Annotated in this window: 45 protein-coding genes and 3 pseudogenes; 27 read left to right on the plus strand and 21 right to left on the minus strand. The window is 57.4% G+C overall.

The features are described 5' to 3' along the window. A pseudogene (locus THISIDRAFT_RS02855) lies at window positions 1-478 on the plus strand (transposase); the annotation flags it as partial. A 55-nt stretch (window positions 479-533) separates the two neighbouring features. On the opposite strand, the gene THISIDRAFT_RS02860 reads toward THISIDRAFT_RS02855, so the two are convergent. From THISIDRAFT_RS02860 to map, 8 genes are all read right to left on the minus strand, one after another. Then, window positions 534-998, minus strand: a complete 465-nt coding sequence (locus tag THISIDRAFT_RS02860; protein WP_006787085.1) for an NADH-quinone oxidoreductase subunit C — start codon at window positions 996-998, stop codon at window positions 534-536. After that, entirely contained in the window at window positions 998-1,492 is a 495-nt protein-coding gene (gene nuoB, locus THISIDRAFT_RS02865) for an NADH-quinone oxidoreductase subunit NuoB (RefSeq protein WP_006787086.1), read from the minus strand. Before nuoB ends, THISIDRAFT_RS02860 begins: the two co-directional genes overlap by 1 nt. Window positions 1,493-1,496: 4 nt before the next feature. After that, window positions 1,497-1,862 carry an NADH-quinone oxidoreductase subunit A gene (locus tag THISIDRAFT_RS02870; RefSeq protein WP_006787087.1) on the minus strand — a complete coding sequence of 122 codons (366 nt, stop codon included), beginning with the start codon at window positions 1,860-1,862 and terminating at the stop codon, window positions 1,497-1,499. Between the two features lie 140 nt (window positions 1,863-2,002). Beyond that, the gene (gene bchE, locus THISIDRAFT_RS02875) at window positions 2,003-3,757 is read right to left on the minus strand and encodes a magnesium-protoporphyrin IX monomethyl ester anaerobic oxidative cyclase (RefSeq protein ID WP_006787088.1); all 1,755 of its coding nucleotides are present in this window, start codon (window positions 3,755-3,757) and stop codon (window positions 2,003-2,005) included. A gap of 202 nt (window positions 3,758-3,959) precedes the next feature. Beyond that, a complete protein-coding gene (locus THISIDRAFT_RS02880; protein ID WP_006787089.1) occupies window positions 3,960-4,718 on the minus strand; it encodes a DUF3108 domain-containing protein in 759 nt (252 codons plus the stop codon). A gap of 97 nt (window positions 4,719-4,815) precedes the next feature. Further along, complete coding sequence (locus THISIDRAFT_RS02885) at window positions 4,816-7,890, minus strand: efflux RND transporter permease subunit (RefSeq protein WP_006787090.1); 3,075 nt, start codon at window positions 7,888-7,890, stop codon at window positions 4,816-4,818. Between the two features lie 28 nt (window positions 7,891-7,918). Continuing rightward, a complete protein-coding gene (locus tag THISIDRAFT_RS02890; protein ID WP_006787091.1) occupies window positions 7,919-9,031 on the minus strand; it encodes an efflux RND transporter periplasmic adaptor subunit in 1,113 nt (370 codons plus the stop codon). A 102-nt stretch (window positions 9,032-9,133) separates the two neighbouring features. Continuing rightward, window positions 9,134-9,889, minus strand: a complete 756-nt coding sequence (gene map / locus THISIDRAFT_RS02895) for a type I methionyl aminopeptidase (RefSeq protein WP_006787092.1) — start codon at window positions 9,887-9,889, stop codon at window positions 9,134-9,136. 273 nt (window positions 9,890-10,162) lie between these two features. Between map and rpsB the strand changes: the two genes are divergently transcribed. The 20 genes from rpsB to THISIDRAFT_RS02995 all read left to right on the plus strand — a co-directional run bounded on the left by rpsB (window position 10,163) and on the right by THISIDRAFT_RS02995 (window position 35,243). Then, window positions 10,163-10,939 (plus strand): 30S ribosomal protein S2, encoded by a 777-nt coding sequence (gene rpsB, locus THISIDRAFT_RS02900; RefSeq protein WP_006787093.1) that lies wholly within the window; start codon window positions 10,163-10,165, stop codon window positions 10,937-10,939. A 120-nt stretch (window positions 10,940-11,059) separates the two neighbouring features. Next, window positions 11,060-11,944, plus strand: a complete 885-nt coding sequence (gene tsf / locus THISIDRAFT_RS02905) for a translation elongation factor Ts (protein ID WP_006787094.1) — start codon at window positions 11,060-11,062, stop codon at window positions 11,942-11,944. A gap of 164 nt (window positions 11,945-12,108) precedes the next feature. Beyond that, window positions 12,109-12,843 (plus strand): UMP kinase, encoded by a 735-nt coding sequence (gene pyrH / locus THISIDRAFT_RS02910; protein WP_006787095.1) that lies wholly within the window; start codon window positions 12,109-12,111, stop codon window positions 12,841-12,843. Further along, window positions 12,843-13,400: a ribosome recycling factor gene (gene frr / locus THISIDRAFT_RS02915; RefSeq protein ID WP_006787096.1), complete on the plus strand. Its 558-nt coding sequence runs from the start codon at window positions 12,843-12,845 to the stop codon at window positions 13,398-13,400. The genes pyrH and frr overlap by 1 nt, the downstream gene beginning before the upstream one ends. Window positions 13,401-13,424: 24 nt before the next feature. Further along, window positions 13,425-14,174: a polyprenyl diphosphate synthase gene (gene uppS, locus THISIDRAFT_RS02920; protein ID WP_006787097.1), complete on the plus strand. Its 750-nt coding sequence runs from the start codon at window positions 13,425-13,427 to the stop codon at window positions 14,172-14,174. Between the two features lie 21 nt (window positions 14,175-14,195). Further along, the gene (locus tag THISIDRAFT_RS02925; RefSeq protein ID WP_006787098.1) at window positions 14,196-15,014 is read left to right on the plus strand and encodes a phosphatidate cytidylyltransferase; all 819 of its coding nucleotides are present in this window, start codon (window positions 14,196-14,198) and stop codon (window positions 15,012-15,014) included. 39 nt (window positions 15,015-15,053) lie between these two features. Next, a complete protein-coding gene (ispC, locus tag THISIDRAFT_RS02930) occupies window positions 15,054-16,280 on the plus strand; it encodes a 1-deoxy-D-xylulose-5-phosphate reductoisomerase (RefSeq protein WP_006787099.1) in 1,227 nt (408 codons plus the stop codon). Between the two features lie 44 nt (window positions 16,281-16,324). Further along, window positions 16,325-17,686 carry an RIP metalloprotease RseP gene (rseP, locus tag THISIDRAFT_RS02935; RefSeq protein ID WP_006787100.1) on the plus strand — a complete coding sequence of 454 codons (1,362 nt, stop codon included), beginning with the start codon at window positions 16,325-16,327 and terminating at the stop codon, window positions 17,684-17,686. 3 nt (window positions 17,687-17,689) lie between these two features. Beyond that, on the plus strand, window positions 17,690-19,969 hold the full coding sequence (gene bamA, locus THISIDRAFT_RS02940) for an outer membrane protein assembly factor BamA (RefSeq protein ID WP_006787101.1): 2,280 nt from the start codon (window positions 17,690-17,692) through the stop codon (window positions 19,967-19,969). A 336-nt stretch (window positions 19,970-20,305) separates the two neighbouring features. Then, on the plus strand, window positions 20,306-20,797 hold the full coding sequence (locus tag THISIDRAFT_RS02945) for an OmpH/Skp family outer membrane protein (RefSeq protein WP_040851979.1): 492 nt from the start codon (window positions 20,306-20,308) through the stop codon (window positions 20,795-20,797). Window positions 20,798-20,817: 20 nt separating this feature from the next. Beyond that, window positions 20,818-21,816 (plus strand): UDP-3-O-(3-hydroxymyristoyl)glucosamine N-acyltransferase, encoded by a 999-nt coding sequence (gene lpxD / locus THISIDRAFT_RS02950; RefSeq protein WP_006787103.1) that lies wholly within the window; start codon window positions 20,818-20,820, stop codon window positions 21,814-21,816. An 84-nt stretch (window positions 21,817-21,900) separates the two neighbouring features. Continuing rightward, window positions 21,901-22,350 carry a 3-hydroxyacyl-ACP dehydratase FabZ gene (gene fabZ, locus THISIDRAFT_RS02955; protein WP_174269468.1) on the plus strand — a complete coding sequence of 150 codons (450 nt, stop codon included), beginning with the start codon at window positions 21,901-21,903 and terminating at the stop codon, window positions 22,348-22,350. Further along, entirely contained in the window at window positions 22,347-23,138 is a 792-nt protein-coding gene (gene lpxA, locus THISIDRAFT_RS02960; RefSeq protein WP_006787105.1) for an acyl-ACP--UDP-N-acetylglucosamine O-acyltransferase, read from the plus strand. The genes fabZ and lpxA overlap by 4 nt, the downstream gene beginning before the upstream one ends. A gap of 4 nt (window positions 23,139-23,142) precedes the next feature. Further along, entirely contained in the window at window positions 23,143-25,854 is a 2,712-nt protein-coding gene (gene pepN / locus THISIDRAFT_RS02965) for an aminopeptidase N (protein ID WP_006787106.1), read from the plus strand. A 209-nt stretch (window positions 25,855-26,063) separates the two neighbouring features. Beyond that, the gene (locus THISIDRAFT_RS02970) at window positions 26,064-28,067 is read left to right on the plus strand and encodes an HDOD domain-containing protein (RefSeq protein ID WP_006787107.1); all 2,004 of its coding nucleotides are present in this window, start codon (window positions 26,064-26,066) and stop codon (window positions 28,065-28,067) included. A gap of 280 nt (window positions 28,068-28,347) precedes the next feature. Further along, the gene (gene purD, locus THISIDRAFT_RS02975; RefSeq protein ID WP_006787108.1) at window positions 28,348-29,628 is read left to right on the plus strand and encodes a phosphoribosylamine--glycine ligase; all 1,281 of its coding nucleotides are present in this window, start codon (window positions 28,348-28,350) and stop codon (window positions 29,626-29,628) included. Window positions 29,629-29,749: 121 nt separating this feature from the next. Next, complete coding sequence (locus tag THISIDRAFT_RS02980) at window positions 29,750-32,215, plus strand: glycogen/starch/alpha-glucan phosphorylase (RefSeq protein ID WP_139063995.1); 2,466 nt, start codon at window positions 29,750-29,752, stop codon at window positions 32,213-32,215. A 99-nt stretch (window positions 32,216-32,314) separates the two neighbouring features. Continuing rightward, window positions 32,315-33,262, plus strand: coding sequence for a 16S rRNA (cytosine(1402)-N(4))-methyltransferase RsmH (gene rsmH / locus THISIDRAFT_RS02985; RefSeq protein WP_040851983.1), 948 nt, complete (start codon window positions 32,315-32,317; stop codon window positions 33,260-33,262). 2 nt (window positions 33,263-33,264) lie between these two features. Further along, entirely contained in the window at window positions 33,265-33,534 is a 270-nt protein-coding gene (ftsL, locus tag THISIDRAFT_RS02990) for a cell division protein FtsL (RefSeq protein WP_006787111.1), read from the plus strand. Beyond that, a complete protein-coding gene (locus tag THISIDRAFT_RS02995) occupies window positions 33,531-35,243 on the plus strand; it encodes a peptidoglycan D,D-transpeptidase FtsI family protein (RefSeq protein ID WP_006787112.1) in 1,713 nt (570 codons plus the stop codon). Before ftsL ends, THISIDRAFT_RS02995 begins: the two co-directional genes overlap by 4 nt. 352 nt (window positions 35,244-35,595) lie before the next feature. Here THISIDRAFT_RS02995 and THISIDRAFT_RS03000 read toward each other — a convergent pair whose 3' ends face one another. From THISIDRAFT_RS03000 to THISIDRAFT_RS03025, 6 genes are all read right to left on the minus strand, one after another. Further along, on the minus strand, window positions 35,596-36,315 hold the full coding sequence (locus THISIDRAFT_RS03000; RefSeq protein ID WP_006787113.1) for a SapC family protein: 720 nt from the start codon (window positions 36,313-36,315) through the stop codon (window positions 35,596-35,598). A 109-nt stretch (window positions 36,316-36,424) separates the two neighbouring features. Then, complete coding sequence (gene aat / locus THISIDRAFT_RS03005) at window positions 36,425-37,132, minus strand: leucyl/phenylalanyl-tRNA--protein transferase (protein ID WP_006787114.1); 708 nt, start codon at window positions 37,130-37,132, stop codon at window positions 36,425-36,427. A gap of 116 nt (window positions 37,133-37,248) precedes the next feature. After that, window positions 37,249-38,202, minus strand: a complete 954-nt coding sequence (trxB, locus tag THISIDRAFT_RS03010) for a thioredoxin-disulfide reductase (RefSeq protein WP_006787115.1) — start codon at window positions 38,200-38,202, stop codon at window positions 37,249-37,251. A gap of 51 nt (window positions 38,203-38,253) precedes the next feature. Further along, complete coding sequence (lolA, locus tag THISIDRAFT_RS03015) at window positions 38,254-38,886, minus strand: outer membrane lipoprotein periplasmic chaperone LolA (protein WP_006787116.1); 633 nt, start codon at window positions 38,884-38,886, stop codon at window positions 38,254-38,256. Between the two features lie 86 nt (window positions 38,887-38,972). Then, window positions 38,973-41,381, minus strand: coding sequence for a DNA translocase FtsK (locus tag THISIDRAFT_RS03020; RefSeq protein WP_006787117.1), 2,409 nt, complete (start codon window positions 41,379-41,381; stop codon window positions 38,973-38,975). 71 nt (window positions 41,382-41,452) lie between these two features. Continuing rightward, window positions 41,453-41,947, minus strand: a complete 495-nt coding sequence (locus THISIDRAFT_RS03025) for a hypothetical protein (protein WP_006787118.1) — start codon at window positions 41,945-41,947, stop codon at window positions 41,453-41,455. Window positions 41,948-42,296: 349 nt separating this feature from the next. Here THISIDRAFT_RS03025 and gshA point away from each other — a divergent pair, with 349 nt between their 5' ends. Beyond that, window positions 42,297-43,865, plus strand: coding sequence for a glutamate--cysteine ligase (gene gshA / locus THISIDRAFT_RS03030; protein WP_006787119.1), 1,569 nt, complete (start codon window positions 42,297-42,299; stop codon window positions 43,863-43,865). 37 nt (window positions 43,866-43,902) lie between these two features. On the opposite strand, the gene THISIDRAFT_RS03035 is transcribed toward gshA, so the two are convergent. The 3 genes from THISIDRAFT_RS03035 to THISIDRAFT_RS03045 are packed head-to-tail and all read right to left on the minus strand — an operon-like array spanning window position 43,903 to window position 46,611. Beyond that, window positions 43,903-44,718, minus strand: a complete 816-nt coding sequence (locus tag THISIDRAFT_RS03035) for an ABC transporter substrate-binding protein (protein WP_006787120.1) — start codon at window positions 44,716-44,718, stop codon at window positions 43,903-43,905. Continuing rightward, window positions 44,718-46,160 carry a cryptochrome/photolyase family protein gene (locus tag THISIDRAFT_RS03040; RefSeq protein ID WP_006787121.1) on the minus strand — a complete coding sequence of 481 codons (1,443 nt, stop codon included), beginning with the start codon at window positions 46,158-46,160 and terminating at the stop codon, window positions 44,718-44,720. The genes THISIDRAFT_RS03035 and THISIDRAFT_RS03040 overlap by 1 nt, the downstream gene beginning before the upstream one ends. Then, the gene (locus tag THISIDRAFT_RS03045) at window positions 46,153-46,611 is read right to left on the minus strand and encodes a DciA family protein (protein WP_006787122.1); all 459 of its coding nucleotides are present in this window, start codon (window positions 46,609-46,611) and stop codon (window positions 46,153-46,155) included. The genes THISIDRAFT_RS03040 and THISIDRAFT_RS03045 overlap by 8 nt, the downstream gene beginning before the upstream one ends. Window positions 46,612-46,994: 383 nt before the next feature. On the opposite strand from THISIDRAFT_RS03045, the gene THISIDRAFT_RS03050 reads away from it, so the two are divergent. The 5 genes from THISIDRAFT_RS03050 to ispD all read left to right on the plus strand — a co-directional run bounded on the left by THISIDRAFT_RS03050 (window position 46,995) and on the right by ispD (window position 51,861). Next, complete coding sequence (locus tag THISIDRAFT_RS03050) at window positions 46,995-48,644, plus strand: CTP synthase (RefSeq protein WP_006787123.1); 1,650 nt, start codon at window positions 46,995-46,997, stop codon at window positions 48,642-48,644. Next, window positions 48,641-49,471 carry a 3-deoxy-8-phosphooctulonate synthase gene (kdsA, locus tag THISIDRAFT_RS03055; RefSeq protein WP_006787124.1) on the plus strand — a complete coding sequence of 277 codons (831 nt, stop codon included), beginning with the start codon at window positions 48,641-48,643 and terminating at the stop codon, window positions 49,469-49,471. Before THISIDRAFT_RS03050 ends, kdsA begins: the two co-directional genes overlap by 4 nt. A gap of 61 nt (window positions 49,472-49,532) precedes the next feature. Next, a complete protein-coding gene (gene eno / locus THISIDRAFT_RS03060; protein WP_006787125.1) occupies window positions 49,533-50,813 on the plus strand; it encodes a phosphopyruvate hydratase in 1,281 nt (426 codons plus the stop codon). A 56-nt stretch (window positions 50,814-50,869) separates the two neighbouring features. Beyond that, complete coding sequence (ftsB, locus tag THISIDRAFT_RS03065; RefSeq protein ID WP_006787126.1) at window positions 50,870-51,157, plus strand: cell division protein FtsB; 288 nt, start codon at window positions 50,870-50,872, stop codon at window positions 51,155-51,157. A gap of 5 nt (window positions 51,158-51,162) precedes the next feature. Further along, a complete protein-coding gene (gene ispD / locus THISIDRAFT_RS03070) occupies window positions 51,163-51,861 on the plus strand; it encodes a 2-C-methyl-D-erythritol 4-phosphate cytidylyltransferase (RefSeq protein WP_006787127.1) in 699 nt (232 codons plus the stop codon). Window positions 51,862-51,977: 116 nt separating this feature from the next. On the opposite strand, the gene THISIDRAFT_RS03075 is transcribed toward ispD, so the two are convergent. The 4 genes and pseudogenes from THISIDRAFT_RS03075 to THISIDRAFT_RS03095 form a co-directional block, all read right to left on the minus strand. Further along, window positions 51,978-53,261: an ISNCY family transposase gene (locus THISIDRAFT_RS03075; RefSeq protein WP_221913946.1), complete on the minus strand. Its 1,284-nt coding sequence runs from the start codon at window positions 53,259-53,261 to the stop codon at window positions 51,978-51,980. Between the two features lie 100 nt (window positions 53,262-53,361). Further along, window positions 53,362-53,826: pseudogene (locus THISIDRAFT_RS14640) on the minus strand (IS5 family transposase); the annotation flags it as partial. Beyond that, window positions 53,817-54,522, minus strand: a pseudogene (locus tag THISIDRAFT_RS15280) (transposase); the annotation flags it as partial. The pseudogenes THISIDRAFT_RS15280 and THISIDRAFT_RS14640, both read right to left, overlap by 10 nt. Before the next feature lie 265 nt (window positions 54,523-54,787). Then, window positions 54,788-55,270, minus strand: a 483-nt coding sequence (locus tag THISIDRAFT_RS03095; RefSeq protein ID WP_221913949.1) for a PD-(D/E)XK nuclease family transposase, incomplete at its 5' end; no start/stop codon positions are given.

Consider the following 55,270-nt stretch of genomic DNA (forward strand, 5'->3'; position numbering starts at 1 on the left):
CAAGGGTGTGCGAGAAGCGTATTTTCCGGGTGTGCGCCTGTTCGCCTCTGGGGTGGTGACCCACCTGGGAATTGTGCATGAATCCGGTCATCCGGAGCCGTGGATGATTGCCATGGATGCGGATCCGACCCGTGCGCGCGTACTGGACTATGCCACGCGCTGGGGCATCGAGCCGATGTTCTCCGACTTCAAGGGGCGAGGATTTGGCTTGGGGGATTCGCACCTGCGCCATGCGGATCGTTTGGAACGCCGGGTGTTGATCATGGCCTTGGCGATGTATGGGTGTGTGCGCATTGGGCGCGAACAGGCGTGCCACCCTCCGACCCCGCTCGAAAAAAAACCAAGCACAGGACGATCCGAACCTCTGGAGCTTCCGCAAGCTTGCCCGCAGCCTAGTTTCGTGGTTCACGCGTGGCTTGCGCTACTTGATGCGCTGTCTGCAAAACGACCTGCCGCTGCCGGCTTTTCGTGCCCGTGAGTAAATTGATAGGTGGTAAGCTCGGCCACTTTTTGTCTTGACAATGGGATCCACCTCAAACTTGTGGTTGTTCGCGCTGTTTGGGGTAATCTTTGCGCAGTGGATAGCCTTCAAAACCTTCATACAGCAGGATCGGACGCAGGTCGGGATTATCGCGAAAGCGGATACCGTACATTTCGTGGCACTCGCGCTCCATGATATTGGCCGAACCATAGAGCGAACGTAGGCTGTCAACCTCCGGGCTGGTCTCGCTGACCGCCGTTTTCAGACGCACCCGCACATGATCCTGGGTGCTGTAGAAATGATAAACCACGTCAAAACGCGGCTGGCGCTGCGGCCAGTCTACGGCGGTGACATCCAGCAGCAGATCAAAGGCAAATTTGTGTTTCAGGGTCTGGGCGATGGCAAGCAGCTCATCGGGCTTTTGTACCAGCACCAGCAGACCCTGGGAAAGAGTGGCGGCCAGTCCGGCCTCGACCGCAAGACGTTCGCGTAGGCGTTTGAGGATCGCATCATGCATCAGAAATGCTCGTTAATCAGCGGGTGGCGGGCGGTGGCAATTTTGTCCTGCAATTGCATGATGCCGTCAATCACCATTTCCGGGCGCGGCGGACAGCCGGGAATATAAACATCAACCGGGATCACCTTGTCGATGCCCAGCAAAACCGCGTAGTTTTGATAAAAGCCGCCGCTGATGGTGCAGGTACCAAAGGCGATCACCCATTTAGGCTCGCACATTTGTTCATACACCTTGCGCAACACCGGGGCCTGTTTATGATTGATCGTCCCCACCACCATCATCAAGTCTGACTGACGCGGCGAAAAACGCGGCAAGGCTGCACCGAAGCGGTCTGTATCGTAAAGCGTGGAGCTGACCGACATGAATTCCATGCCGCAGCAGGCCGTAACGAAGGGATAGGGAAACAGGGAAAATTTGCGTGCCCAGCCGACCAGTTCATCTTTCTTGGTGGTCAGGTATTCAAAGGCGGCAGGTGATTGGCGAGGTGTATTCACAGACTTACTCCAGGACATCTTCCAGCAGGCGGCTGTTCCACACATAGAACATGATCAGGGCCAAAAGTGCCATGAAAAAGCCAAAAATCGCCAGCATCAGGCCATTAAGCGGCTGCGCACCCAAGGCCCAGAGAAACAGAAAAATGGTTTCCAGTTCAAACAAAATGAACACCACGGCAACGCCATAATACTTGACCGGGACAGCACGCACATTCACCGGGTCAGCGACCACCCCGCCGCATTCAAAAGGCTCTTGCTTGGCGGGTGTCGGCGCGGGCTTGGGACCCAGCAGACGATTCATGCCCAGGGTAATCCCGACAAAACCTAAAATCGCCAGCAGATAGAGCAAAAAACTTAGATACGGATCCATGAAAACCTCGTTTACCAGAACGCAGCTTGTGCATGGCAGCTCCCTGGGAGCGCGGAACTCCCGCTCCGCATGGTTTGATGCTTTTAAAAGATGCGCAGCCGGTGCTGCGCGCTCCCAGGGGGCTCGTGGTCTACGTTGGCTTAATGCGTCTTTGCGGTTTTTACGGCAACATCGCTGTCATCTTCATTCACCTGCAGGTCATTGGGGGCACCACAGGCGCTGACCGTACTGGATGAGGCGGGCTGTGCTTTGACATCCATGCGCGAAAGGGTTTGCACCTTGACCACCGGCTTGCCGTCATCATCAAGCTCCAGGTCATTAGGCGCGCCACAGGCCGATACACTGCGCGAACCCATCGTACCCTGATGATGCATATCGGCCGCCAGGTCGGGACGTTCCTGCTTGAGCCGTTCGATGTCTTCGCGCTTGAGGATTTTGGTTTCATCAAAGCCCAGATCGACTTGCGCAGAGAAACCCTGATACTTCACGCGCTCAAGATCATAAAACTTCTTCGACCAGGTGGTTTTGGCAAAGGCTTTCAGACAGCCCATCATATAGCGGCGCTTGAATTTGTCCTTGATCCAGGGATAGGAGAAGAAGCTTTTGAGCATGTAAAAGCGGGCATAATTGCGCAACACGCCTTTAAGTACCTGCTCACGCGACATCTCATTGGGCTGGATGATCGGCGTTACGAAATTATATTTGGAATAATCGCGCACCTCGACCTTATCGCCCAATTCTTCAAACAGCTCGGCAAAGGGCCAGGGGGTGTACATATTCCAGTTGGCCATATCCACCTTCCAGTCACGGGCGAGACGGTAGGTTTCTTCGATGGTTTCCGGGGTTTCGTTTTCCAGCCCCATGATGAACTGAGCCTCGGCCACGATACCGGCATCGCGCAACAACTTGATCGCCAGCTTGTTTTGCTCGATGGTGGTTTCTTTGCGAAAGACATCCAGTTGCAACTGCGCAGCGGCCTCGGTGCCCAGCGAGACATGCACCAGACCGGCCTTGCGGTATAAGGGCAACAGATCGCGGTCGCGCAGAATATCGGTTACGCGGGTATTGATCCCCCAATACAGCGGCAATTTGCGGGCAGCGAGTTCTTCACACAGGGCAATGAATTTCTTGCGATGAATGGTCGGCTCTTCGTCGGCGAGAATCATAAAGCCGACCTTGTGCTCGCGCACCAAGATCTCCACCTCATCGACAAACAACTTCGGCGAACGCACACGGTATTTACGCCAGAATTTCCACTGTGAGCAGAAGCGGCAGGTAAACGGACAGCCACGGGCAAAATTAGGCACCGCCACGCGGGTATTGAGCGGGATGTAAATATATTTATCCCATTCCAGCAGTGACCAGTCCGGCGTCAGGGTATCAAGATCTTCGATGACCGGTGCGGCCGGTGTGGCGACGATTTTATCGCCGTCCAAATAAGCAATGCCCAGAATCTTATCCCGATCACGCTTATCGGTGCCATTTTCAATCGCCTTGAGCAGCTCAACCACAATGGTCTCACCCTCGCCGCGCACGATGTAATCAATCCAGGGCGCCTCGTTGAGCACCTGACCGTACATAAAGGTCGGGTGAATACCGCCCAGCACCGTGACTACACCCGGAATCGCCTCTTTGGCCAGCTCCAGGGTTCTTTGTGCTTTATAGATCTGTGGGGTGATGGAGGTGGCCAGCACCACGTCGGGCTGATTGTGACGGATAATCTCGCGCAGGCGGTCGTCGGGAATATCATCGGTCATCGCATCCACAAAGCGGATGTTGCTAATCCCTGCGTGCTTTAATGCACCACCGATGTAGGCGACCCACCCCGGGGGCCAGTTTCCGGCAATTTCGGCTCCGCCGCAATGGTAGTTGGGTTGAATCATCATAACGCGCATTGAGGGGTCTCCACTGGTGGGAATGGTCTGCGTAGTTTTTCGGCTGTTAATTTCGGATAAACCGATGTTGAATTAGCTAAACTTGTGAGAATACCAGATACCCGATACCAAGGCCATGGAAAATGCGCCATCATGATCAGGATGCTCTTATCGCCTCATCATTCAGCGGAGACAGCCTAAGCCACGGCCTTGGGAACACCGCTTAGGGGGTGGTGTTTTGGGGGTGCCATTGAATGGATTGAATTTCGAGCACCACGCGCTCGCCATTTTCGATTTGTTCAACCCGCACCGGGATGTAGTGCAAGTCTGGGGCAAACCAGATGCTGACGGTCATGTCGCGTTGTTTGTTGTAGCGTTGCACTTCGATGGCCTCCAGTTCGCCCAGTGCGGTGCGGATGGTACGGGCACCGGCAAGGGTGAAGTCGTAGGTGACGATGCGGTTGCGATCGACGAGGGTGCGAGAGATCTGGCGTTGTTGGCTGATGATGTCGTTGATTAAGGCGATTTGCAGGGCAAAGCGGTCTACCATGCCGTCTTTGAGCGTCAAACTGAAGGGGCGTCCGCGATGCATGCCACTGACCTGGTAGCGTTGCCAATCAAAGTGTGCCTCGGTGAGGCGGTCGCGGCGGCTGCTGCGGTGATGGTACCGATAGCTTTCAGAGCGCAGTCCGTGCGGGGTGATGCGAATCGTGGTGCGTTCGGTGATTTCATCATCACGCACTCGTGCCAGCATTCCGGCGGGGCGTAGATCGGCTTGATAGTGCAGCCGGTCACCGTCGCGTCGCAGGGTGATTTCCCCCACCACGGCCATGCCCATACGTTGGGCGCGATAGTGTGCGGTATAGTCGGGGGGGATGTAGGGGGCAGCGGCAAGGGGTAGCGTCCACCCCAGCAGCAACAGCCCGGTGATGAGCCATGTGCTGTTGACAAAGCGGGGGCGGTGGTGACGAAGCGGATACATGGCGGCGACTCCTCGGTAACAGCCCGCGCCAGGGCGCGGGGTTAAGCCAAAGCGGGCAGCGGGGCCCTGGCAGAATCGCAAAGGTCCGCTACAAGCACTAGGCGCTGGGTGTGGTGGCCTGATGTTCTTTGGCAAGATACAGGTAAATAGCTGGCACCACAAACAAGGTAAACAGGGTACCGATGGTCATGCCGGAGGCAATCACCAGCCCCATGGCAAAACGCGAAGCGGCACCGGGGCCGCTGCTGATGAGTAACGGCACCATCGCAATCACGGTGGCGGCGGTGGTCATCAGGATCGGGCGCAGACGCAAGGCGGCAGCTTCTTCAATCGCCTGTAATTTGCTGCGGCCCTGGCGTTGTAGCTGGTTGGCAAATTCGACAATGAGAATGCCATGCTTGGCAATCAGGCCGATCAGCGCCAGCAGGCCAATCTGGGTGTAGATATTGAGCGAGGCGATGCCCAGGCTGATAAATAACAGTGCCCCGGCAATGGACATCGGTACACTCATCAACATGATCAACGGGTCGCGGAAGGATTCAAACTGTGCCGCCAAGACCAGATAAATCACAATCAGGGCAAAAAAGAAGGTGATTACCAGCTGCGCCCCTTCCGTTTTGAACTGGCGCGACTGACCGGCATAGTCCACGCTATAGCCTTGCGGCAATACCTCGGCGGCAATGCGGTCAAGCAGATCCAGGGCCTGGCCCAGGGTAACGCCGGGCATCGGCACCCCGGACAGGGTGACGCTGTTGAGCTGCTGGAAGCGTTTGAGGCTTTGCGGTTGCACCGTATCGACCAGGGTGACCACATTGGATAGCGGAATCAGCTCGCCCGAACGGGTGCGGGTGTACAGATTGGCCAGCTGCTCGGGATTGAGGCGCTCGGTGCGTTCCAGTTGCGGGATTACCCGATAGGAGCGATTATCCATCGCAAAGCGCCCGGCATAGCCACCCGACAGCAAGGGCGCGAGATCGCCCACCAGCGATTGCATGTCAATCCCCAGCAAGGCGGCCTTATCGCGGTCGATGACCAGTTCGGTACGCGGTTTGTCGATTTTGAGATCGGTGTCGATAAAGATGAAGCGCCCGCTGGCCTGGGCCCGTTTTAATACCTCTTGGGCAATGGCTTGCAGGTTCTCCACCGGCGCGGTTGAGCCAATGACAAACTGCACCGGCGGACCACCCCCGGCGCTGGGCAAGGAGGGCGGTTGTACGGCAAACGCATTAAGACCCGGCAGACGGCTCAAGGCCGACTGCAAATCCTGCTCCAGAATCTCCTGGGTTGAGCGGCTGCGTTCATTCCAGGGGGCCATTACAAAACCGGCAATGGCCTGATTGGTAACACCCATCGCGCCCCCCCCAAAGCCGTTGACGATGAATACATTGCGCAGCTCCGGGACCTCATCGAGCAGGTGTTCGATCAAAGCGGTGTTGTGTTCCAGCTGATCCAGCGACATTGCTGCATCCCCTTCCGCGATGGAGAAAACAAAGCCTTGATCTTCCATCGGTTCGAGTTCGCTGCTGCTGCTGACAAAGAGAAAATAGCAGGAGGCCAGCACGATCAGGCCAAAGACCAGCACCACCGCACGGGTACGCAGGGCACCATCCAGACGGCGTTGATAGCGCGCCTGCAGGCCGGCAAAGCGGCGATCCAGCCAGCCTTCAAACCCATGCGCCGGGGCATTGGGGGCGTGGCCTTTGAGAATCTTGGCGCACATCATCGGCGATAGGGTCAGCGCCACAATCCCGGAGATGATGACCGAGGCGGCCAGGGTGAAGGCAAACTCGACAAACAAGGTGCCGGTCAGGCCGCCCACAAAGCCCAGCGGTAAAAATACCGCGATCAAGGTGGTGGACATGGCCACAATCGGCCAGGCCAGTTCACGCGCCCCCTGAATCGCGGCATCAAAGGGTGCCATGCCTTCTTCAATGTGGCGGTGGACGTTTTCCAGCATGATGATGGCATCATCAACCACAATGCCAATCGCCAGCACCATCGCCAGCAGGGTCAGCAGATTGATGGAAAAGCCCATCAACAGCATCAGCAGCAGCGTGCCCATCAAGGACAACGGCACGGCCACCGCCGGAATGATGACGCTGCGTAAAGAACCCAGAAACAGATAAATCACCACCACCACAATTAGCAAGGCAATGACGATGGTGATGATCACCTCGTTGATGGCGCTTTCGATGTATTCGGTGGAATCGTATACGATGTCGCCGTTCAGACCCTGCGGCAGCTGCGGCTGGATGCGTTCGCTAAAGGCGCGGCGGACCCGCTCAATCACCTCCAGGGCGTTGGCATCCGGGGAAAGCTCCACACCGATAAAGGTTGCCGCCAGACCATTAAAGCGCACCGAGGCATCATAGCTTTCCGAACCCAGCTCAATGGTGGCGACATCTTTCAGGCGTACTACATTCTCTTGGTCAGCAAACACCACCAGATGGGCAAACTGCTCCGGGCTGGATAAATCGGTATCGGCGCTTAGATCAATGATGCTGATCTGCCCTCGGGTGCGTCCCAGGGTGGCCTGCACATTATTGGCGCGCAAGGCACGGGCAATGTCTTGACCGGTTACGCCCAAGGCCGCCATGCGTTCAGAATCCAGCCAGATGCGCATGGCAAAGGTGCGATCTCCCAGAATCTGCGCCCGCTGTACCCCCGGCAGGGTGCTTAGCTCGGGTTCCACGACGCGCACCAGATAGTCCGTGATCTGGTTGTTGTTGAGGATATCGCTGTAAAAGGCCATGTACATGGCCGCCACCGTTTCCCCGACGGCTAGATCAACAATCGGCTCTTGCGCCTCCTCGGGCAGATCACCGCGCACCTTGTTGACCTGGGCGGCAATCTGGGTCAAAGCCTCGTTGGGTTCATAGTCCATGCGCAGATAAGCCTGCACGGTACTGACCCCGGCCAGGCTGGTAGACACCAGATAATCAATGCCCTCCGCCGCCGCAATGGCGCGCTCCAGCGGCGTGGTGATAAAGCCTTGTATCAGGTCGGCATCGGCGCCGATATACACCGTGGAGACCGTGACCACGGCGTTTTTGATCTCGGGAAATTGGCGTACATTCAGTTCAAAGGCGGCGCGCAGCCCCAACAGCAGAATAAACAGGCTCAGCACCACCGCCAGCACGGGCTTATGGATAAAAAGATCAGTAAAACGCATATTATCGAGAGTCCCTTGAGTTGTGCCGCTATTGATTGCGCGGCTGAGGATTTAGATCCTCACTGGGGCGCGCCTTGTCTGACAGGGTGACGGGGGTGTTGTTTTGCAATTTCAGCAGACCGCTGGCAGCAATGCGCTCGCCGGCCTGTAGACCCACGGTGACGCGGATCATGTCGCCGCGCCGCTCGCCGGTTTGCACAAAGCGCTGCATGACGCGCAACTGGCCGCTGTCATCTTCGTTGATCACAAACACGGAGTTGCCATAAGGGCTATAACGCATCCCGCTTTGCGGGATGACGAATGCGGCCTGCGGCTCGCCCGTCTCCAGGGTCACGCGGGCAAACAGACCGGCGCGCAGCAGCTCATCGGGATTGGCAAGGGTGGCTTGTACCTCGAAGGTGCGCGTGGTCGGACTGATGCGCGGTTCTATGGCGCTGATACGCCCGGAAAAGACCTGATCCACGGCATCCACCTCGACCTGGATCGTTTGCCCCACCTGCACATTCATCAGGCGGCGTTCTGGCAAGGTGAACTGGACAAACAGGGGGTTGAGCGATTCCAGCGACACCAGCGGATCACCCGCCGAGATAAACTGGCCTAAATTGACCCGGCGAATCCCGGCAATGCCGTCAAAGGGGGCTTTGATGGTTTTTTGCGCAATGCGGGCCTGCTGCGCCCCCACGGTGGCCTTGGCCTGCTCGGCCTCGCTTTGGCGGCGTTGCCATTCGGCCTCCGAGATGGTTTTTTGCTCAAACAAGCGCCGTGCCCGTTGCAGCTCAAGCTCAGCCAGGCGTGCGACTGCCTTGAGTCGTTGCAAATCCGCCTCATCGGTTTCGGTATCCAGCTGAATCAGGGTTTGACCCTTGCGCACCCGGCTGCCGTTGTCAAAATGAATGGACTTGACCACCCCGGCGACCTCAGAGGCAATGTCTGCGCCGTTGACCGGGGTCAGGGTGCCGATGGCCAGTACCTGCTCAACCCAGCGCACTTCGCGCACCTCGCTGGCATTGATCGTGACGACTTCCTCGGGGATATTGGCAAAATAATCGGCAATCTGCTGATTAATAAACGCCTTGAAGCCAAACACCGCGCCAAAAAACAGCCCGGTCAATAACAGCATGATGACCATGCGTTTGATCATGATAATGACAACCTTCCTAAAAAATGCCCCTCCTCGATCTGTTTTTATAGAGAGGGGGTTGCAACGCGGTGGGACTCCCCCTGTCAGGGGGAGGGTCTTTTTTTAGCCAGAGACGGTGAGGATTTCACAGCCGCTATCTGTCACCAGTACGGTATGCTCCCATTGGGCAGACAGGCTGTGATCCTTGGTGACGACCGTCCAGCCATCATTCATCAGGCGGGTGTGGCGTTTGCCGACATTGATCATCGGCTCAATGGTAAAGATCATGCCGGGCTTTAGCGCGATGCCTTCGCCCGGAGTGCCATAGTGCAGGATTTGCGGCTCTTCATGAAATTCCCGGCCTATGCCGTGGCCACAGTATTCCCGCACCACGCTATAGCGATGCCCCTCCACAAAGGATTGAATCGCATACCCCAGATCACCCAGGCGCACGCCAGGGGCCACGGCGTTGATGCCAATCATCAGCGCCTCATGGGCAATATCCACCAGACGCGAGGCCATGATGGAAGGCTTGCCGATCAAGAACATGCGGCTGGTATCCCCATGAAAGCCGTCTTTGATAACGGTGATGTCGATATTGAGAATATCGCCATTTTTCAGGCGGCGCTCACTGGGAATGCCGTGGCAGACCTGGTGATTGAGGGAGGTGCAGATTGACCGTGGAAAGCCGCGATAGTTCAGTGGCGCAGGCGTGGCCTGCTGTACATTGACAATGTAGTCGTGACAGCGTTGATCGAGCTCAAGCGTGGTGACCCCTGCCTGGACATGCGGGGTGATCATGTCCAGAACCTGCGCCGCAAGACGGCCTACAATGCGCATTTTTTCGATTTCTTCGGGGGTTTTGATAATGACGGCCATAAGTGCGTGTTTCCTGATCCGGGTGATGCAGTTCCAGCACGACGGCAGAAGCGCCCATCATGTATACCGGTCTGCGATTAGGCGTTTGTCGTAACGCGGGTGTTTATGGTATAAAGCGCCCGCGCATCGCGCAAACTAAAGTGCCTGTATTAAACAGCATTTTGCAAAATACATTCCACACACGCGTCGGCACATTGAGCTGGGTGCCCTTTGGGGTCACTGAATGGGGCGCGTGGAGGCTCAAAACCCACACATCAGGAGAAATCCCCGATTATGTCAAATATTAGCATGCGCCAGATGCTTGAGGCCGGTGTGCACTTTGGTCATCAGACCCGCTACTGGAACCCCAAGATGGCGCCGTTTATTTTCGGCGACCGCAACAAGATTCATATCATCAATCTGGAAAAGACCCTGCCGCTTTTCAATGATGCGATGAACTATCTGGGCAAGCTGGCTTCCAATGGCGGTCGTGTGCTGTTTGTCGGCACCAAGCGCTCGGCGCGTGACTGTATCGCCGAGGAAGCCAAACGGTGCAAGATGCCTTATGTGAATCATCGCTGGCTCGGCGGGATGCTCACCAACTTCAAGACCGTGCGTCAGTCCATCAAGCGCCTCAAGGATCTGGAAACCATGCGCGATGACGGCACCTTTGCCCGTCTGAGCAAAAAAGAAGTGCTCATGCTGACCCGTGAAATGGAAAAGCTTGAGCGCAGTCTGGGCGGCATCAAGGATATGCCGGCTCTGCCTGATGCTCTGTTTGTCATTGATGTAGGCTATGAGCGCATTGCCATCAACGAGGCCAAAAAGCTGGGCATTCCGGTGGTTGCCGTCGTGGATACCAACAACTCGCCGTTGGGCGTAGATTATGTCATTCCCGGTAATGATGATGCCATGCGGGCGATCCAGCTGTACGTCTCGGCGGCGGCGGATGCGGTGCTGGAAGGGCGCACCACCGCCCGGGCCGGTTCCGTGCGCGCCGATGAGTTTGTCGAAGTGGACGACGACAGCGCCGCACTGGATGCCAGCGATACCGCAACGGCCTCTGCCTGAACACAGGCATTCTGTGGTGTCCGGGCGAATGCTCTGGACACCCGGCCTGTCAGGGATGACGGGCATCCACCCTTCATTTTTTAAAGAATCTCGTTATCGTTGATTTAAGGAGTTTTTGTTATGCAGATTTCTGCAGCCATGGTCAAAGAGCTGCGTGAGCGCACCGGGGCCGGTATGATGGAGTGCAAAAAGGCACTGTCCGAGGCTAACGGGGATATGGAAGCCGCCATTGAAGCCATGCGTAAATCCGGTCAGGCCAAGGCCGTGAAAAAGTCCTCGCGGGTCGCCGCCGAGGGGCAGATCGTCGTGAGTATGAGTGATGATGGCAGCCGGGCTGCCATTGTCGAGGTCAATTGCGAAACCGATTTTGTCGGCAAGGATGAAAACTTCAAGGGCTTTGCGCAAGACGTTGCCGCACTGGTGCTCAAGCAGGCCCCGGCGGATGTCAACGCTCTGATGGCGCTGCCCAGTGCTCATGGTGCCAGTCTGGACGAGGCCCGTGCCGAGCTGATTTCCAAGGTCGGGGAAAATGTGCAGGTGCGTCGTTTTGATGTGCTCAATGCCCAGGCCGGTCAACTGCTGATGCATTATCTGCACGGCAGCCGCATCGGTGTACTGGTGCACCTGCAAGGCGGCAATGCTGATCTGGCCAAGGATCTGGCGATGCACATTGCAGCCTGTCGGCCCGTTTGCCTGGATGAAAGCGGGGTGCCCGTAGAATTGCTGAACAAAGAACGCGATATTTTCAAGGCTCAGGCCGAGGAAAGCGGCAAGCCTGCTGAAATCGTGGAAAAAATGGTCGAAGGGCGGATTAGAAAATATCTGGCCGAGATCACCTTGCTGGGTCAGGCCTTTGTCAAGGATCAGGACAAGACCGTGGCCGCGCTGGTCAAAGACGCCAATGCACAAGTTTTGAGCTTTGTGCGTTATGAAGTCGGCGAAGGCATCGAGAAGAAAACCGAAAATTTCGCCGAAGAAGTGATGGCCCAGGCGAAAAATGTTTAGGCTTTAGTTGATTAGCGGGGTGGTGGGGTGGCGTGTGCATCGACAGATTCACACAAGACCCTACCGCCTCATCCGCCGGTCTGACACAGGCAGGTCGGCGGCTATGCCCGGTTCGCCCTCTGGCGCACAGTCCTCCATTCTTCATCAATGTCTGTATATTTTCCATGAGCGAATCACAGCGTCCCTCTTTTAAGCGCATCCTCCTCAAGCTCAGCGGTGAAGCACTGATGGGCGAGCAGGATTATGGCATTGATCCCGATGTGATCTCGCGGGTGGCCCGCGAAGTGGCCGACCTCAGTCGCCTGGGTGTGGAAGTGGCTATCGTGATTGGCGGTGGTAATATCTTTCGCGGTGCCGGGCTGGCGCAGGCCGGAATGGATCGCGTCACTGCCGATCACATGGGCATGTTGGCCACGGTCATGAATGGCCTGGCCATGCAGGATGCCCTGGAAAATGTGGGCAAGTTTTGCCGGGTCATGTCGGCGATCAAGATCAATCAGGTCTGCGAGGACTACATCCGTCGGCGTGCCTTGCGGCACCTGGAAAAAGGGCGGATTGTGGTGTTTGCTGCCGGGACCGGCAACCCTTTTTTCACCACCGATACAGCAGCCAGCCTGCGGGCCATTGAAATCAATGCCGATATCATGATCAAAGCCACCAAGGTCGATGGTGTCTATGACCGCGACCCCAAGCGTTATGCCGATGCACAACGCTTTGAGCGACTGAGCTATGATGAAGTCCTCACGCGGCGTCTGGAAGTCATGGACGCCACCGCCATTGTCATGTGTCGCGATAATAACCTGCCGCTGCGCATCTGTAATATCTTCAAGGAAGGAGATCTAATGCGGCTGATTATGGGCGAACCCATCGGAACCCTTGTTGAACGGAGCCAAACCTAATGGCGCAAGACATCAAAAAAAATACCGCTGCCCGCATGGGTAAAACCATTGAATCCTTACAGCATGAGCTGGCCAAAATCCGTACCGGACGCGCTCACACCAGCCTGCTTGATCATGTCATGGTGGAATACTACGGCAGCGACGTGCCGATCAACCAGGTCGCCAATGTGGCGGTGGAAGATTCGCGTACCCTAAGCGTCACCCCGTGGGAAAAGACCATGGTCGCCAAGGTGGAAAAGGCCATCTTGACCTCCGATCTGGGGCTCAATCCCTCCAGTGCCGGAACGGTGATCCGTGTGCCAATGCCGCCATTGACCGAGGAACGCCGCCGCGAACTGATCAAGGTGGTGCGCCATGAGGCCGAAAATGCCCGCGTGGCGGTGCGCAATATCCGCCGCGATGCCAATAACGAGCTCAAGCATCTGGTGAAAGACAAGACCATTTCAGAGGATGATGAGCGCCGTGGGCAGGATGAGGTGCAAAAGCTCACCGACAGCTATGTCGCAGAGGTTGATCGCCTGCTCGCCGAAAAAGAAAAAGAATTGCTGGAAATCTAAGCCCATTACCGGTTGTTGAGTTTCGTGAGTCTGACTGAAAAAGCAAGTCCGATCGCCCCCGGCATCACCCCTCCGCGCCATGTAGCCATCGTCATGGATGGCAATGGACGCTGGGCGCGGGCGCGTCATTTGCCGCGTACCGAGGGGCATCGCCAGGGGGTGGGTGCGGTGCGCCGCACGGTGCGCTTTTGTGCCGAACAGGGGGTGGAGGTGCTGACCCTGTTTGCCTTGAGCAGCGAGAATTTACAGCGCCCCAAGGTCGAGATTGCCACCCTCTTTGAGCTGTTTTTATCGGTGGTCGATCAGGAATTGCCACAGCTGGAAAAGGCCGGGGTGCGGCTGCGCTTTATCGGCGATATTCACGCGTTTTCCAGCCGTCTGCAGGGCTATATCCACCGTGCGCAGGAACGCACCCGCGACAATACCGGCATGACCTTAGTGATTGCAGCGGGCTATGGCGGACGCTGGGATCTCACGCAGGCCATGCAGCGTCTGGCCTTGCAGGTGCAGGCGCAGGCCTTGCGCCCCGAACAGATTACCCCGCAACTCATGGAAGAGCAGCTTACCACCGTGGGGCTGGCTGATCCGGATCTGTTTATCCGCACCGGAGGGGAGCAGCGTTTGAGTAACTTTTTGCTATGGCAACTGGCGTACACGGAATTGTTTTTCAGCGAGGTCTTGTGGCCCGATTTTGATGAGACCGAATTGCAGCGCGCCTTTGAATTTTATGCCAAGCGCGAACGCCGTTTTGGCCGGATCACCGAGGCAAAGTAATAAAGTGATTATGAGTACCTCATGCTAAAACAGCGCATCATCACCGGGACCGTGCTGGGACTTGCCACGCTGGGTGCCATTTTGTATCTGCCCGAGACCTGGCTTGCGCTGGTGCTGTTTGCCGTGATTCTTGTCGGTGCCTGGGAGTGGTCGTATTTAAGCGGTTTGCGGGAGCGCCGCTGGCGTTGGGTGTATCTGGGCGTATTTGCACTGACGGCGGCGCTGTGCTGGTATCTGGTGTTTTGGCAACATCAGCTATGGCCGTTATTACTGGGCGTGCTGTGGTGGGTGGTGGTGCTGTTTTTGCTGGCGCTGTATTCACCCGACATCAAGCCAGGACGCTGGGTGCGTGCCATCTTTATCGGCGCAGGTTTTTTGACCCTGATTCCGGCCTGGCTGGCGCTGCTGTTGATCCATGATTATCGCCCGGAATTATTGCTGTTTTTGATTCTGCTGACGGCCAGTGCCGATACAGCGGCCTATTTTAGCGGCAAGCGTTTCGGCAAACGCCGTCTGGCCCCCAGCATCAGTCCCGGCAAAACCCGTGAAGGTCTGTGGGGGGCGCTGGCGGTGATGGTGCCCGTGGCTTTGGTCGGGGTGTGGCTGTTTACGATTGAGACGGGTTTTTGGTTTTATTTTCTGGCGCTGTGCATGATCACTGCCCTGGCCTCAGTGATGGGCGATTTGTTTGAGAGTATGCTCAAGCGCTCCGCACGGGTCAAAGACAGTGGACGCCTCTTGCCGGGGCATGGTGGCGTCCTTGACCGCGTGGATAGCCTCACCGCTGCTGCGCCGGTGTTTTTTGTCGGCCTGTTTTGGGTCGGCATTCTGGTTCGCTAATGATTTCAAGGCTATCCGACCATGGGAGCATCCCCCTACATGCCATCTGATCACCGCCTTTCCTCGGGCTCGTCTTCTGCCTCCATTGGTGTGACCGTTCTGGGGGCCACCGGCACCATCGGTGTGAATACCCTCGATGTGCTGGCACGCCATCCGGGGCGTTTTCATGTGGTTGCCCTGACCGCACAGCGCAATCATCAGCGCCTGCTGGAGCAGTGTCAGGTGCATCAGCCTGAGTATGCGGTCATGACCGATCGTGCGGCGGCTGAACAGCTGCGCACTGAGTTACGTCGCCTAGGACTGCCAACCGAGGTGCTGGTCGGTGAACAGGGCCTGTGTGAGGTGGCTGCGCTGCCACAGACACACTATGTCATGGCGGCGATTGTCGGTGCGGCCGGGCTGTTGCCCACGCTGGCGGCGGCCAGAGCCGGCAAGCGGGTGTTGCTGGCCAATAAAGAGGCGCTGGTGATGTCGGGGCAATTGTTCATGGATGAAATAGCCCGCAGCGGCGCTGAGCTGTTACCCATCGACAGCGAACACAATGCCGTTTTTCAATGTATGCCGCCGAATTTTGCCCAGGGACTGGAGAGCGTTGGGGTTGAGCGGATTTTATTGACCGCCTCCGGCGGGCCATTCCGTAATCTGCCCCTGGAACAGATGCACGAGGTCACGCCGGAGCAGGCCTGCGCGCATCCCAACTGGGTGATGGGGCGCAAGATCTCGGTGGATTCAGCCACAATGATGAACAAAGGCCTGGAAGTGATTGAGGCCTGCTGGCTTTTTGCCACGACGACCGCACATATCGAGGTGGTGTTGCATCCACAAAGCGTGATTCATTCACTGGTATCCTATACCGACGGCTCGGTGCTGGCGCAGTTAGGCAATCCCGACATGCGCACCCCCATTGCCCACGCTCTCGCCTGGCCAGAACGCTTGAGTTCCGGAGTAGCGCCACTGGATTTGATCGCCACCGGACGGCTGGATTTCCATTACCCGGATCGTGACCGCTTTCCCTGTCTGCGTCTGGCCTTTGAAGCCTTCGAGACCGGCGGTACCGCCACGGCGGTGCTCAATGCCGCCAATGAAATTGCCGTGGAGGCTTTCTTGGCGCGCAGCATCCGCTTTACTGACATTGCCCGCATCATCGAACACACCCTGGCTGAACTCACCCCCGGCCCTGCCGACACGCTGGAGCGCATCCTGCAGGCGGATCAGCAAGCCCGCGAGCAGGCCCGTCGTCTGGTGCATGACATTGGCCATCATTAAATGATGCAAGGCTGGTTGATGCCAAACCTTCCGGATACCTTAACGTGACCATTGCCATCAGTATTGCTGCCTTTTTGCTGGTTATCGGCATCCTGGTGACCGTGCATGAATTCGGTCATTATCTTGTGGCTCGCCTGGCCGGGGTCAAGGTGGTGCGTTTTTCCGTAGGCTTTGGCCGCCCCTTGCTGTGTTTTCGGGCCGGCAAGGATCGCACCGAGTATGTGCTGGGCGCGGTGCCTTTGGGCGGCTATGTACGCATGCTTGATGAACGTGAAGACGAGGTGGCTGTCCATGAACGCCACCGCGCCTTTAATCGCCAGCCGGTGGGGCGGCGCATGGCCATTGTCGCCGCTGGACCGGCCGCGAATTTTTTATTTGCCATTGTCGCCTATGCCGCGATGTTCATGGTCGGGGTGAATGGGCTAAAACCCATCGTCGGTGAGATTGCGCCGGGTTCTTTAGCCGCCCAGGCCGGTTTACAGACCGGTGAGCGCATTATCGCCGTCGAACATCGCCCGGTGCATACCTGGGAAATGACGGCCATTGCCTTATTGGAACAGGGGATGGATGGTGGTCAGGTGGCGGTGCAGGTGGTGGACGCCCAGGGCCGGGAATACACGCGCTGGCTGGATCTAAGCGATACTCGCCAGTTGCTCGACGAAGGGCCACTGCTGGACAAGCTGGGCATTGGCATCTGGCGACCAGTGCCTCCGGCGGTTTTGGGGGAGTTGTTAGACGATGGCGCGGCGCAGCGTGCCGGTCTAAAGCCCGGTGATCGTATTGTGCGCGCCAATGGACAAAGCATTGCCCATTGGCATGACTGGGTGGCGGTAGTGCAGGCGCATCCGCAGCGCTGGCTGTCGGTGGAATTCGAGCGCGAAGGCTCACGCCATTTTGTGCGCATTCTGCCCGATGCCCGCGACCAGGATGGGCAGACCGTGGGGCAGATCGGCGCGTATCCGGCCGTGGATCAAAGTGCCTATGATGAACTCTGGACCACGGTGCGTCATGGCCCCTGGACGGCATTGCTGGCCGGAATGGTCAAGACCTGGGATATGACGGTATTGAGTCTGCGCATGATGTGGCGCCTGGTGACGGGCGAGGCCTCGGTCAAAAATATCGCCGGCCCGATTGGCATTGCAGAACATGCCGGCATGTCGGCGGTCATTGGTCTGGCCGCGTTTTTAAGCTTTCTGGCCATTGTCAGCATCAGTCTGGGGATTATCAATTTGCTCCCCATTCCGGTACTCGACGGCGGACATTTGGTGAATTACTGTATTGAAATCATCAAGGGCAGTCCGGTCTCTCCGCAGGCTGAGGCCATTGCGCAGCATCTGGGTCTGGTCATGATTGCCCTGCTGATGACGCTGGCTTTTTATAACGATATTATGCGTTTCTTGGGCTAGTCTATGCGAACGGTATTGATGCTTTTGTGCCTATTGGGTGTTGCGCTGCTGCCGGTAGCGCAGGCGGCGGATTTTGTCATTGACGACATTGAGGTCGAGGGCTTGCAGCGTATTGCGCCCGGTACCGTTTTTACCTATCTGCCGGTGCGGGTGGGGGATCGCTTTGAAGCGACCCGCAGCGCCGAGATTGTGCGGGTCTTGTTTCGCACCGGCTTTTTCTCTGATGTCTCGCTACAGCGCCGCGATAATATCTTGATCGTGCGCGTGGTGGAACGCCCGGCCATCAACGAGATCCGCATCAGCGGCAATCGCGATATCAAAACCGAACAACTCACCGATGCCCTGCGCCAGGTCGGCATTGCGCGTGGCCGGGTGTTCAACCGCACGGCGCTGGAACGCATGGAAAGCGAGCTGTTGCAACAATACTTTGCCCGTGGCAAATACAATGTCAATGTTGAGGTGGCGGTTGAGGACTTGCCGCGCAATCGCGTGGATATTGTCATCGATATCAACGAAGGGCAGGTGGCGCGCATCCAGCGCGTCAACATCGTCGGCAATCAGGCCTTTAGTAACGATGCGCTGCTGCGCCGCTTCAGCTCCGGGGTGCCGCCGTGGTACGCCTTTTTCAGTCGGCGTGATCATTATTCCAAGCAAAAGCTGGCCGGGGATCTGGAAGCCTTGCGCTCGCGCTATCTCGACGAGGGTTTTGTCAATTTCACCATCGACTCCACCCAGGTGACCCTGACCCCGGATCGTCGCGATTTATATATCACCATCAACATCAATGAAGGTGAGCGGTATACCATCAGCGATGTGCGCCTGGCCGGTGAGCTGGTGGTCGAGGCCAGCGAGTTGCAGGAACTGCTAGAGGTCAGTCCCGGCGATACCTTCTCGCGGGCGCGTATCACCGCCAGCATTGAGGCGCTGACCCGCCGTCTGGGCAACGAGGGCTATGCCTTTGCCAGCGTCAACCCGATTCCCGAGGTGGATGATGAACGCCGCCGCATTGAGCTGACCTTTTTTGTCGATCCGGGGCAGCGGGTGTATGTCCGGCGTATCAACTTCAGCGGCAATCAGCGCACCCGCGATGAGGTGTTTCGCCGTGAAATGCGCCAGATGGAAGGCGGCTGGTATTCCGCCTCGGCGATTGAACGCTCCAGAGTCCGCTTACAGCGCCTAAGCTTTGTTGAGTCTGTGGATCTGCAAACCCGCCGCGTGCCGGGCCTAAGTGATCAGGTGGATTTAGACATTGCCATCACCGAACGCCTCTCGGGCAGCTTTGTTGTGGGCGCGGGATATGCACAAAGCCAGGGGGCGCTGTTTAACATGAGCCTGTCGCAGGAAAATTTCTTTGGCACCGGCAATCGCGTGTCTTTGGCCTTCAATAACAGCCGTATCAATCGCATCTACAGCCTGTCATATACCAACCCCTATTACACCCTTGATGGTGTCAGTCGCGGCTTTAATCTGTATTACCGCGAAACCGATGCCAGCCGCGCCGAGATTTCGCGCTATTCCTCCAATCGGCTGGGCGCCGATCTGAGCTACGGCATTCCTCTGACTGAATATGACAGTCTGCGCTTTACCCCCGGTTTTGAGCGCATCGAGATTCTCACCTCGGAACGCACGCCCGGCGAGATTCTGGATTTTCTTGACCAGCATGGGCGCACCTTTAATATCTATTCCCTGAATGCTGCCTTTGCCCACGACACCCGCAACCGTATCGTCTTTCCCGATTACGGAAATTTACAGCGCGTCGTGCTGGAAAGCGCCGTACCCGGCAGTGATCTGGAATATTACAAGGCCAGCTATCAGCATCAGCATTATTTTCAGCTACGCCCGGCGCTGACCTTGGGGATGACCGGTGAGGTGGGCTATGGCAAACATTATGGCGATACCAGCGAATTACCCTTTTTTGAAAAATATTTTGCCGGAGGTACCCGTTCGGTACGCGGCTACAAGGACTACAGTTTAGGCCCGCGTGACAGCAATAATGATCCCTTTGGCGGAGACTTTCGGGTGATCGGTGGCGCGGAGCTGTTTTTCCCGCCGCCGTTTATGGATGAATCCCCGAATCTGCGCATGAGCTTTTTCCTGGATGCCGGTCAGGTCTTTGCCGGTTATGATGATTTTGCCGCAGATGATATCCGTGCCTCTACCGGCGTGGGCTTATCCTGGCTTTCACCGGTGGGTGCATTGACATTCAGCATGGCGCACGCGTTAAATGACAAGCCCCAGGATCGCTTGCAGGCCTTTCAATTCACGATCGGCGCATCCTTTTAAAGACGTGGTCAAAAACTCCCCTCTTTTTTAGGGAGGGGTGGCGCGCAGCGCCGGGGTGGTTTAAAAAGCCTTAAAACCAACCCCTGGACTCCCCTCCTTTTCAAGGAGGGGTGCCCCGTCAGGGACGGGGTGGTTATGTGTTTAAAAAATAAGATCCACTCCCCGCCTGCGGCGGGACTCCCCCTTGGCAGGGGGAGAGTTTTTGTCGTGCCGTGGCGGCATCTTCCAGATGTCGCACAAACTACTCGAACGCAAGATGCGTCCGCCACATTCTTTTAACTGTTGGAGAGCAAGGCGTTGAACAGCTTACGCACGGCACTCAGTGCCGTTTTGCTGATGTTCGTATTTGGCATGATGACCACGGCACACGCCCAGTCAAAGATTGCCTTTGTCAATATTACCCAGGTGATGGAAGAATCCCCCCAGGCGGATGCGGCGTTGCGCGCCCTGGAAAGAGAATTTTCCGCCCGTGATAATGCGTTGGTGGCCGAACGCGATGCCCTGCGCCAACTGCAGGAGCGACTGGAGCGCGATGCGGATGTCATGGCAGCGGATCGGCGCGCCGAGATGGAGCGCAATTTGCGCAATCGCACCCGTGAATTCAAGCGCTCCCAGGAGATCTTTAACGAGGATCTCAACCTGCGTCGCAATGAAGAACTGGCCAAGCTGCAGCGTACCGTTAACAGCGTGATTGTAGAGATTGCGCAAAAAGAGGGCTTTGATGTGGTATTGACCGAGCGCAATGTGTTATTTGCCAGTGAACGCATCAACATCACTCTCCGGGTGCTGGAGCGCTTGCAGCAGCAAATGCCCGCACCGCGCCGCTAAACCACGGCATCACCTGGCTTATGCAGCTTGGACAGCTGGCGCAGACGCTGGATCTGCAGTTTGTGGGGGATGCCACGCTACCGATTGACAGCATTGCTGCCCTGCGCACCGCCTGCCCCGGACAGTTGAGCTTTCTGCAAAAGCGCAACCATGCCCCGGCATTGGCCCAAACGCGGGCCAGTGCGGTTATTGTGCGCCCTGCGGATGTTCCCCTGTGTCCGTGTGCGGCCTTGATCAGTGATGACCCTTATCTGGCCTTTGCCCGCGCTGCCCAGCTTTTGCACCCCCCCAAGCCCGTCTGTCCCGGCATTGATCCCAGTGCGCAGATCAGCCCGGATGCCCGCATTGATCCCAGCGCCCGTATTGAAGCCCATTGCGTCATCGGGCCGGGATGTGTGATCGGTGCGCAGGTTTTGCTCGGGCCACAGTGTCTGCTGGATGCAGGCTGCGAGGTTGGCGCGCAGTCGCGCCTGCTGGCCCGGGTCACCCTCGGCCCGGCGGTACGTCTGGGGCAGCGCTGTCTGCTTCATCCGGGGGCGGTGATCGGTGCGGATGGCTTTGGTTTTGCCCCGAGTCGCGATGGTTGGGTTAAAATCCCCCAGCTGGGTTCAGTGCTCATCGGCGATGATGTGGAGATTGGTGCCAATACCACCATTGATCGCGGTGCGCTGGAGGATACCTGCATCGAAACCGGAGTCAAAATCGATAATCTGGTGCAGGTTGCGCATAATGTGCATATCGGTGCGCATACCGCCATCGCGGGCTGCGTTGGCATTGCAGGCAGTGCGCGGATCGGCAGACATTGTGCCATTGGCGGCGGGGTGGGGATTCTTGGGCACATCACCATCACCGATCACGTTACCGTTACCGGCATGAGCTTTGTGAGCGCCTCCATTGATACCCCCGGCGTGTATTCCTCCGGTATGCCACATCAAGCGGCACGCCAGTGGAATCGCAGCGTGGCCCATCTGCGCAGGCTCGATGAGCTGGCCCAGCGGGTGCGCCAACTTGAAAAATAATTAGATAACCGAGGGTGTCTGTCGTTGTCCGCACACGGTCGGACAGTGCATCCTGTGCTTTTAGGGGAATCCATCTTGGAGCCTATGTCCATTCATGAGGTGATGCGCTATCTGCCTCACCGCTATCCTTTTTTGCTGGTTGATCGGGTCATTGATTTTAAACCGGGGGAATCTCTGGACGCGATCAAAAACGTCACCTTTAACGAGCCGTTTTTTCAAGGCCATTTCCCGATCCGCCCGGTCATGCCGGGGGTGCTGATTCTGGAAGCCCTGGCACAGGCCACGGGATTGCTGGCTTTTAAAACCCAGGAATACCGCAATGAAAGCCCTGACAAGCAGCAGCTGTATCTGTTTGTGGGCATTGACGAGGCGCGTTTCCGTCGTCCGGTCGAGCCGGGTGATCAACTGCATCTGCATGTTGAGTTTGTCCGGGCCATGCGCGGTATCTGGCGTTTCAAAGCGGTGGCCAAGGTCGGCGAAGAGATTGCCGCAACCGCCGAGCTGATGTGTGCCGGGAAGGAAATTGACGGATGATTGATCCGCGTGCCGTGGTCGATCCCAAGGCACAGCTTGATGAACAGGTCAGCATCGGGCCGTACAGCATTATCGGCCCGCAGGTGCGTATCGGCAAAGGCACGCGCATCGGCCCGCATGTGGTGATCACCGGGCAGACCACCCTGGGGCAATACAATGAGGTATTTCAGTTTGCCTCATTGGGTGAGGCCCCGCAGGATGTCTCTTATCAGGGCGAACCCACCCGCCTGCAGCTGGGTGATCATAATGTGGTGCGCGAATCGGTCACCATCAGCCGGGGTACCCAGCGCGGTGGCGGTCTGACGCGCCTGGGGGATCATAACTTCATCATGGCCTATGTGCATATTGCCCACGATTGCCTGATTGGCAATCACTGCATTTTTTCCAATGCCGCTTCGCTGGCCGGGCATGTGCATATTGAGGATCATGCGATTCTCGGCGGTTTTACCCTGGTGCATCAATATTGCCGCATCGGTGCCCATGCCTTCACCAGTATGGGGGCGGCACTCAATCGTGATCTGCCGCCCTACACCCTGGCCTCGGGAAATTATGCCCGCGCCATCGGGATCAACAAATTGGGACTGAAGCGACGCGGCTTTAGCGCCGCCAGTATTCAGGCCCTGCATCGTGCGTTTAAATATCTGGTGCGTACCCACGACCGAACGCGAGGCTTTGAGGCGGTGCAGGCACTGCAACAGCAATACCCCGAGGTCTTGCATTTTGTCACCTTCATCCGGCAAAGCCAGCGCGGCATCGTGCGCACTGGCCGACGACATAGCGAAAGCTGACCCCATGCCTGTTGCACCGGCTCAACGCATCTATCTCAGCGATTACAGCCCGCCGCCGTGGTGGGTCGATCAGATCACGCTCAATATTGCCCTGGATGCGCAGCAAACCCGCGTGCTTGCCACGCTCAGCCTGCGCCGCAATCTGGAGGTGCCTGCCGCCCCGCTGCATCTGGATGGTCAGGCCATGCGTTTGGGCCAGCTCTGGCTGGATGGACAGCCGCTGCCGCCGGCTGCCTATACGCAGACGCCGGATGCATTACTCATTCCTGCGCTGCCCGATGGCTGTACCCTGGAGATCGAGACCTTGGTGTGTCCGGCAGACAATACCGCCCTGGAGGGTCTGTATCTGTCGGGGGGTAATCTGTGTACCCAATGCGAGGCCGAGGGCTTTCGCCGCATCACCTACTTTCCCGACCGTCCGGATGTGATGGCAGTTTACACCGTGCGTCTGGAAGCCGATAAACGCCGCTATCCGGTGCTGTTATCCAACGGCAATCTGCAGGCCGCCGGTGAGCTGCCCGGTGGGCGCCACTTTGCCCTGTGGCATGATCCCTTTCCCAAGCCCTGCTATCTGTTTGCCCTGGTCGCCGGGGATCTGGTGTATCAGCAGGATCAGTTCATCACCGCCTCCGGGCGCGAGGTCACGCTGCGGGTGTATGTGCAGGCGCATAACCTGCACCAGTGTGACCATGCCATGCGTTCCTTAAAAAAGGCGATGCGCTGGGATGAGCGCCGCTTTGGCTGTGAATATGATCTGGACATCTACATGGTCGTTGCCGTCGATGATTTCAATATGGGCGCCATGGAAAACAAGGGGCTGAACATTTTTAATGCGCGTTATGTGCTGGCCCATCCCCAGACCGCCACCGATGAAGATTTCCTCAACGTCGAAAGCGTCATCGCCCATGAATACCTGCACAACTGGTCGGGCAATCGCATCACCTGCCGCGACTGGTTTCAGCTCTCGCTCAAGGAAGGTCTGACGGTGTTCCGTGATCAGGAATTCAGCACCGAGCAAACCCTGGGCGCGGTCAAGCGCATCGACGATGTCCAGCATCTGCGGGATGCGCAATTTGCCGAGGATGCCGGCCCCATGGCGCATCCGGTACGCCCGGACAGCTATATCGAGATCAATAACTTCTACACCCTGACCGTCTATGAAAAAGGCGCCGAGCTGGTGCGCATGTTGCAAACTCTGCTTGGCCCGGCGGTGTTTGATGCCGCACTCAGACGTTATTTTCACGACTGCGACGGCCAAGCCGTCACGGTGGAGGATTTTATCCAGGCCCTGGAGACCGAGAGTCAACGCGATTTAAGCCCGTTCATGCCCTGGTATACCCAGGCGGGCACGCCGCGTCTGGAGATTCACGGAGTCTATGAGGCCGACCGCCGCCGCTATTGCCTGCACATCACCCAGCATCCCGCTGACAATCCCAGCCTGCAGGATATGCCCGCCCAGCCGCTGCTGATTCCGCTACGTTTGGCGCTATTTGATCTCCAGGGCCAGGCGTTGCCCTTACGCCTGCACAATGAGCCCCCCCACAGCGGCTACGCCACCGAGCGCGTGCTGGAGGTCCATGCAAAACAGCAGCAGTTCTGCTTTGAAGATATTCCAACGCCGCCGGTTCCTTCGCTGTTACGGGGGTTTTCCGCCCCGGTACATCTGGCATTTGCCTACAGCGATGCGCAACTCGCCTTCCTGCTGACCCATGACAGCGACCCCTTCAACCGCTGGGAGGCCGCCCAGCGCTATGCCTTGCGGCTGCTGCAGGCACAGCTGGCAGACCCGGCGCAAGACATCACGGCAGAACGCTCCGCCTGGACTAAAGCCATTGCCAGCTTATTGACACCCCATCAGCTCACGGATGCCGCCTGGCTGGCCAAGACCTTGACGCTGCCCAGTGAGGTGTATCTGATCGAACAGTGGCGACATCTTTCCGCTGTCGCCGTAAACCGGCCGCCGTTAGCAGCGGCTGCCACCGATGTCGAGGCCATTCACCGCGTCCGCGAACAGCTACGCCAGCATCTGGGCCGGGCCCTGGAAAGCCACTGGCTGAGCCTGTACCAGGCGACACAGCGGGCCAATTCCACCGCACTGGACCCGCAGCACATGGGCCAGCGGCGCCTACGCAACCTGTGTCTGAGCTATCTGTGTACCCTGCCCAAAGCCACCTGGCGCGAACTGGCATATACCCACTATCAGCACGCCGCCAACATGACCGAAGGTCTGGGTGCCTTGCAGGCGGTGCGTGACATCGACTGCCCGCAGCGCAGCGCCATGCTCGCCGATTTTGCCACGCGCTGGGCAGATGACCCGCTGGTCATGGATAAATGGTTCGCGATGCAGGCGGCCTCCAGCCTGCCGCAGACCCTGCACACCGTGCAGACACTGCTGCACCATCCCGCATTTACCCTGAAAAACCCCAATCGGGTACGCGCCCTGATCGGCACCTTTGCCAATGCCAACCCGCTGCATTTTCATGCCCAGGATGGCAGTGGCTATGCTTTTGTCGCTGAACAGATCATCGCACTTGACCCGCGCAACCCGCAGATTGCCGCCCGCCTGACCCGTCCCCTCACCCGCTGGCAGTGCTTCGACACACAGCGCGCCCACTTCATGCAAGCCGCGCTGCAACGCATCCTGGCACAGCCCAAACTGTCCAATGATGTCTATGAAGTCGCCAGACTCGGCCTGCAAAGCCCCAGCGCTGTCTGAATCGCTAAAAACACCCGCTGCTGTGCCCAGTGAGATAAGCACAGTAGGGGTGAGGGCATTTTCAACAAATCACGGCATGTAATGTGCATAATGCTCAAGGTAAGTCTCCTGCCATTATTGTGCAAGGGAAGGGCCTGCTTTGATGGCATATACAGCGCGCCCTGTTTTTATCACTATAAAACCTCTTTGTCCGTTTCTTGGCGCATACCATGTCAACAAAACTCGCTGATAAGCTGTACCCGGTCAGCGAGCTTGAGCCAGCGTACCGTGAGCAACTGGTACAAAAGGGATCAACGCTCGTTTTAAGGCCAGGGGAAAAATACAATGGCGCCCAGGCCCATCGCTGGCTGCTGTATCTGCTGTCTGGCAAACTGACACTGTTTGGCGCAGACACGCCCACCATCATTGAGGCCGCCACGGAGCGCGCCCACTCGCCGGTATTTGGGGAAAACAGCCTCAAAGAACACATCGTCGCCATCTATGCCTGCCGTTTTCTGCGTCTGGATCGTAACTTTTACGAAACCCTGCGCCAGGAACAAAGCCAGGCGGGCTATGAGGTGCGTGAGCTGCTGCTGGATGAAAACGAAGGCATTGTGTTTGATCAGGTCTATCAGGCCTATCTGGACAAAAAGATCAAACTGCCCAGCCTGCCAGAGATAGCTGTCAAAATCCGCCTGCTGACCAATGACCCCACCATCAACTCAGCACGCCTGGCGCGCCTGATTCAGACAGACCCCGGAACCGCCGGGATTTTGCTCCATGCCGCCAACAGCGCCATGTATACCGGCTTATATCCAGTCACGCATATTCGCGATGCGATTGTGCGTCTGGGGCTGGAAAAAACCCGCACATTGATCTTTACCACTGCGATGCGCCATGTCTTCAAAGGCAAATCCGAGCTGTTTAAACACTATCTGCACCAGCTCTGGGACCGCAGCGTCCACATTTCTGCCTTAAGCTATGTGATTGCCCGCCACTGCCACGGTTTTGATCCGGAACGGGCCATGCTGGCCGGCCTGATCAGCGATGTCGGCCAGCTCCCCATCCTCAACTACCTGGATGAGGCACAGCTTGAACCCTCCGAAGAGGAATTGCTGAAAATTCTCGCCAAGCTGCAAGCACCCATCGGCGAGATTGTTATTCGCTACTGGGGGCTGGAGCACAGCATTGCCACGGTGGTGCGTGAATCCAGTGACTGGCGACGCCAGACCGACAATGACAAAGCCGATTATTGCGATATTGTGCTGGTGGCTAAACTCTACCCCTATGCCCCGCCACTAGCGGGCACGGACGAGACCCCTCGCTATGATCAAGTGCCCGCCTTTAACCGCTTACCCTTGGGCATCCCGAATGAAACCCTGAAACTCAAGCTCCTGGAAGAGGCTCGCGAGGAACTCGACGGGGTGATGCGCATGCTCAAAACCGGCCATTCGCAGACAAACACACCGGCCAAACCCGCGCCGCCGCTGCAAATACCCAGCGCACAGCCAGCCCCCGCCAGCGACAGCACGCTGGTGGCCTCACGCACACTGCCCCCGGCGAACCTGCCTGCCGCGACGCACGCGGCGCAGGCAGGTGCCAACGAGGCCCCGCCGCTGCGTGCCAAATCCTTGCGACACACCGAAATCCCCCTACAGATCGCCCCCCCATCCGTGCGCCCGGATACCCAGGATGCAGACGCGCATCCGGCCCGGCAAACGCTGGTATTGCACCCCTCCTGGCTTGGCGGCTGGGGATTTTTCCTCACCGGCCTGGGCGGACTATGGCTCACTATCAGCGGCCTGCTCGCGCAGGCTCCCTTAACGGCCTGGCTTGCAAATGCCGCCCTCCCCGCATTTTTAAGCATCATCCCGCTGCTACTTGGCGTTGCCATACTGCTCGCCTCTGCGGGCCTGCTCAGCGTGCTGCGTTATCGCCAACGCTACCACATCACCCCGTACGGCATCGAGGTACGCAACGGCCTGCTGCGTGTGCAGCGTCTCCACATCCCCGCCAAACACATTCGCGGCATCAGCATCCAGCAATCCACCGTACAACGCTGGCTAGGTCTGGGCAACCTGGAATTTGACAACGGCAACCACGCCAGCAGCATCCGCTTCTGCGACATCCCAAACCCCGCCCAAGCCCGCCGCCGCATCCATCAATGCCTGCGCCAACATTCCCAAACACAAGCCCCAGCCCCAACGGAAACACGATTTTCCGCCGATCACTAACTTGGTCCGGCAAGCAAATCCTCAAAAGGTCGTGATGAGCGCACATCTGGCACATGGCAAAACGGCCTGCACGCAGTCTTTACTATTATTTTCAGGCGCAGATGCCCAGCCGATGGCAAATAGCGATTCGTTTCTTGCGCAATGTGGCTGGAAAACTGTTTTGCCGGGCGGGCTAGTGTTATGATTTTGCATTAAGGCGGTTTTGAAGCTCGCTGAATTGTTTCGGGCTTTTGGACGGTCAACGATTGATGCGCAAGCCATTCATGAGGATAGTGCAGCAGTGAAGGTGTTAATTATCGGAGGCGGAGGGCGTGAGCACGCTCTGGCCTTTAAAGTGGCCGCCAGCAGCCGCGTCGAGCAGGTGTTTGTGGCGCCGGGCAATGCGGGTACGGCGCGTGAACCTAAATGCGAGAATGTGGCGATTGCCGCAGATAATGTTGCAGCGCTGTGTGCCTTTGCCCAGGCGCAGGCGGTGGCGCTGACCATTGTCGGCCCGGAGGTGCCGTTGGTGGCGGGCGTGGTGGATGCCTTTGAGGCGCTGGGGCTGAGGATTTTTGGCCCCACGGCACAGGCGGCACGTCTGGAAGGTTCTAAGCAATTTTGCAAGGATTTTCTGAGCCGTCACGCCATCCCCACGGCGGCTTATCAGGGGTTTACGGATTTAAATGCCGCGCTGGATTATATCCGCACCCAGGGGGCGCCGATTGTGGTCAAGGCCGATGGTCTGGCGGCGGGCAAGGGGGTGATTCTGGCGATGACGGTTGAGGAGGCCGAGGATGCGGTGCGCGATATGCTCGCCGGGAATCAGTTTGGTGCGGCCGGGCATCGGGTGGTGATTGAGGAGTTTTTGCACGGCGAAGAGGCCAGCTTTATCTGCATGGTCGATGGCGTGCATGTGCTGCCCCTGGCCAGTTCACAGGATCATAAGGCGCGTGATGAGGGGGATATCGGCCCCAATACCGGTGGTATGGGGGCTTATTCACCCGCGCCGGTGGTGACCCCTGAGATCCATCAACGCATTTTAGATGAGGTGATTTTGCCTACGGTGCGTGGTATGGCGGCGGAAGGGCATCCCTATAGCGGTTTTTTATATGCCGGACTGATGATTGATGCCCACGGTACGCCGAAGGTGCTTGAGTTTAACTGTCGCATGGGGGATCCTGAAACCCAGCCGATTTTGATGCGTCTGCGTTCTGATTTGGTGGAACTGGTGGAGGCGGCGCTGGATAAACAGCTGGATCAGGTGGAGGCGCATTGGGACCCGCGTGCGGCTTTGGGTGTGGTGTTGGCGGCCAAAGGCTATCCCGATACCTATCGCAAGGGGGATATGATTTATGGCCTGGCAGCCCCGATGGGTGAGGATGCCAAAGTGTTTCATGCTGGCACACAAATCCAGCAAGGTCAGGTGGTGACCGCAGGGGGGCGGGTATTATGTGTGGTGGCGTTAGGCGAGACTGTCAAACAGGCCCATGCTAACGCCTATTTTTTGGCGGACCAGATACATTGGGAGGGGCTGTTCTACCGCAAAGACATTGGACACCGTGCGATGGCGCGTGAATAAACTGGCGCTTTTTTTGCATGAGTTTGCATAGAACAGCTTGATCTCCTGTAATCGTCAGGATGCTTGAAGCGGTGGCTCTACATCGCTTGGGCACCTGACCAGAACCTGTATGGTGGTCCCCATGGACATCAACCGTGAATTGGCACATCGCCCTATGGCAAGTGATAAAGAATCCTTCAAGAAGTCTATTCGCGAGGCCCTGATTCATATCATTGGCAAAGACCCGCTTAATGCCACGCAGCGTGACTGGCTGCTGGCCGTTTCCTATGCAGTGCGTGAGCGCCTGATTGAACGACGGATGTATACCAAGCGCCTGTTTAATCAGGAGCACGTCAAGCGGGTTTATTACCTGTCGATGGAATATCTGATCGGACGGATTCTGATCAACAGTCTGCTGAATATGGGCTGTTATGAGGCCTGCGTTGAGGCGCTGGCGGATTTTGGCATTCAGCTTGATGAGATTTCCGAGCTGGAATCAGACGCGGCTCTGGGCAATGGCGGCCTGGGACGGCTGGCGGCCTGTATTCTGGATTCGATGGCCACCCAGTGTATGCCCGGCTATGGCTATGGCATTCGCTATGAATATGGCATGTTCCGTCAGGGGATTGTCAATGGCGAGCAGATCGAACACCCGGATAACTGGCTGCGCTATGGCAATCCATGGGAATTCCCGCGCCCGGAAAAAATCTTTCCGGTGCATTTTTACGGTCATGTGGTGACCCATCGGGAAAAAGGCCAGACTCGTTATTATTGGGAAGGGGCGGAGGAGGTCATTGCTATGGCCAATGACTATCCCACCCCTGGGTATAGCTCGAAAAACGCCAATAATCTGCGTCTGTGGTCTGCCAAGGCCACGCGGGATTTTAATCTGGAGTATTTCAACGAAGGCGATTACATCCGTGCGGTCAAGGAAAAGGCCGAATCCGAGACCATCTCGATGGTGCTCTATCCCAATGATGCGACGGCTTCCGGGCGTGAGCTGCGGCTTAAGCAGGAATATTTCTTTGTTTCCGCCTCCATTCAGGACATCATCGACCGGCACGAGCATCTGGGCTATCCGATCACGGAATTGCCTGAAAAAATTGCGATTCATCTCAATGATACGCATCCGGCCATCGCCGTTGCCGAGTTGATGCGCCTGTTGCTGGATGCCTATCGTCTGGATTGGGATACGGCCTGGAAGGTCACTCAAGGGGTGTTTGCCTACACCAATCACACGCTCATGCCCGAGGCGCTGGAAACCTGGCCGGTTTCCTTGCTGGAGCGGGTTTTGCCGCGCCACATGCAGATCATCTATGAAATCAATTTTCAGTTTTTGCTGCATGTCCGCCGGACCTTCCCCGGTGATAATGACCTCGTGCGGCGCCTGTCCCTGATTGATGAAGACGGCGGGCGGCGGGTGCGGATGGCGCATCTGGCGGTGGTGGGCAGCCATAAGATCAATGGCGTGGCGGCCTTACACACGCAGTTGCTCAAAGAAACCCTGTTTGCGGATTTTTACCGTCTGTGGCCGGAGCGCTTTGTCAATATCACCAATGGCATCACCCCCCGGCTGTGGCTCAATCAAGCCAACCCTAAACTGGCAAAGTTGATCTCCACGCACATTGGCCAGGACTGGTGCATTGATCTTGGGCAGCTCAGGCGCTTGGAGCCTCTGGCGCAGGATCGTGAGTTTCTGGCACGTTTTCGTGAAGTTAAACGCCAAAACAAGGTTCGCCTGGCCCGCTTGATTCACAAAACCACGGGCATTCAGGTGGATACCAACGCCTTGTTTGATGTGCAGATCAAGCGTATGCATGAATACAAGCGGCAGTTATTGAGTCTGTTGCATGTGGTACATCTGTACAACCGCATCCGCTTTGCCCCTGAAGAGCCGCATGTGTCGCGGGTGGCGATTTTTGCCGGCAAGGCTGCACCCTCGTATGTGCGCGCCAAGCAGATCATTCGCCTGATCAATGATGTGGCCGAGTTCATTAATCACGATCCTGCCGTGGCTGGGCGGCTGAAGGTGGTGTTCATTCCCAATTATGATGTCAGCACCGCCTCGGTGATCATTCCAGGGGCTGATCTGTCTGAGCAGATTTCCACGGCAGGCACCGAGGCCTCCGGCACCGGCAATATGAAGCTGGCGCTGAATGGGGCGCTGACCATCGGTACGCTGGATGGCGCCAATATCGAGATCCGCGAGGCCGTCGGTGAAGACAATATGTTCATTTTTGGACTGCGCACCGATGAGGTCAGTCAATTGCGGGCAGCGGGATACACCCCGCGTGAGGTGTATGAGCACAACGCCCACCTGCGGTTGTGCATTGATATGATCCGCGATGGCTTTTTCTCGCCGTCTGAGCCACAGCGCTATCGTGACCTGAGCCATCATCTGCTGAGCGTGGATCACTACATGATTCTGGCGGATTTTGCCTCCTATGTTGCGGTGCAAGAACAGGTCGATGCACTGTATCGTGATCAGGAAGCCTGGTCACGCAAAGCCTTGTTCAATACCGCCCGCATGGGGTATTTCTCCATCGACCGCACCGTCAGGCAATATGCTGAACACATCTGGGACGTGGTGCCGGAGTGCTGGATTTAGGGACACGCTAAACGGGTGACGGCAGCATTAGCCGTCGCCTGTTGGATGACCCGGTATCGGGAAGATGCCACCACGCCACCTTTGCAGATTAGCCTATCCATGCCCACGTCCCCTGTTCATATCCCGGTTTTATGCAACGAAGTCTTGAGCGCGCTGTTGCCCGATACCCCACCCGGCGCGGGCGTTTATGTGGATGCCACTTTTGGGCGCGGCGGTCATAGCCAGGCCCTGCTGGCACGCCTGCCACCCGATAGCCGTCTGCTGGCAATCGATCAAGACCCTGAGGCCGCCAAAGCCGCGCAGTCGCTGTGCGCCCAAGATCCCCGCTTACAGTTTGTCGCCGGTTCATTTAGAGATTTGCATAGCATCTGTGCCGACCTGGGCCTGCTCGGTCAGGTACGCGGTCTGCTGCTGGATCTGGGCGTATCTTCGCCGCAGCTCGACGATCCGGCACGCGGCTTTAGCTTCATGCACGATGGCCCACTGGATATGCGCATGAACCCAACCGCCGGACAATCCGTCGCGCAATGGCTTGCACAGGTGGAGGAAAGCACCTTAAGCAAGGTGCTATTTGAGTTTGGCGAGGAGCGTCAGGCGCGCCGGATTGCGCGGCGCATTGTGCAACAGCGCACCGAGACACCGCTGCTGCGTACCCGGCAACTGGCGGAACTGATTGCCGAGTGTGTGCCGGTGCATCCGCGTGAGCGCCACAAACACCCGGCCACCCGCAGCTTTCAGGCCCTGCGCATTTATATCAATGATGAACTGGGCGCCCTGGCGCAATGCTTGGCAGGCGTTCCGGCGCTGCTGGCGCCCGGTGGGCGTCTGGCGGTCATCAGCTTCCATTCACTCGAAGACCGTCTGGTGAAGCGGTTCATTCGTCAGCAAGAACACGGCCAGCCTATCCCGCGTCATTTACCCATCACGGGCACCCCCAATGCGCCGATTTTGCGTCACCTCGGCAAAGCCATCTTTCCCAGCGAGGCGGAGGTGAGTACCAATCCCCGCGCCCGCAGCGCGGTCTTGCGCATTGCCGAGCGGGCCTGATCATGCTGTTGCGTATCCTGCTGCTTTCATGCCTGCTGCTGGCTTTGACCATCAGCGCATTAGGCGTGGTTTATAGTAAACATGAGAGTCGGCGCCTGTTTATCGCCTTGCAAAGCGAGATCGCCGCCCGCGATGAACTCAACGTCGAATGGGGGCGTCTGCAACTGGAACAAAGCACCTGGCAGGCCCATGCACGCCTTGAAGACGAGGCCCGCGAACGTCTGCGCATGGTGATGCCAGGGGTTCAATCGACGGTAATCATAAGACCATGAGAAAAAAAGAATACAACAGCACACGCCGCCGCCAGTTTGTGCTGATCTGCTTTGCGGTGTGCGCTGTAGTGCTGGTGGTGCGCGCCGTTGACCTGCAAATCCTGCAACAGGATTTTCTGCGCACCGAAGGCGATGCCCGCCATCTGCGTGTGGTGTCCCTGCCAGCGCATCGCGGCATGATCATGGATCGCAACGGCGAACCCGTGGCCATGAGCACGCCGGTAGACTCCGTGTGGGCGAATCCTCGCGAAACCATCCACGTTGAACGCCAGCGGCTGGCCGCCCTGGCCAGACTGCTGGGGATTGGGGAAGAGGATTTATATCAGCGCATCGCCCAGCGCGCCGAACGTGAATTTGTCTACCTGCGCCGTCACATCAATCCCGATGTCGCCCAACAGGTGCGCGCCCTGGGGATTCCGGGGGTTGCACTGCAACGCGAATATCGCCGCTATTATCCGATGGGAGAAACCAGCGCGCATATCCTGGGCTTTACCAATATTGATGATCGCGGTCAGGAAGGCGTTGAACTGGCCTATGAGGATTGGCTGGCCGGTCGACCGGGTGCCAAGCGCGTCTTGCGTGACCGCCTGGGGCGTACCATTCGTGATGTGGAAAATATCCGCCCGGCCCAACCCGGACGCGATTTAATGCTCACCATTGACCAGCGTCTGCAATATGTGGCCTATCGCGAACTCAAGGCCGCCGTACAGGCGCGCAATGCCCTGGCGGGGACGGCGGTGATTCTTGATGCACGCAATGGCGATGTGCTGGCCATGGTCAATCAGCCCTCCTATAATCCGAATAACCGCAGCTCCCTGCGCGGCGATGCCTCACGCAACCGGGCTGTGACTGACCTGTTTGAGCCCGGCTCCACGATCAAACCCTTCACCGTTGCCGCCGCGCTCGACAGCGGCGCCATTAGCCCCGATATACGCATCGAAACCTCGCCCGGCCAGATCCGCGTCGGGCGCCACACCATCCGCGATGTGCGCAACTATGGCAACGTTGACCTGACCACCATGATGGTCAAATCCTCCAACGTGGCGATGGTCAAAATCTCCAATCAAATGGAGCCTAGCGCCTTATGGACGATCTACCATCGCGCCGGTTTTGGCCGCCTGACTGGTTCTGGCTTTCCCGGCGAAGCCACCGGCGTGCTGCGTGATTTTATCCTCTGGCGTCAGGCCGAACGCGCCACCCTAAGCTTTGGCTATGGCTTATCCGTTACCGCCCTGCAACTGGCCCAGTCCTACCTGGCTATAGCCGGTGATGGGCTGGTTTACACCCCGCGCCTGATTCAAAGCAATGACCCGCGCTATGCCGAACAGGTCATGCAACCAGCCACTGCCCGGGCGCTTCGCCTGATGCTCGAAGGCGCGACCCGCGATGGCACCGGCACCCGGGCGCGGGTCGAAGGGTACCGCGTTGCCGGCAAAACCGGCACGGTGCGCAAATCTGCCGCCGGAGGCTATGCCCAGGATCGTTACCTGGCCTTGTTTGCCGGCTTTGCTCCGGTGTCTGATCCACGCCTGGTTATGATCATCATGATCGACGAACCGCGCACCGGGGAATATTACGGCGGTCAGGTCGCCGCCCCGGTCTTCTCGCGGGTTATGCATGACGCCCTGCGCCTGCTCAACATCGTCCCCGACGACCTGCCCGGCCTGGAAGCTGCCCAATCCAGAACCCGCCCACGCGGCGGCGCATAACCGCAATTGACATCCTCCCCGCCCTACCTGCCTGCCGCGACGCACGCGGCGCAGGCAGGCAGGTAGGGCGGGGATTCCCAGCATTGCTGCTGAGCGCTTTCTGCTTCGCCGAGACCTGCCAAATGCCTCAAAGAGACACCGGACTTACAGTTTCTCCACAGACTAACCCCGCCAGCCCGGCGGTTAAAATATAGATAGCATCCATGTATAAAGAGAGCAAGCTACCAAAGAGGAGGCGTCGGGAACAGGAGGCTTGCTTCGCAAGCCGCGCTATCCCTCCTTGGCCTTGCGGCCGGGGTTTCCCGCGCAAACTGATAAATGGCGGCATCTATAAAGATACCGCCATCACCACTCACGCCTCGCTGCCTGGCGAATATTGACACTTTTCTGCCAGCGTGTTGATGTGATGCGTAGACAATAATTGCAGATGGATCAGCCCCAAAGCCCCAGCCCGATGCAAGGCGATAATGGATTTATCATCCAGCACTTTCAGGATCTGCTCGCTGAAGGAATACAGCCCCTCTATTTTGATCAACCGCCCATTTTCCGGAACTGCCACATGCCACGGCTGAATCAAACGATTTTTTGCCAACATGGCCAATAAATTGCGCGTCAGCAGCATGTTTTTTTGCAAATCAGTCAAAAAATTGACCATCTTCTTGAATTCAGCGCTATGTTCGCCGTGTTCATCAAAAAAACGCTGCTTCCCCTCCGGGTGAACCAGGCCGGAATCTACGTCGATGGACACAAAAAACTGCGTATCCCCTTCCCGCGAAACCTCAAAAACGCGAAACGGATGCCCTTGCAACAGGGACGGAAGATAACCCCCTGACCATGTACCGGCTTCATCAATATGCACATTGCGCTGAGTTTCAAAGCTCATCAGCGCCACACATTGCCAATGCTGCTCGGCATCCTGCATCAACGCCACCGGATGACTTAAAACCGCCTTGGGCAGCTCGGTTCCCGCAATCGGGATAAACCCCTGATCTGCAGCAAAACTCAAATCAGCAGGCACATCCCAGCCTTGATCCTGGTATTTTTCATTGGTAAACGCTTCATATCTAGGCACAGCAATTCTCCTGGGTTCAAGTAAAATGACTCGCATAGATTAAGCACAAACCGCGCCATCCTCACTGTTGCCGTGGGATTGTACAGTCAGGAAATGCGCTGTCCTATTTTCAGGGCTGAAGTTCTACCTGCCAGGGACTGGGGTGGGGTGGTTGTTTACACAGTTCATCGAGGTGGCGGCTGAAGCGGGAGCGTGCCATGGGTTGGGCGCCCATGCGCAGCATGTGGGGTGAAGGGGTCTGGCTGTCAATCAGCGGATAGCCCCAATGGTGCAGATGACGGCATAGCGTGATCAAGGCGATTTTGGAGGCGTCGGGGACCTGGGTGAACATGGATTCTCCGTAAAACATGCGCCCTAAAGCTGCGCCATATAAGCCGCCAACCAAAGTTTGCGCTTGCCAGACTTCGACGGAATGGGCATAGCCATGCTGGTGCATCTGGATGAATGCCTGCTGCATGCCATAGGTAATCCAGGTGCCATGCGCCCCGCGTCGTGGGCCGGCACAGCGTTTAACCACTTCGGCAAAGGCCTGATCGAAGGTGACGTGGTAAGGTCGTTGGCGCAGCGTTTTTGCCAGACTTTTGCTGATGCGCACTTGATCGGTGTACAGGATCGTGCGTGGGTCAGGACTCCACCACAGAATCGGTTGACCGGCTTCGTACCAAGGAAAGATGCCCTGGCGATAGGCACGCAGCAGGCGCGGTAAACTGAGGTCTCCACCTGCTGCCAGCAGGCCATTGGGTTCGTGCAGGGCATGTTCCAGCGGCGGGAAGGGTTCGTCCATCTGGCCGGGGTGTAGCCAGGTCAGCGGATACATGATTCAGGATTCCTTTGCATAAAAACACGCAAACAGGCGTGCTGGGCGGACCCTAGCACCGCGCCAGCGCAGCGGTGATAGGGCCCCTTTCCTCCTGTCCGTGCGTGCTCGACAGCTTATGGCTGTTCTTCAAGGAAGCGCTCGGCATCCAGCGCCGCCATGCAGCCACTACCGGCTGAGGTAATCGCCTGGCGGTAGATGTGATCCATGACATCGCCTGCGGCAAAGACGCCGGGGATGCTGGTGGCGGTAGCATTGCCATTACTGCCGCCATGCACGGTGATATAGCCATTTTCCATGGCCAGCTGCCCTGCAAACAGGGTGGTATTGGGTTGATGGCCAATGGCGATGAACACGCCTTGCAGCAAAAGATCCTGACTTTGCTGGGTGTTGACATCGGTGATGCGAATGCCGGTGACCCCGGTGGCATCGCCCAAGACCTCGCTAAGGGTGTGATTCCAGCAGAGCGTGATCTTGCCTTCTTCGGCTTTGGCAAATAGCTGATCCTGGAGGATTTTTTCGCAGCGCAGGCTATCGCGCCGATGCACCAGGGTCACTTGGGCGGCGATGTTGGAGAGATATAAGGCCTCTTCAACGGCGGTATTGCCCCCGCCGATCACCGCGACTTTTTGATTGCGATAGAAAAATCCATCACAGGTTGCACAGGCCGACACACCTTTGCCACGAAACGCCTGCTCGGAGGGCAAGCCGAGGTATTTGGCGGAGGCGCCGGTGGCGATAATCAGGGCATCGCATTGATATACCCCGGCATCCCCTTCAAGGGTGAAGGGACGGCTATCCAGTTTCGCGGTGTGGATATGATCAAAGATGATTTCCGTATGGAAGCGCTCGGCATGTTGTTTCATCCGCTCCATCAGCTCCGGGCCTTGCACGCCGTGCACATCACCGGGCCAATTGTCCACCTCCGTGGTGGTGGTCAGCTGGCCGCCTTGTTCCAGCCCGGTAATCAGGACAGGGTTGAGGTTGGCGCGGGCGGCATAAACTGCCGCCGTATATCCCGCCGGGCCGGAACCCAGAATCAGCAGGCGGCAGTGTTTGGTTGACTTCACAGGGTCATCTCCCTCAAAAATAAAATAATGATATTGGCTTGAGCGACTATTTTAACGCGAGTGGCCGATAATATCGGTGGTGGCGGGTGCATTGAAATGAAAGGCATCGTGCGCAAAGTCGGGGTTGGCAACGAACTGGTCAAAGCGGATACGGGTTTGCTGTTCAAAATGGTCAAACAGCACCATGGCCCGCACATAGCGCTCGTCCATACCGATCAGGACGCGGCTGAAATCGCTGTCCTGGCTGCGGGGGCTGAGTTCAATCCAGCTCAAGCCCTCATGTTCGCCAAACGGCTGTACGTAAAAATCCCGCTCAATCGGGCGAGATTCCGACAGCAGCAAAATCGGGGCGCTGTCCCAGAGTTGCTCCATCGGCTGTACGGTGGCCTGTGCCAGATCTGCGTCATAGGTCCAGAGGTGTTCACCATCGGAGAGAATCAGTTGACGGTAGGGGGTGTGATAATCCCAGCGAAACCGCCCCGGACGCTGTACCTTGACCTGTCCATGCGCCACTTGCAGGACTTCATTGTCATCATTGACCACGTTTTGGGTAAATTGGGCCTCAAAGGCGGCGACCTCATGGAGAAACTGCTCTAGCCTTTGTTGAATGTCATCAGCCAGCAATAGCCCCGGCAGGCCCCAAAAAAACCATATACCCACACAGTATTGACTTAGTTTGCGCATTATCTGGGATGACCTCGGATATCAATCAGTGGCGGATGGGCCGTTTATTATATGGTGCATGTGCTATGGTGAGGTTTGGCACCACCTTAAACATCATCGACAATGCCAGAGACATACTCAGGATCACCCTGGCTTTTGATGAACGCGGTCACGGCCTGTATCTCATGTTCGGCCACAAAGGCACCGTGAACCCGACGAGGTGGGCGCCCACCCGGCGAAAGATAGAGCATATCACCACAGCCCAAAAGCTGCTCTGCGCCGTTGCGATCAAGGATATTGCGCGAATCCACCCGGGCCGATACTTTCAGGGCAATCCGGTTGGGGATGTGCGCCTTGATGGCCTGGGTAATCACATGCATGGTCGGGCGCTGGGTGGACAGCATCAGATGCACACCCGCTGCACGGGCCTTTTGTGACAGGCGCACAATCAAATCTTCCACTTCCTTGCCGCCTAGCACCATCATGTCCGCCAGTTCATTGATGGTGATGACGATATATGGCAGCGGCTTTTGGGTTGCGCTGCTGCCATCGGCATTCAAGGGGGCATCCGGATCATCCAGTTCCACACCGCGATGCTGCGCCTTGCGCAGGATTTCGTTATATTCGGCAAGATTACGCACACCCTGCTTGGCGACCAGTTGATAGCGCCGCTCAACCTCCTGAATGCACCAGCGCAGCGCGGCAGTGGCATTGTCCATATCGGTGACCAGGGGGATCAGCAGATGCGGCAGATCCTTATAGGCTGCGAGTTCGGAAAGCTTGGTATCAATCAGGATCAGCCGCAGATCAGCCGGTGTGGCTTTGAATAAAAGCCCCATCAGCATGGCATGAATGGCCACCGATTTGCCCGAGCCACGCGCACCTGCCATCAATAGATGGGGCATGCGGGCCATATCGGCGGTCATCACCCGTCCGGTGGCATCCTTGCCCAGGGCCAGGGTTAACGGCTCCCTGCCGCGTTGGTAGGTATCACTTTGCAAGATTTCGGCAAGCAGGATGGCCTCACGGATTTCGTTGGGGACTTCCAGCACCAGTTTGCTGAACGGCAGTATCGGCTCAATGATACGCACCGCATCAACGGCCAAAGCCTCTGCCAGCGGAACCGCCAGCTCTGCTAACGAGACGCGGGTAGATGTGGCCAGCGATAATTCAAAATGGGTGACCACCGGCCCCATGCAGACATCATCGACCGTCACATTGAGGCCTAAATGGACGAAGGCCAGCTCGACCTGCTGCGATAAAGCTTGAAGATTTTCCTTGGCATGGCCTTTCTCGCGCACCGGCACGGTATCCAGCAGCGTAAGGCTCGGGCGCTTATAGTTTTTGGTCTTGGGCAGCAAGGGCTGTGGTGGCTCCAGCGGTGCCTGCGCGAGTGGCGGTAGCTGCGGCGCGGCTTTAGCAGCCCGGGGCGTCGGCAGAGGATCAAGCAAGGGCGGCAGGGGTGTTTTGCCGTATGCCGAAGCCCCGGATGGCATGGGCTCAATGGGCTGCAACATCTCATGATCCCGCCCTTCCATCAGCGATGGCGACAGTTCTGTCGGAGCCTCGGTGGTTTTTGCATCCAGAGAAAAGGGCCTAAAAGGCGGTGGCGCGGTGACGGTGCCTTGTTGCACAAACATGGGAATCACCGGCTCAATGCGCTGTCCTTTGCGGCTGGCCGTTTCTGCCGCTGAAGCCTCGGGCGGCGTCGGCGTATCGGGCAAGGGCTCATCCTCGGCAGCACTGAAGATGGGCGCGGGCTTTGCGTCGGCGCGATGGGGTGGATTGTTCCGAGGCGGGGCGTCAAATAGCGCATCATCCGGATGAATAGGCGGCGGGGCGGGCCGGGCCTTGGGTTCTGGCAAAAAGCGCAGGCACTGCGCACCCAGGCGATCCATGAGCTGCAACCAGGAAAATTGCAAAAGCCAGGTCAAGCCCAGCAAAAACACGGCCAGCAGTACGAGCGTGGCACCATCCAGCCCTAACAGCGCGGCACTGAGATCCCCAAACACTTGCCCAAGGATACCACCGGCGCTGATGGGCAGATTACCGGGCAGAAAATGCAGGGCTGCCAACATGCAACCGCTCAGCAACAGCAATGCAAGTCCCAGCATCCGCAGCCAGAGACGCTGCAAACTCAGCGCAGCATCTTTGGTGCGCTGTCGGTGTTTTCTGCGGCGCGAGACCAGCCAGGCGGCATACATCACCACCGCCGGCGCCAAATACGCAAGATAGCCCACCAGGAACAAGGAGAAATCAGCCAGCCATGCGCCAAAACGCCCGCCCCAGTTGGCCACAGCGAGATTGCTGCCGGTGTGTGACCAGCCCGGATCCGTGGGCTGGTAACTGAACAGGATGATCAGCAAATACACGGCAAGCGCGGCGGCCAGCAAGAGCACACCATCGTGCATCGCCTGCAGCACCGGCTTGATCCAACGCTGAACGGCACGCGCCTTGCTCAATTCATGCCAGGCCTGTGACAGTGCGTTGCTTTTTTTTGGAGTCGCTTGTGTCAACGTTTAACTCGACCATTGTCATTTGCCAGCCCTTGGCTTTGCCACCGCCAAGCCGGAAGATCAACACCTCATCAGGTGTTTGGCATACTATACATTCCGCGCTTATGCGATGTCAGGCGATGGGTGTTTTTAAGGTAGGACAGGGTCTGATTGATGTTGCTGACATCTTCACCCTGGGCGGCCAGCGTATCGCGGATCACCTGGGTGGACAGCTCACGATTGTCGGCACTGGCGATTAGGTCCAGCACTTTTTGACTGATCCGGCCTTTACCCGTGCGCATTTTTTTCGTCGATTTGACCACCGAGGTCAGCTCTCTGAGTTCTTCGATCTTCTTATTGATCTCGCGGATCTCTGCTTTGTGGCGCAGCCGCATATTACGGCGCTCTTTGCGCAAGGCACTTATTTCCGCCCGCTTTTCTTCCTTGATCTGCGAGACTTCATAAATTTTTTGCTCATGAGCAAGCCTGAAAAGCTCCTCGGCGGAGAGTTTCAGTTCATCCAAAATCTTGCGCGTACCATTGCCGCTTGGATTGGCTTTGCTTTTTTCATTACTTGCTTTGGCCATGGGTTTGCTTACTCCAGAAATAAGTTTACAGACTGCATTTTGATCAGTGCCGGAGCGCGTTATCTACTCCCCAGATAAATACGCTCCTGGCGATGAGTGTTTGATTTTAGCATTATCCTGCGCTAAATCATATAATCATTCTGCCATTTTTTAGGCCATGGTCGTGGCTATGCTAGAATGATAGCGATGTGATTTCACTCCAGCAACGCACATGGGGGTGTGGTCACTCCCCCTTGCAAAGGAATGCACAGGCTAGAGATACCCCGCCATTGCAGTGCAAAGACCGCGCATCGGGGTTTTGCTACAGCACGGACTTTCTTATAAAAACAAGCGATAAGGAAACACGATTTTGTATTCCATTTTTGCACAACGCCTCAATGCCCTGCTCGACCATCATGGCACGGCTGTGTTACATGGCGGCTTGATGGGCCTGGAAAAAGAAACCCTGCGGGTGGCCGAGGATGGCAGCATTGCACAAACACCGCATCCGCCCGCGCTGGGATGTGCGCTCACCCATCCTTGGATTACTACGGATTACTCCGAGGCCTTACTGGAATTCATTACCCCGCCGTTTGCTCAGGCATCTGCGGCGCTGGATTTTTTACATGCGCTGCACAGTTTTACCTATCCACGACTGCAACAGGAGCTGCTATGGTCTACCAGTATGCCGTGTGTGCTCAAAGGAGAAGCCGGTATTCCCGTGGCCTATTATGGTCAATCCCATGCCGGGCGCATGAAAACCATCTATCGTTTGGGCCTGGGGCATCGCTACGGGCGCATCATGCAGGTCATTTCCGGGATTCATTTTAATTACTCCCCGCCAGACGCTTTCTGGCAGGGATTGCATGGCATCGTGGCAGCCGACATGCCGATGCGTGCGTTTAAAGACCAGTATTATTTTGCCATGCTGCGCAATCTTCAGCGCCTGGGCTGGCTGATTCCTTATTTATTCGGGACATCACCGGCGGTGTGTAAATCTTTTTTGGCCGGTAAACCCACCACGTTGGCGGAGTTTGATGAAGGCACTTACTACGAAGCCTATGCCACCTCATTGCGCATGGGGGATATCGGCTATCAAAACCGCAAAGAAGAGGAAACCGGGGTTAAGGCCTGCTATGACGATCTGGATCGTTATATCGCGTGTCTTTCTCAGGCCATCAATACGCCGTGCCCTGAATACGAGCGCATTGGGGTGATGCAAAATGGCGAATATCAACAACTCAATACGCACATTTTGCAGATAGAAAACGAGTATTACAGCAGCGTGCGTCCCAAGGCCATCCCGCAGGGCAATGAGCGCCCCACCAAGGCCTTGCGCCGCGAAGGGGTGCGCTATGTTGAACTACGCTCGCTGGATGTCAATCTCTTTGAACCCTTGGGGATCGGTCTGTCGCAGCTGTATTTTCTGGAGGCCTTTTTATTGTTTTGCGTGCTGCATGAAAGCCCGCTGATCAATCCATTGGAGCGGTTGCAGATTGATCATAATCAAAGTGCCAGCGCGCACCGGGGACGCGATCCCGCCCTGTTATTGCTGCGGGGTGATGCACAGATTCCGCTGCGCACCTGGGCCAACGAGGTATTGGCCGCGATGGCACCGCTGTGTGGGACTCTGGATACCGGGCAACCCGCGCCGTGTTACCAACCCGCGCTGCTGGCCCAGCAAGAAAAAATCGACCAGCCCGAGCACACCCCCTCGGCGCGCTTGTTGGCGGCGATGGCCGAGCAGGAAATGGGCTTTCATGAATATGCCTGGCAGCTGTCTGCGCAACATCAGCAATATTTCCAGCAGCAGACCATTGCCCGCGAGTCGCTGGCGCGCCTAAGCCAGGAAGTGGACGCCTCCTGCGAGCGCCAGCGGGTCATGGAAGCAAACAGCCAGGGGTCTTTTGAAGACTACCTTGCCGCTTATTTTGCCTGATGCCAATGAACGCACAGGGAAAAGCCTGCCAATGTTTTCAAAGCCCATTGCGCAATAACGGCAGGAGATTGTTGCGCTGGGCCGCCTCGCGCAGACGGCCATCTGCTTTTATGGCGGCGACAAACTGCTCCATGCGTTGATGCCAGCGGTCGTCGCCATGTTGCATGGCGTAGGCGTATGGAGTGATGTGATATGGCTCCTCCGGGGCAATCAGGCGCGCCCAGTCGGCTGTATCGAGCATCCGCTGGCTGTATGGATAATCGGTCATGAAGACATCGGCCCGCCCGGAGCGCACCTCCTGTTCGCGGGTGAACGGGGTATCAAAGGCCACCAGCTCGGCATGGCGCAGTCTTGCGCGCATCACCGGCTCATGCCATGTATCTTTAACCACAGCGACCACCACCCCCTCCTGATCAATATCCGCCCAGCGCTGGATGCGCCGGTTGCTTTTGGTGGTGATGGCATAGATGTCACTGGCCAGGTGCGGCTGGGTGAAGCGCAGCGCCTTGACCCGCTCTGCGGTAATACCAATGGCAAACATGGCCACATCACAGCGATCTTCCAGAATATCATCGATCAGGTGGGCAAAGTGGCTGTCCACAAATGCCACCGTAACCCCCAGCTCCTTGCCCAGTTCCAGCGCCATTTCATAGTCAATGCCGGAAAGCGTCCGGGTTCTGGGGTTGCGATAGCTGATGCCGTAGTATTCCGGCCAGATGCACACCCGCACTTCGCCGCGCTCTAGCACCTGATCCAAACGGCTTGGCAAATCTGCTTGCACCTGCGCAGACAGGGGGAAAGACAGCATCCAAACAAGGACGCACAGCAAGCCGACGCGCTGATAAGTCATCATCAAGTATCACCTCCAAGGGTTTTCCAGTCACGCAGCACCTGTTCGCGGCTATGGCGCAAATCCACCATGGGCGGCGGATACGGTGGCAGCGCCGGTTCGCTCAACAACGCGGGCGACGATCCTGCGGTGTATTGCCAGGGTTGATGGCGATATTTTAGCGGGATTGTACGCAGCTCTGGCACAAAGCGCGTCACATATTCGCCTTTGGGGTCAAAGCGTTGCCCCTGCAGCACAGGATTGAACACCCGGAAAAAGGGCGCAGCATCGGCTCCGCATCCGGCGGTCCATTGCCAGCCCAGGGTATTGCTGGCAAGATCGGCATCCACCAGGGTGTCCCAAAACCAGCGCGCCCCACAGCGCCAATGAATCTTGAGATTTTTGGTGAGAAATGAAGCGCAGATCATCCGCACCCGGTTGTGCATCCAGCCGGTATGCCACAGTTCACGCATCCCCGCATCCACCAACGGAATCCCGGTTTGTCCCTGTTGCCAGCGTGTTAATGCCGGATCATCGCAATCCGCCCAGGGAAAATCGGCAAATTTGGGGTACAACGGCAGCTGCGGGGTGCGTGGAAAATGATGCAGGATATGATGGGCAAACTCGCGCCAGCCCAGTTCGCGGATAAAGCTTTCGATACCGCTGTGCGCTGCACCCTGATCCAGCAGGGGCTGACAGGCGGCATGAATCTGGCCGGGGCTGATTTCGCCAAAATGCAGATGCGCCGAAAGTCTCGCCGTGCCCGGCTGTGCCGGATAGTCCCGGCCTTGGGCATAGTGCTTGACGGGTTCTTTCAGAAAATCGTGCAAGCGGTGCCAGGCCCCCGCCTCCCCCGGCGTCCAGCTGGCTTTAAGCCCCTGATCCCAGGGCTGGCGCGGGAGTAAATCAAGTGCTGCAAGCTCAAGGCTGTCAGGCCAGTGGCTTGGTGCGAGCAAGCTCGCCGGGCGCGGTAGACAGGGACGCGCCAAGCCGGTCTGCAGGCAACGCTTCCAGAAGGGGGTAAACACCCGATAGGGCTCACCGTCGGCCTTACACAAGGTGCCCGGCGCAAACCACACGGTCGCATTAAATTGATGCACCGCAACCCCGTATTGCTGCAAGGCCGTAGCTACTTGCTGATCGCGTTGCTGCAAATGCGGTTCATAGCGCCGGTTCCACACCACCTGCACCGCTCCGGTTTCGCGCACTAAGGACAGCAACTGCGCCAGGCTGTCCCCCTGGCGGATCACCAGGCGACTGTTGATCCGCTCAAGATCATGCATCAGGGCACTCAGGCTATGATGCAGCCACCAGCGCGAAGCCGCGCCCGGCGCCCACGGCGCTTCTTCATGCTGGGCATGCAGATACACCGGAATCACCGGCAAACCGCTGTGCAGCGCATGATACAAGGCCGGATGATCCGCCAGGCGCAAATCCCGCGAAAACCAGCACAACACGCTATGCATCGTGCGTGTCCTTATGCGCGTCAAGCGCATTTTTCTCACAGCGCCGCCCAAAGCGTTCCAGGGTTTTGGCCAGTTCCGGATCAGAGACACAGCGCGCCGCCAGTAACAGCGCCTTGGCCGCCTCTTTGCCCGGCTTGGGATGTTTTTGTGGGGGCCTCGGCGCTTGGTGTACTGCCGCTGGCGGTTCAATCAAGCGAATCTCGATGCGATTCAATTCCAGATGATACAACTGATTGATGTGCGCCAGAATATCGCGCTGCTGATAACGCAGGCGCAAAGCCCAGCTGCTATTGTCCACCAACACTGTCAGGCGATTCTCCGCAATGCGCCCCGCCCAGCAATGGCTTGCCATCTCGCTGGGCAACACCACACGCACCGCATGGGTCAGCGCCTCGCGCTGCTCCATCCGATGTAACAAGGCCGGATTGATGAGTTGTTTAAGCGTTTGCATGAAAATGTTGCGGATTTAATGGACAGTTTTTCTTCCCTTGACGCACCTCGACCTGCTGTTGCACCGTCGCCAAGGCATTCACATCGCAGGGTTCATCTGGTCAAGTTTGCTTTGCGTGGGATGGCGTACAATTTCATACAATTAGCATACCTGCTGTAGCATACCTGAGTTTGGGCAGCCTGGGTAGTGAGCGCTCAATAAGGTCTTGAGCGTGCTCTGAACGGATGCGAAAGTTTTTCTCTTCGCGTGTAACTTCGGTATACTTTGACAAGATAACCCCATGCGTTTAGTCGGCTTGGGGCATAAATCACTGCCGGTCGCTGCCTGTCTCACGCGCCCATTCACGCGATATTTTTCACCATCACACCACCACATCATTAGGCATGACACGATATATTTTCACCACCGGGGGCGTGGTTTCGTCTCTGGGCAAGGGTATTGCCTCGGCCTCACTGGCTGCGATTCTGGAAGCACGCGGGCTGAAGGTGACCCTGCTTAAACTGGATCCCTATATTAACGTCGATCCCGGCACCATGAGCCCGTTTCAGCACGGCGAGGTTTATGTAACCGAGGACGGGGCGGAGACGGATCTGGATCTGGGGCATTATGAGCGCTTTGTGCGTATCCGTATGGGGCGGCGCAATAATTTCACCACCGGGCGCATTTATGAGAATGTGATCCGCCGGGAGCGGCGCGGGGATTATCTGGGCGGGACGGTGCAGGTGATTCCGCATATTACCGATGAAATCAAGCGCTGTATCCGTGAAGGTGCGGAAGGCTCGGACATCGCACTGGTGGAGATCGGCGGCACGGTGGGCGATATTGAGTCGCTGCCTTTTCTGGAGGCGATCCGCCAGATGGGGGTGGAGCTGGGCCGCGATAAGGCGCTGTTTATTCACCTGACCTTGGTGCCCTATATTGCCGCTGCCGGGGAGATCAAGACCAAGCCGACCCAGCATTCGGTGAAGGAGTTGCGCTCCATCGGGATCTTGCCAGATATTTTGCTGTGTCGCTCTGAGCGTCCCTTGCCGGAGGCGGAGCGGCGCAAAATCGCCCTGTTTACCAACGTCGAAGAAAAGGCGGTAATTTCGGCGATTGATCTGGATAATATCTACAAAATCCCGCTGTGGCTACATTCGCAACGCCTCGATGAGATTGTGCTGCGCAAACTGGGCATTGAGGCCCCGCCGGCAGATCTGGCCGACTGGCGCCATGTGGTGAATGCGATGGAGTTTCCCGAGGCGCAGGTGACCATTGGTATGGTGGGCAAATACATTGAGCTGACCGAATCCTATAAATCGCTCAATGAGGCCCTGACCCATGCCGGGATTCACACCACCACCAAGGTCAATATCCGCTACCTTGATTCAGAAAAGATCGAAACCGAGGGGCCTGAGTGTCTGCAGGGGCTGGACGGTATTTTAGTGCCGGGTGGCTTTGGGGTGCGCGGGGTGGAAGGCAAGATCATGGCAGCGCGCTATGCCCGCGAACACACGATTCCTTATCTGGGGATTTGTCTGGGAATGCAGGTAGCAGTGATTGAGTATGCCCGCCATGTGGCCGGACTGGAGGGCGCGCACAGCACCGAGTTTAATCTGGACACGCCGCATCCGGTGATTGCCCTGATTACTCAGTGGCAGGGTCATGACGGGCGGCTGGAACAGCGTGATGCCAGCTCGGATCTGGGCGGGACCATGCGCCTGGGCGGGCAGGAATGTCGCCTGCGGCCTCAGACCTTAGCCCAGCAGACCTATGCCAAGGAGTTGATCATGGAGCGTCATCGCCATCGCTATGAGTTTAATAATGATTATCTGGCGCATCTGAAAGAAGCCGGGCTGGTGATTGCGGGTACGTCCAGGGATGGGCATCTGGTGGAAATGGTGGAGCTGCATGATCATCCGTGGTTCGTCGGTTGTCAGTTTCACCCGGAATTCACTTCGACCCCACGCGATGGCCATCCCCTGTTTGCAGGCTTTATCCGGGCGGCGCGAGTACAACATGAAAAGATGCTGGATGTGGGAACACTGACATGAGGCTGTGTCATTTTGAGGCCGATCTTAAGGCCCCGCTGTTTTTGGTTGCCGGTCCCTGTGTGATTGAAAGCGAGGCCCTGGCGTTGGAAACCGCCGAGGCGCTCAAGGCCATGTGTGAACGGCTGGCAATTCCCCTGATTTATAAATCTTCTTTTGATAAAGCCAATCGCTCTTCCATAAAAAGTTTTCGCGGGCTGGGGCTGGAAACAGGGCTGGCAATTCTGGAAACCGTCAAGCAGCGGCTGGGCGTGCCGGTGTTGACCGATGTTCACGAAGATACCCCGCTGGCCGAGGTGGCGGCGGTGGTCGATGTCTTGCAGACCCCGGCTTTTTTGTGCAGGCAGACCAACTTTATTCAGCGGGTGGCGGCACAGGGCCTGCCGGTGAATATCAAAAAGGGGCAGTTTCTCGCCCCCTGGGATATGCAGAATGTAGTTGCCAAGGCCCGCGCTACCGGCAATGAGCAGATTATGGTGTGTGAACGCGGGGTCAGCTTTGGCTACAATACCCTGGTTTCCGATATGCGCGCCCTGGCGATTTTGCGCGAAACCCAGGCCCCGGTGATCTTTGATGCCACCCACTCGGTGCAACAGCCCGGTGGACACGGCGACTGTTCTGGGGGGCAGCGTGAGTTTGTGCCGGTATTGGCGCGTGCTGCGGTAGCGGTGGGCATTGCCGGGCTGTTTATGGAAACCCATCCCGATCCGGATAAGGCGCTGTCTGATGGCCCCAATGCCTGGCCGCTGGGCGAGATGGAGGCGCTATTGAGCCAGCTCAAGGCGCTGGATACCCTGGTCAAGCAGCCCGCCTTTGGGCTTGCATCTTAACCTATTTCATCACTGGATGGCGGGATGCCATCCGCTTGCTTTTTGAGGATTGATCAAAACCATGTCAGATATTGTCGATATTCGCGCCCGAGAAATCATTGATTCCCGTGGCAATCCTACTGTTGAGGCTGATGTCATCCTCAGCTCTGGCGCTATGGGGCGGGCGGCGGTTCCCTCCGGGGCCTCAACCGGCTCGCGTGAGGCCCTGGAACTGCGTGACGGTGATGCGCGCTATGGTGGCAAAGGGGTGCGCCGAGCCGTAGAACATATCAACGGCGAGATTCGCGAAACCCTGCTGGGCATGAGCGCCAAAGATCAGGCGGCCGTAGATCAGCGCATGATTGCCCTGGATAACACCCCCAACAAAGGGCGTTTAGGCGCCAATGCCCTGCTGGCCGTGTCCATGGCCTTGGCCCACGCCAGCGCCAAAGATGCCGGGATGCCGCTGTATCGCTACCTGGGCGGTGAAGAGGCGGTGTTGTTGCCCACACCGATGATGAACATCATCAACGGCGGCGCCCATGCCGATAACAGCGTCGATATTCAGGAATTCATGATCCTGCCGGTGGGGGCTTCCAGTTTGAGTGAAGCGATTCGCTACGGCGCTGAGGTGTTTCATGCCCTGGCCAAGGTGCTCAAGCGTCAGGGCCTGTCCACCACAGTGGGCGATGAAGGCGGCTTTGCCCCCAATTTAAGCTCCAACGAGGCCGCTGTTGAGGTGATTCTGGAGGCCATTGCGCAAACCGGCTTAAAGGCGGGTAGCGACATCTGCCTGGGGCTGGATTGTGCCAGCTCCGAGTTTTATAAAAATGGCGAATATGTGCTGGCCGCTGAGGGCAAGCGCTTTGATGCCGCTGGTTTTACTGACTACATGGCCTCCTGGGTCAAGCAATATCCGATCATCAGCATTGAAGACCCGCTGGCCGAGGGCGACTGGGATGGCTGGAAACTGTTTACCGAGCGCCTGGGCAATCAGGTGCAGATTGTCGGCGATGACCTGTTTGTCACCAATACCGCCATTTTGCGCGAAGGCATCGAGCGTGGCATCGCCAACTCCATTCTCATCAAGCTCAATCAGATCGGCACCCTCACCGAAACCCTGGCGGCTATTCGCATGGCCCATGATGCGGGCTATACCGCCGTGATCTCGCATCGCTCCGGTGAGACTGAAGATGTCACCATTGCCGATCTGGCCGTGGCCTCCGCTGCCGGACAAATCAAAACCGGGTCGCTGTCGCGTGCTGATCGCACCGCCAAATACAACCAGTTGATCCGCATTGAAGCGCTGCTTGGCTCCAGTGCCCGCTACGCCGGACGCGCTGCCTTTAAACACCTGACCTAAGCTGCTTGAACATTGAGCCCACATCCTCAGGATCGGCCATACCCTGGTTTTGGGGGATGATCGTTGTGTTATTGCTGCTGCTCGCCGGACTACAGTACAAACTGTGGTGGGGCGAGGGCAGCCGCGCCGAAATCCGCCAGTTGCAGCAAACCCTGGCAGCCCAGCGCGCCGAAAATGACCGCCTGCGCGGTCGCAACGAGGCCCTGGCGGCCGAGGTCACCGACCTCAAAGAAGGTCTGGAAGCCCTGGAAGAGCGCGCCCGCTGGGAGATGGGCATGATCCGGCAAGAGGAAAAATTCTTTTTATTGCTGGAAGCCGAGACACCACAAGGGGAAATGCGTTGAAACATATGCGTTACTGGGCGGTTATTCCGGCCGCCGGGGTGGGCAGTCGCATGAAAGCCGACCGCCCCAAGCAATACCTGTCACTGGCCGGGCGCACCGTACTGGAACAGACCCTGAATATCTTTTTCGCGCATCCGGCCATTCATGGCATCGTGGTGGCCATCAGCGCCGATGATCCTTACTTTGCCCAGCTCCGCCTGCACGACAATAAACCGCTGCGGGTCGTCGAAGGGGGCCGCGAACGCTGCCATTCCGTGGCCAATGCCCTGGCGTGTCTGCAACAGGAGGCCGAGCCACAGGATTGGGTACTGGTACACGACGCCGCCCGCCCCTGCCTGACCCAGGCCGAACTCACCCAGCTTATTGACCAACTGCAGGATGACCCGGTCGGCGGCATTCTCGCCACCCCGGTGCGTGACACCAAAAAACGCGCCGCTGCGGATGGGCGCATTGCGGCCACCGTTGACCGCACCGATTTATGGCGCGCCCTCACCCCGCAGATGTTTCGCCTGGGAATGCTTGCCGATGCCCTGCAGCAGGCATTAGCCGCCGAGGCCACCCTTACCGATGAAGCCTCCGCCCTGGAATTTATCGGTCAGGCCCCGCGCCTGATCGAAGGCAGTGTGCGCAATATCAAAATCACCCAGCCTGAGGATCTGGCGCTGGCGGAGTTTTATCTGCGTGAGCTTACACCTAGGTTTTGATTCGCTAACATTTACAGATAAACCCTCCTAGACCGTTCAGTTAGAAATAGGTGTCAACCCAATTCAGAAAAGTCCCCTTTTGTGCAAAGCAGAAGTGTCCCCCGTAGAATGCGTGGTTATGGTGTTTGGGCTGGTGCCGGAGTGATGTTGCCCCGACCTCTCCAAGGGTGGTCCGGCGCCGGTTTGTAGGTTGGCTTGGCGGTCTGTTTTGCCTTGGCCTGGTCGACGCTGTGGTGGACACTTTTTTCATCATCCAGCGGTGTGGGCGGTTCGCCCTCAGCCAACAGACGGTAAGGCATGATGTGCCCCTGGTGCAGGAGGGTGATGGTGCCGTCGAAGGCCTCGCAGACGGTGAGGGTGGCACCCCGCAGGCGGTAGCCCTTGCCCTGTCCCTGAAGCTGATATTCCCGGTTCTTGAACTGGAAGCAAAGGTTCTTGGAGAGCTTACGGGTATGGTGCAGGCAAAGGATGAGGGCCTGCTCCTCGGGGCTGTGCAGCACCGGTCGGTGGGCATCCTGGGGGCTTTGTGGCTCGACGGCGAAGCGGGCGTTGAAGTCGGCCATGAAGGTGGGGAGGAAGGCGTTGGCGGCGTCGATGTCCGAGATCTCACGCAGGCGCAGCTCCTTGACCAAACGGTCTTGCAGGGTCTGGTTGGCCCGCTCCACCCGCCCCTTGGCCTGAGGCGTGTTGGCATGAATGGCGGCGATGTCGAGGGTCTTGAGGGCGCGGGAAAACTGGGTCAGCTCCCCGTCGTGCTCAGGATGATTGACACGGAAGATGCTGTGTTTGTCTGAGTAGAGGGCCACCGGACGTCCGTGCTGATCCAGGTATTGCTGTAGGGTCTCCATGTAGGCCTGGGTGGTTTCGGCGGGCACGAAGCGCAGGGCCATCAGGCGCCCTGTGGCGTCGTCGATGAACACCATGAGGGTACAGCGCGGGCCGCGCACCTCAAACCAGTCATGGGGCGAGCCGTCGATTTTGAATGAGCTCCCCCAGGCAGGGGCGGCCGTGGACGGCGCTGATGAATGCGGGCTTGCTTGCGTTGCTTGGGCTGCCATAGCCCATCGGCCACCATCCACTGGGCCAGGGGTCTCGACCGAGAGATGATGACCATGGCGCTCGGCCAGCTTTTCGCAGGCCAGGGTGGGGCCAAAGTCGGTGTAGTGCGTCTTGACCAAGGCGAGCACCTCCTGGCGTACTGTCTCGGCAATGGCGTTATTGGGACGTCGGCCACGGTGGCCACTGCGTAGCCCTGTCGCCCCATGCTCACGATAGCGGCGAACCAGGCGCTTGACCTGGCGCACGCTCAACCCCAGGCGCTGGGCCGCCTCGGCCTGCCGCAGATGCTTGTTCGCCACCGCCTGAATCATCTCTAGTCGGTCAATTTCTTTGTGACTCATCGTAATGTGCTCCTTCGTCATGCGTGCCCCTCCCGCTTAAATATAAAGGGGACATTTTAGAATTGGACGAAGGGGACATTACTGCTTTGGGCTAACAGTCGCCAAATACGCGCTTGATGTATCGAAACGGATGCTCTACCTTGGCGCGAATCTGAGCCTTGAGCTTTTCAAGCTTTGCGTGAGCGCTGTCTGGGTCAAATTCCTTGCGCTTACCCGCTCGCTCAGCGATATACCAATCCACTGAGCGCTCGCTGTGTTTTGCGCGTTTTTCAATACCGCGCTAGCCTGCCTCACCAAAGACACGACGCTCGTGTCCGTGAAGTAGCTTATGGCTGACTTCACGGTCATGCGTATTGGCGGCGGTGGTTTCCAAGCGGTGAATCAGCCCAATTTCATCGTCAACACCGATATGCACCTTCATGCCGAAGTGCCACTGATTGCCCTTCTTGGTCTGATGCATCTCCGGGTCGCGCTTGTTGTCGGTGTTTTTGGTCGAGCTCGGTGCAGCAATCATGCTGGCGTCCACAATACGGCCTTCACGCAGCATCAGATCATGATCGCCAAGGGAAAGGTCTGCACGATATGAAACCCGTCGACCGTCACCGAGGCGTTGGGCAACTCTTTGGCGACCCCGCTGAGAAAGGCCGGGGACATGTCGCAGACCACTTCGACGATGTGCTGCGCGTCGCCACCATGGTCTTTCAGAAAGGTGCTGAACGGCTCCAGGGTAGCCTTGCCCTTGCCGGGCACGGCAAAGAGAACGGGTTCCTTGCTGCGCGCCATGTCGATGAAGACGGTGACGTAGTTATGTCCCCGCTTGGAGGCTGTCTCATCTAGGCCGATGGCTTGTACCGCCGAGAGGTCGAAACAGCCAATGGCCTGTGCGATAGAGTGTTTGACGATGCGCCACAGCCGGGTATCGGTGATCTCCATCAGGCGGGCAGCGGCCAATACCGGCATCTCGCGTACCAAAGCCATGGCGGCCTGCTCAAAGAGCAAGGTGAAGGCGCTGCCCTCACGTGCCCACGGCACCGCGATCAGTCGCACACCGTGCTTGGGGCCACTGGGTGCGCGGGACACGGGCGGTGATGTAGCAGTGGTGCTTGAAGAAGTTCAGATGGCGCCAACGCTTCTCGACAAAGTCGTGGGCAGCGCACAGCTCGCCGCACTCTGGACAGGGGTAGCGGGTGCCTCGGTCAGCCTTGACCTCAAGGTGCAGCTCATGCGGCTGTTTATCCATGTCCAGGCGCTGCTCCACCAAATTCCAGGGATGCCAATACCAAGAAGAAGGATCTGATTACCGTCCATCGCGTTCACCTGTACTGTTCGAACCAGCCCTATCGTATCTCAACGTTTTGTTGAAGGATTCCACTTAATGTGACGAGGAGCCCAATTTATTCACCTGGCCTTCCTGGGCATCTTGCTTAAGAGACTTTGAACAGGTTCTTAATAAAACAGGGAGAGCTGGAGCTCTCCCACCCCTAATGCACAGCGGGAGCTGCGTGCGCCGGGGGGGCGGACTGTTGCTAACACGCTGAACCCGCCTGATGTGTTTGCTGTGCTTTGATGGCTGCCAGTTCGTCAGCCGTGATCTGGGCAATGTGCATTACCTGGTCATCCGGCAGACCGGCTTGCAGCATATTGAGTACCATTTCATTTCTGCCTTCCTGTCTGCCTTTTTCTAAGCCGACTTTTTCACCATCCCCCCAAGCGGTATCAATCACATTGGTCAAATCACGATAGTATTTCAGGCTGGATTCGTAGGCGATGCGCTCTTCAGGTTTAAAACGGGCGATGCTGGCGTGTTTGAACAGGCTGGTAAAGATGCGTTCTTGCAGTTTTTGCGGCTGCTCTTGCAAGCGGTGCAAGTGCCGAAACAGGTAGAACCATTTGTCTTGCAGGGTTTGCAGTTCTTCTTCGGTTTTGCGGAAGTTGGGCAAGGTCAGGTAAATGAAGGTGAGTTTGTCGTAAAACACCTGATTGTGCTGATTTTTCAGTTGTACCTGATG

This window comes from Thiorhodospira sibirica ATCC 700588, from assembly GCF_000227725.2.
GTDB lineage: Bacteria > Pseudomonadota > Gammaproteobacteria > Ectothiorhodospirales > Ectothiorhodospiraceae > Thiorhodospira > Thiorhodospira sibirica.

Bases quoted from the DNA above. Each gene is read 5' to 3' on its own strand.
- THISIDRAFT_RS02860 (WP_006787085.1), bottom strand. From the start codon at position 998: ATGCATGATGCGATCCTCAAACGCCTACGCGAACGTCTTGCGGTCGAG.
- THISIDRAFT_RS02870 (WP_006787087.1), bottom strand. From the start codon at position 1,862: ATGGATCCGTATCTAAGTTTTTTGCTCTATCTGCTGGCGATTTTAGGT.
- bchE (WP_006787088.1), bottom strand. From the start codon at position 3,757: ATGCGCGTTATGATGATTCAACCCAACTACCATTGCGGCGGAGCCGAA.
- THISIDRAFT_RS02880 (WP_006787089.1), bottom strand. From the start codon at position 4,718: ATGTATCCGCTTCGTCACCACCGCCCCCGCTTTGTCAACAGCACATGG.
- THISIDRAFT_RS02885 (WP_006787090.1), bottom strand. From the start codon at position 7,890: ATGCGTTTTACTGATCTTTTTATCCATAAGCCCGTGCTGGCGGTGGTG.
- THISIDRAFT_RS02890 (WP_006787091.1), bottom strand. From the start codon at position 9,031: ATGATCAAACGCATGGTCATCATGCTGTTATTGACCGGGCTGTTTTTT.
- map (WP_006787092.1), bottom strand. From the start codon at position 9,889: ATGGCCGTCATTATCAAAACCCCCGAAGAAATCGAAAAAATGCGCATT.
- rpsB (WP_006787093.1), top strand. From the start codon at position 10,163: ATGTCAAATATTAGCATGCGCCAGATGCTTGAGGCCGGTGTGCACTTT.
- tsf (WP_006787094.1), top strand. From the start codon at position 11,060: ATGCAGATTTCTGCAGCCATGGTCAAAGAGCTGCGTGAGCGCACCGGG.
- pyrH (WP_006787095.1), top strand. From the start codon at position 12,109: ATGAGCGAATCACAGCGTCCCTCTTTTAAGCGCATCCTCCTCAAGCTC.
- frr (WP_006787096.1), top strand. From the start codon at position 12,843: ATGGCGCAAGACATCAAAAAAAATACCGCTGCCCGCATGGGTAAAACC.
- THISIDRAFT_RS02925 (WP_006787098.1), top strand. From the start codon at position 14,196: ATGCTAAAACAGCGCATCATCACCGGGACCGTGCTGGGACTTGCCACG.
- ispC (WP_006787099.1), top strand. From the start codon at position 15,054: ATGCCATCTGATCACCGCCTTTCCTCGGGCTCGTCTTCTGCCTCCATT.
- bamA (WP_006787101.1), top strand. From the start codon at position 17,690: ATGCGAACGGTATTGATGCTTTTGTGCCTATTGGGTGTTGCGCTGCTG.
- THISIDRAFT_RS02945 (WP_040851979.1), top strand. From the start codon at position 20,306: ATGTTCGTATTTGGCATGATGACCACGGCACACGCCCAGTCAAAGATT.
- lpxD (WP_006787103.1), top strand. From the start codon at position 20,818: ATGCAGCTTGGACAGCTGGCGCAGACGCTGGATCTGCAGTTTGTGGGG.
- fabZ (WP_174269468.1), top strand. From the start codon at position 21,901: ATGTCCATTCATGAGGTGATGCGCTATCTGCCTCACCGCTATCCTTTT.
- lpxA (WP_006787105.1), top strand. From the start codon at position 22,347: ATGATTGATCCGCGTGCCGTGGTCGATCCCAAGGCACAGCTTGATGAA.
- pepN (WP_006787106.1), top strand. From the start codon at position 23,143: ATGCCTGTTGCACCGGCTCAACGCATCTATCTCAGCGATTACAGCCCG.
- THISIDRAFT_RS02970 (WP_006787107.1), top strand. From the start codon at position 26,064: ATGTCAACAAAACTCGCTGATAAGCTGTACCCGGTCAGCGAGCTTGAG.
- THISIDRAFT_RS02980 (WP_139063995.1), top strand. From the start codon at position 29,750: ATGGACATCAACCGTGAATTGGCACATCGCCCTATGGCAAGTGATAAA.
- rsmH (WP_040851983.1), top strand. From the start codon at position 32,315: ATGCCCACGTCCCCTGTTCATATCCCGGTTTTATGCAACGAAGTCTTG.
- ftsL (WP_006787111.1), top strand. From the start codon at position 33,265: ATGCTGTTGCGTATCCTGCTGCTTTCATGCCTGCTGCTGGCTTTGACC.
- THISIDRAFT_RS02995 (WP_006787112.1), top strand. From the start codon at position 33,531: ATGAGAAAAAAAGAATACAACAGCACACGCCGCCGCCAGTTTGTGCTG.
- aat (WP_006787114.1), bottom strand. From the start codon at position 37,132: ATGTATCCGCTGACCTGGCTACACCCCGGCCAGATGGACGAACCCTTC.
- lolA (WP_006787116.1), bottom strand. From the start codon at position 38,886: ATGCGCAAACTAAGTCAATACTGTGTGGGTATATGGTTTTTTTGGGGC.
- THISIDRAFT_RS03025 (WP_006787118.1), bottom strand. From the start codon at position 41,947: ATGGCCAAAGCAAGTAATGAAAAAAGCAAAGCCAATCCAAGCGGCAAT.
- THISIDRAFT_RS03035 (WP_006787120.1), bottom strand. From the start codon at position 44,718: ATGATGACTTATCAGCGCGTCGGCTTGCTGTGCGTCCTTGTTTGGATG.
- THISIDRAFT_RS03040 (WP_006787121.1), bottom strand. From the start codon at position 46,160: ATGCATAGCGTGTTGTGCTGGTTTTCGCGGGATTTGCGCCTGGCGGAT.
- THISIDRAFT_RS03045 (WP_006787122.1), bottom strand. From the start codon at position 46,611: ATGCAAACGCTTAAACAACTCATCAATCCGGCCTTGTTACATCGGATG.
- THISIDRAFT_RS03050 (WP_006787123.1), top strand. From the start codon at position 46,995: ATGACACGATATATTTTCACCACCGGGGGCGTGGTTTCGTCTCTGGGC.
- kdsA (WP_006787124.1), top strand. From the start codon at position 48,641: ATGAGGCTGTGTCATTTTGAGGCCGATCTTAAGGCCCCGCTGTTTTTG.
- eno (WP_006787125.1), top strand. From the start codon at position 49,533: ATGTCAGATATTGTCGATATTCGCGCCCGAGAAATCATTGATTCCCGT.
- ftsB (WP_006787126.1), top strand. From the start codon at position 50,870: ATGATCGTTGTGTTATTGCTGCTGCTCGCCGGACTACAGTACAAACTG.
- ispD (WP_006787127.1), top strand. From the start codon at position 51,163: ATGCGTTACTGGGCGGTTATTCCGGCCGCCGGGGTGGGCAGTCGCATG.
- THISIDRAFT_RS03075 (WP_221913946.1), bottom strand. From the start codon at position 53,261: ATGAGTCACAAAGAAATTGACCGACTAGAGATGATTCAGGCGGTGGCG.